Here is a 57,671-nt window from a genome sequence, read left to right as displayed (position 1 = left end):
TCGTTAGCACTGGCGGACGGGTTGACGCTGCCCGTCGCAAAGCCCATTTGTCAATCGGATCATATCGGTCCGATTGGACTCATAAGCCACCATGCGTCTTTCCAGCCTAGCCGACTATGCGGTCGTGATGATGAGCGCCGCGGCGCGTCATTGTGGCGGCATCGCGCGGCTGAACGCGACGCTGCTGAGCGAGGAGACCGGCGTGCCGCTGCCGACGGTGCAGAAGCTGGTAAGCCGCTTGTCGGCGGCGGGGCTGATCGAGAGCACGCGCGGGACCGGCGGCGGGTTTCGCCTGTCGCGGCCGCCCGCGTCGATCTCGCTCGCCGACATCATCGAGGCGGTCGAGGGCCCGATCGCGCTGACCGCGTGCGTCGACGGTGCGGCGCAGGATTGCTGCATCGACCAGACGTGCAAGGTGAAGCCGCACTGGAACGCGGTCAACGGCGCAGTCCGCGGCGCGCTCGCCGGCGTGACGCTCGCCAGCCTTTTGCAAGTCCCGAATTCGCCGGTGCCCGCATGACGCGCGCAGCGCCTACCCCTTTCCTTCGCGCCTTTGCGCCTTCGCGTGAGAAGAGTCTGTTCACGCGAAGCCGCGAAGGCGCGAAGACATTAGAGAGCCGCGTTGCGGCGGAGATGGAATGATGGCTACCCGGAACGCAGAGGCCTATGCCGCCGCGAACAAGACGTACGAGTGGGGCTTCTCCTCGGACATCGAACAGGAATTCGCGCCTAAGGGTCTGTCGGAAGACACGGTGCGCTTCATTTCCGCCAAGAAGGGCGAGCCGCAGTGGATGCTCGACTGGCGGCTGAAGGCGTTCGCGCTGTGGCAGACGATGGAGGCGCCCGACTGGTCGAAGCTCAACGTGCCGCCGATCGATTACCAGGACGCCTATTACTATGCGGAGCCAAAGGCGAAGCCGAAGCTGGGGAGCCTCGACGAGGTCGATCCCGAGATCCTGCGCGTCTATGAAAAGCTCGGCATCCCGATCGGCGAGCAGAAGATGCTCGCGGGCGTGGTCGAGGATCCGCTGAACGATGACGGCACGCCGAAGCGTCGCGTCGCAGTCGACGCGGTGTTCGACAGCGTCTCGGTCGCGACCACGTTCCGCAAGGAGCTCGAGGCCGCAGGCGTGATCTTCCGCTCGATCTCCGAGGCGATCAAGGAATATCCCGACCTCGTGCGGAAGTGGCTCGGCAAGGTCGTGCCGCAGCGTGACAATTACTTCGCGACGCTGAACTCGGCGGTCTTCTCCGACGGTACGTTCGTCTACATCCCCGAGGGCGTGCGCTGCCCGATGGAGCTGTCGACCTATTTCCGGATCAATGCCGAGAATACCGGGCAGTTCGAACGCACGCTGATCGTCGCCGACAAGGGCAGTTACGTCTCCTATCTCGAAGGCTGCACCGCGCCGATGCGCGACGAGAACCAGCTGCACGCGGCGGTCGTCGAACTCGTCGTGCTCGACGATGCCGAGATCAAGTACTCGACCGTGCAGAACTGGTATCCGGGCGACGAGAACGGCGTCGGCGGGATCTACAATTTCGTCACCAAGCGTGCGCTGTGCCAGGGCAAGAATTCGAAGGTCAGCTGGACCCAGGTCGAGACGGGCAGTGCGATCACGTGGAAATATCCGTCGTGCGTGCTGGCGGGCGATGGCTCGGTCGGCGAATTCTATTCGGTCGCGGTGACGAACAATCGCCAGCAGGCCGATACCGGCACGAAGATGATCCACCTCGGCAAGAATACCCGCTCGACGATCGTGTCGAAGGGGATTTCGGCGGGGCGCTCGGACAACACCTATCGCGGGCTGGTGCGCGTCGCGCCGACCGCGGAGGGCGTGCGCAACTTCACCCAGTGCGACAGCCTGCTGCTCGGCGACCAGTGCGGCGCGCATACCGTGCCCTATATCGAGGTCCGCAACCCGTCCGCGCAGATCGAGCATGAGGCGACGACGTCGAAGATCTCCGAGGACCAGCTGTTCTACGCGATGTCGCGCGGGCTGGATGCGGAGGCGGCGGTCGCGCTGATCGTCAACGGCTTCGCGCGCGAGGTGCTGCAGCAGCTGCCGATGGAGTTCGCGGTCGAGGCGCAGAAGCTGCTGGGGATTTCGCTGGAAGGGTCTGTGGGGTGATCCCCGCCCGTCATCCCGCCGGCGCGGGCATGACGGGACAGCGCTGGCGCACGACGCGCCGCGGAAATTTAGAGATTTGGAATTGGGCAGAATTCGATGCTGAAAATTGAAAACCTTCATGCCGAGATCGACGGCAAGGAAATCCTCAAGGGGCTCTCGCTCGAGGTGAATGCGGGTGAGGTGCACGCGATCATGGGGCCGAACGGCGCGGGCAAGTCGACGCTGGGCTATGTGCTCGGCGGGCGGCCCGGTTACGAGGTCACGTCGGGCTCGGTGACGTTCGACGGCGTCGACCTGCTCGAGCTCGAGGCGCATGAGCGCGCCGCGGCGGGCGTGTTCCTCGGCTTCCAGTATCCGGTCGAGATCCCCGGCGTGTCGAACGTCCAGTTTCTGCGCGAGGCCCTGAACGCGCAGCGCGCGACGCGCGACGAGAAGGCGCTGTCCGGCGGCGAGTTCCTGAAGCTCGCGCGCGGGCAGGCGGATCTGCTCGGCATGGATTACGACATGCTCAAGCGGCCGGTGAATGTCGGCTTTTCGGGCGGCGAGAAGAAGCGCAACGAGATGGTGCAGATGGGCATCGTCAACCCGAAGTTCGCGATCCTCGACGAGACCGATTCCGGCCTCGACATCGACGCGCTGCGCGTCGTCGGCGACGGCATCAACCGCATCATGCGCGCGCCCGACAAGGCGGTGCTGCTGATCACGCATTACCAGCGGCTGCTCGATTATGTGGAGCCGGACTTTGTCCATGTGCTCGCCGACGGGCGCATCGTCCGGTCGGGCGGCAAGGAACTCGCGCAGCAGCTCGAGAGCGAAGGCTATGTGGGGATCGCCGCATGATCTCCCTTCGTGCCGCAGGCAGGAAAGATTGGGCTCACGCGAAGGCGCAAAGGCGCGAAGGGCGTGTGGTCAATAATCTCGTCAGCAATATCCTTCCAACGCCTCTTCGCGCCTTCGCGCCTTCGCGTGAACCATTCTCGTTTTCGTGGGCCGCATCATGAGTGTTCTCGAACTTCCCTCCACGCGCGAGGAGTCGTGGCGCTGGGGTGATCCGGCGGCGATCGCGGCGGCGGCGGGGTTGCCGCGGGGTGAGGCGCCGGCGGGCGCGTGGTTCCTTGAGCTCGAGGGCGCGCGGGCGGTGTTTGTCGATGGCGCGCTGGATGAAGGTCGCAGCGAGCTTCGGCATGTCGCGATCGCGCCGCTCGAGGGTGGCACGCATGTGCTGGGCGCGCGGACGACCGGCCATGGCTGGTCGTTGCGCGTCGAGGCGCACGCTTCGGCGGAGCTGATCCAGATCGTCCATATCGCGACCGGCGGCGAGAACCATGTTCCCGCCGAGATCATCCTCGCGGACGGCGCGCAGGCGTCGGTGGTCGAGACCTATGTCGGGACCGGCTGGTCGAACCGGTCGACGCGGATGACGCTGGGCGCGGGCGCGAAGCTGACGCGTGCGGTGCGGTTGCTCCAGACCGCCGGCTTCGTGTCGGTGCGCGACGAGGCGGATGTCGGTGCGGGGGCGAGCCTGATCGTGACGATGCTCGGCGCGGGCGATGCGGGGACGCGGATCGACGGCGCGATCACCGTGTCGGGCGACGATGCGTTTGCCGAATATGGCGGCGCGCTGCTGACGCGGCGCGACCAGCGGCAGGAATGCGCGCTGTCGGTGCGGCATGCCGCGCTGAACGGGCAGAGCAAGCAGATCTGGCGCGCGGTCGCGGCGGATACGTCGACCGTGAGCCTTGCGGCGCGCGTCGAGGTGGCACGCGATGCGCAGAAGACCGACGGCGTCCAGTCGCTGCGCGGGCTGCTGCTCAAGCGGACCGCGACGGTCAATCTGAAGCCCGAGCTCGAGATCTTCGCGGACGACGTGAAGTGCGCGCACGGTGCGACGGTCGGCGAACTCGACCAGCGCGCGCTGTTCTACATGCAGAGCCGCGGCATCCCGCATGCCAAGGCGCAGGCGCTGCTGACGCGTGCGTTCGTCGGCGATGCGTTCGCGCAGATCGCGGACGAGACGGTGCGCGACGCGTTCGTCGCGGACGCGGATGCGTGGCTGGAGGCGGCGCTGTGACCCTGACGCTCGAAACGCGCCCGCTCGACCGGGTATCGGACTTTCCGGCGATCCCCGAGGGCTGGGCGTATCTCGATACCGCTGCCACCGCGCAGAAGCCGCAAGTCGTGGTCGACGCTATCACGCGCGCGTACGGCGAGACCTATGCGACCGTGCACCGTGGTGTGTACCAGCGCTCCGCCGACATGACGGTCGCGTACGAGGCGGCGCGGCGGGCGGTGGCGCGGTTCATCGGCGCGGGATCGCCCGACGAGATCGTGTTCGTGCGCGGCGCGACCGAGGCGATCAACCTGGTCGCGACCTGCTGGGCGGGGACCCAGCTGAAGGCGGGCGACCGCATCCTGTTGTCGATGCTCGAACATCATTCGAACATCGTGCCGTGGCAGATGATCGCCGAGGCCCGCGGTGTCGCGATCGACGTGCTGCCGCTGACCGAAGACCACCGCATCGATCTCGATGCGATGGAGCGGATGATCACGCCTGCGCACAAGCTGGTCGCGCTCGGCCATGTGTCGAACGTGCTCGGCTCGGTGCTCGACGCGAAGCGCGCGACGGAAATCGCGCATTCGGTGGGTGCGAAGATCCTGCTCGACGGCTGCCAGTCGGTGCCGCGGATCTCGGTCGACGTGACGGCGATCGGCTGCGACTTCTACGTGTTCTCGGGCCACAAGCTGTACGGTCCGACCGGGATCGGTGTGCTGTGGGCAAAGCCCGAGCTGCTCGACGCGATGCCGCCCTATCAGGGTGGCGGGTCGATGATCGACAAGGTGTCGTTCGCGAAGACGACGTACGCGCCAGCGCCGGGACGGTTCGAGGCGGGAACGCCGCATATCGTCGGCGCGCTCGGGCTGCATGCGGCGATCGATTATGTCGAGAGCATCGGGCTCGGCGCGATCCATGCGCACGAGACCGCGCTGGTCACCGCGACGCGCGAGGCGCTGTCGGGGATCAATTCGGTGCGGCTCTATGGGCCGGCGGATTCGGCGGGGATCGTCTCGTTCACGATCGAAGGGGTTCATCCGCACGACATCGGCACCATATTGGACGAAGAGCGCGTCGCGATCCGGGCTGGCCATCACTGCGCCCAGCCGCTGATGGAGATGCTGGGCGTCGAGGCGACGGCCAGGGCGAGCTTCGGTGTCTATAACGGTCCGGCAGACGTGGATGCGCTGGTGCGCGGTATCGCGCGAGTAACGAGGATATTTGGATGAGCGATCGGTTCGAGATCGAGGAAGTCGAGGCGGTGCAGTCGCCGCCCAAGGCGCGTGTCGTGCTCGACACCGACGGCGATGCGGAGCGCAAGCGCGACTATCTCGCCGGGTTCCTGGCGCAGAAGCCGCAGGTGGACTCCCCCAGCGAACCGGGTGGCGCGGTATATGATGCGATCATCGACGCGCTGAAGGACATCTATGATCCCGAGATCCCGGTGAATATCTATGACCTGGGGCTGATCTATGGCGTCGAGGTGACCGAGGACGGGCATGCGGTCGTCACGATGACGCTGACGACGCCGAACTGTCCGGTCGCGGAATCGATGCCGATGGAGGTCGAGATGCGCGTCGGTGCGGTGCCGGGTGTCGGTGTCGCCGAGGTGAACCTGGTGTGGGATCCGGCATGGGATCCGCAGAAGATGTCCGACGAGGCGAAGCTCGAACTGGGCATGTTGTAACGACTTGCCCCTCCCCTTCAGGGGAAGGGACGGGGGTGGGGCCTCACCGCGAGCGCGCGATCCGGTCGGGCGCCCCACCCCAACCCCTCCCCTGAAGGGGAGGGGCTTTAGATGGAAGGAACGAGCCATGGCGACGACATTACGAGCACGGCCCGCGGCGCTGAACCTGACCGCGACCGCGCATGCGCGGATCGCGGACCTGATGGCGCGCGCGCCGGAGGAGTCGATCGGGGTCAAGCTGTCGACGCCCAAGCGTGGGTGTTCGGGGCTCGCCTATTCGGTCGATTATGTGAGCGAGGCCAAGCCGTTCGACGAGCGGATCGACACGCCCGGCGGCACGCTGTTCGTCGATGGCGGGTCGATATTGTACCTGATCGGCTCGACGATGGACTGGGTCGAGGACGACTTCACGGCCGGGTTCGTGTTCCAGAACCCGAACGCCAAGGGTGCGTGCGGGTGCGGGGAAAGCTTCACGGTCTAAATTCTGCCGTGAGCTAATGTGTCCCCGCGAAGGCGGGGACCCAGACTGGGCTCCCGCCTTCGCGGGAGAACAAAGATCCGGCCGAGCCAAGGCGATGCCGGCCGACCGGCCGCCTTGCTTGCCCATCCCGTCCTGTGCCACTCCCCCCTGAAGAAGAGGGGATCTACGTGGCCAGTCTGTTTCGCCGAAAAATCGTCACCGAGCAGCCGCCCGAGCATCAGCTCGCGCGGACCTTGTCGTGGCCGCATCTGGTCGCGATGGGCGTGGGCGGGATCGTCGGGACGGGGATCCTGACGCTGATCGGCGTCGGGGCAGGGCTCGCGGGCCCCGCGGTGATCCTGTCGTTCATCATCGCCGGCGGGATCTGTGCCTGCGCCGCGCTCGCCTATGCCGAGATGGCGACGATGATCCCGGCGTCGGGCAGCGCCTATACGTACAGCTATGTCGTGCTCGGCGAGCTGATCGCCTGGGTGATCGGCTGGAGCCTCATCCTCGAATATTCGCTGGTGGTGTCGACCGTCGCGGTCGGCTGGTCGGGTTATGCTGCACCCTTGCTGCGCGGCGCGTTCGGGTTTCCCGAGGCGCTGACGCTCAGCCCCGAGCTCGGCGGCGTCCTGAACGTCCCCGCGATCGTCATCATCGCGGTCGTCGCGGGCGTGCTGTCGTTCGGGACGCGCGAGAGTGCGACGCTGAACGCGGTGCTGGTGGCGGTGAAGATGATCGCGCTGACCGTGTTCGTGTTCATCGCGCTCCATTATTTCAACAGCGCGAACCTGCAGCCGTTCATGCCCTATGGCTTCCCCAAGGCGGTCCAGCCCGACGGTGCAGAGCGCGGCGTGATGGCGGCGGCGGCGATCATCTTCTTCGCATTCTACGGATTCGACGCGATCTCGACCGCGGCGGAGGAGACGAAGAATCCGGGCCGCGACCTCGCGATCGGCATCCTCGGGTCGATGGTGGCGTGCATCGCGATCTACATCCTTGTCGCGGTCGCCGCGGTGGGCGCGTTGTCCTATACGCGGTTCGCCGGCTCGGCCGAGCCGCTCGCGCTGATCCTGCGCGAGATCGGACGGCCGGGGTTCGCGACGTTCCTGGGCGCGTCGGCGGTCATCGCGCTGCCGACCGTGCTGCTCGCCTTCCTGTTCGGGCAGAGCCGGATCTTCTTCACGATGGCGCGCGACGGCCTGCTGCCGCTGGGCCTCGCCAAGGTGTCGAAGCGCGGTGCGCCGGTGCGGATCACCTGGATTACCGCGGCGATCGTCGCGGTGATCGCGGGGCTGCTGCCGCTCGCCGAGATCGCGGCCCTCGCCAATGCGGGGACGCTCGCGGCGTTCGTCGCGGTGTGTGCGTGCATGCTGGTGATGCGTCGCCGGGCGCCCGATGCGGTGCGGACGTTCCGCGCGCCGGCCGCGACGCTGGTGGGCATCGTCGGCATTCTCGGCTGCCTGTACCTGTTCTTCAGCCTGCCTTCGAAGACGCAACTCTATTTCGGGCTGTGGAACCTGCTCGGGCTGGTGATCTACTTCGTCTATGCGCGGCCGCGGGCGCTCGCCGAATGAGCGGCTGGACGATCGGGATCATCGGCGGCTCCGGGCTGTACGCGGTCGAGGGGATCGAGGACGGGCACTGGCAGACGGTGGAGACGCCCTGGGGTGTGCCGTCGGATGCGATCTATACCGGCCGCGTCGGGCCTGTCGGGGTGGCGTTCCTGCCGCGGCACGGGCGAGGGCACCGGATTTCGCCGTCCGAGCTCAATGCGCGCGCGAACATCGATGCGTTGAAGCGGCTGGGGGTGACCGATGTGCTGGCGGTGTCGTCGGTCGGGTCGTTGGTCGAGGCGCGGCCGCCGGGGAGCTTCACGATCGTCGACCAGTTCATCGACCGGACCAAGGGGCGGGTGTCGAGCTTCTTCGGCACGGGCCTCGTCGCGCATGTCTCGATGGCGGACCCGGTGTGTCCGCGCCTGTCGGGCTATGCCGCCGATGCCGCGCGCCAGGCCGGGGCCGAGGTCGACGACCGTGGCACCTATCTGGCGATGGAGGGGCCGCAATTCTCGACGCGTGCGGAGAGCCGGTTGTACCGCCAATGGGGGTGCGACGTGATCGGGATGACCGCGATGCCCGAAGCCAAGCTCGCGCGTGAGGCGGAGCTGCCCTATGCGCTGGTCGGGATGGTGACCGACTATGACTGCTGGCGCGAGGAGGCGGCGGGGGTCGATGTCGCGGAGGTGATTGCGCAGCTCGGTGCGAATGCGGCGAAAGCGCGCGCGATGGTAATGGCGTTGCTGCGTGGCCTGCCGGCGGAGCGTCCGGCGTCGCCGATCGATACCTGTCTCGACAGTGCGATCATCACGGCGCGCGAGGCGCGGGATCCGGCGCTGGTGGCTAAGCTCGACGCGGTGGCGGGGCGGGCGCTCTAGCGACGGCGTGACGCGCGAGGCTCTGGGTCCTAACGTTCGTCAGGATGACGGTTGGGGGAGGTGGTGGTTTGCCACCGGGTGCGGTGATCGGCGGAAGAATTGCGGCGATCCGTGGGCTCCGACACATTGGTGCAACATATCGGCGCGATGAGGTGGGGGTCGCCGCTCCCTCTCCCCCTGTGGACGGCGACGTGGCCGGGTTGTTCCCCCTCCCGGTCCCTCCCTGAACTACGGGGCGATCGTCATGGTCGCCCCGCTTTTTTCTGCCGGGCCTGGGTCGCGTTCGAGACGCGCCGTCTGGTGAAACTCGCCATCCAAAACACGTCATCCCAGCGAAGATCGGGATATCCCTTGTAGTGGGCGACATGCGCCTCACGGGGATATTCCGGCTTTCGCTGGAATGACGGTAGTTCAGGGGGCAGGCGTCGTCCCGGATTGCGCCGGGACGACGTCGCCGGATCAGGCGGCCAGCTTGCGCAGGACGTAGTGCAGGATGCCGCCGTTGAGGAAGTATTCCAGCTCGTTGACGGTATCGATCCGGCACTTGGTCTGGAACGTCTCGCTGGTGCCGTCGGCGCGGGTCATCTTGACGCTCACGTCCTGACGCGGGCGGATGCTTGCCACGTCGAGGATGGTGAACGTTTCCGAGCCGTCGAGGCCGAGCGTCTTGCGATCGGTGCCTTCGGCGAACTGCAGCGGCAGCACGCCCATGCCGACCAGGTTCGAGCGGTGGATACGCTCGAAGCTCTCGGTGATGACCGCGCGGACGCCGAGCAGGTTGGTGCCCTTGGCCGCCCAGTCGCGCGACGAACCGGTGCCATATTCCTTGCCCGCGACGATCACGAGCGGCGTGCCGTCCTGCTTGAAGCGCATCGCGGCGTCGTAGATCGCCATGACCTCGCCGTCATATTTGGACATGCCGCCTTCGACGCCGGGGACCATCTCGTTCTTGATGCGGATGTTGGCGAAGGTGCCGCGCATCATCACGTCATGGTTGCCGCGGCGTGCGCCATAGCTGTTGAAGTCGGCCTTGCTGACCTGATGCTCCTGGAGGAAGCGGCCGGCCGGGCTGTCCGCCTTGATCGAGCCTGCGGGCGAGATGTGATCGGTGGTGATCGAATCGCCGAGGATCGCGAGCGGCTTGGCGTCGATGATGTCCTGCACCGGCGACGGCGTCATGCTGAGGCCCTCGAAATAGGGCGGGTTGGCGACATAGGTCGACCCTGCGCGCCAGGCGTAGGTGTCCGAACCCGTGACGTCGATCTCGCGCCACTTCGAATCGCCCGCATAGACGTCGCCGTAGCGCGCGCCGAACATCGACGCGTCGATGTTGGCGTCCATCGTGCTGCGGACTTCCTCGTTGGTCGGCCAGATGTCGCGCAGATACACGTCCTGGCCGTCGGTGCCCTGACCCAGCGGCGTCTCGATCATGTCGGTCGTGACGGTGCCCTTGATCGCATAGGCGACGACGAGCGGCGGGCTGGCCAGGAAGTTGGCGCGGACGTCGGGCGAGACGCGGCCCTCAAAGTTGCGGTTGCCCGAGAGGACCGACGCCGCGACGAGGTCGTTCTCGTTGATCGCCGACGAAATCGCCGGCGCCAGCGGGCCCGAATTGCCGATGCAGGTCGTGCAACCATAGCCGACGAGGTTGAAGCCGAGTGCGTTGAGGTCGGCGGTGAGGCCGGCCTTGTCGAGATAGTCGGTGACGACCTGCGAACCAGGGGCCAGCGAGGTCTTCACCCAGGGCTTCGACTTGAGGCCCAGAGCGTTCGCCTTGCGCGCGACGAGACCGGCGGCGACGAGCACCGACGGGTTCGACGTGTTGGTGCAGCTGGTGATCGCGGCGATCACGACGTCGCCGTCGCCGATGTCGTGCTCACGCCCCTCGACCGCGACGCGCTCGGGCTGCTCCTTGTGGTACAGCTTGTGGAGGTCGCTGTTGAACACCTCGTCGACCTTGTTGAGGCTGACGCGGTCCTGCGGGCGCTTCGGGCCGGCGAGCGATGCGACGACCGACCCCATGTCGAGCTCGAGCGTGTCGGTGAAGACGGGGTCCTCGGCATTCTCGTCGCGCCAGAAGCCGTTGGCCTTGGCGTACGCCTCGACCAGCTCGACATTCTCATCGGAACGTGCCGTGAGGCGCATGTAATCGAGCGTCTTGTCGTCGATCGGGAAGAAGCCGCAGGTCGCGCCATATTCCGGCGCCATGTTGGCGATCGTCGCGCGATCGGCGAGCGTCATCGACGACAGGCCTGGGCCGAAGAACTCGACGAAGCGGCCGACCACGCCCTTGGCGCGCAGCATCTGCGTGACGGTGAGCACGAGATCGGTGGCGGTGATGCCCTCGTTCAGTGCGCCCGTCAGCTTGAAGCCGACGACTTCGGGGATCAGCATCGACACGGGCTGGCCGAGCATCGCGGCCTCGGCCTCGATCCCGCCGACGCCCCAGCCGAGCACGCCGAGACCGTTGATCATCGTCGTGTGGCTGTCGGTGCCGACCAGCGTGTCCGGATAGGCGATCATCGTGCCGTCGCCGTGGTCGCCCGACGAGGCCGACGACCAGACGGCCTGGCCGATATATTCGAGGTTCACCTGATGGCAGATGCCGGTGCCGGGGGGGACGACCTGGAAATTGTCGAGCGCCTTGCTGCCCCACTTGAGGAACTCGTAGCGCTCGATGTTGCGCTCATATTCGAGGTCGACGTTGTCCTCGAACGCCTTGGGCGTACCGAACTCGTCGACCATCACCGAGTGATCGATGACGAGGTGGACGGGGACCTGCGGGTTGATCTTCTCGGGGTTGCCGCCGAGCTTGGTCATCGCATCGCGCATCGCGGCGAGATCGACGACGCAGGGCACGCCGGTGAAATCCTGCATCAACACGCGCGCCGGGCGATACTGGATCTCGCGGTCGCTGCGACGCTCCTTCTGCCAGTCGACGATCGCCTGGATGTCGTCGCGCGTGACGGTGACGCCGTCCTCGAAGCGCAGCAGGTTCTCGAGCAGCACCTTCATCGAGAAGGGCAGGCGGCTGATGTCGCCGAGCTGTTCGGAGGCCTTGGCGAGGCTGTAATAGTCGTACGACTTGCCGCCGGTCGAAAGGCTCGTGCGGGTCTTGAGGGTGTCCTGGCCGATGGCAGTCATAGGGGTCCTTCCCGTGGGCGTCGGGCCGCCGGGCGCCGAGGGGAAAGCGGCCTATGGGACCGCGGGGGCGCGTAGGGGACCGACCTGAATGCGGTTACTGCCGGGGCCTTAGCAAGGGGGGGCGGGCGGGGGAAGGGCGGGTTTTGATTGAGACGCGGTTTCGCGTGCGCGACTAACATTGCGACCGACATTGCGACCGGGCCACAACCGGTTATGCTCCGGCTCCGTCGAAGGTCGATGCAGCAAGCACGCCGGAATGGAGAGGACCGTGATCATGTCAGACGATGTCAAAGCCGCAATCAACAAGGGTGCTGGTCGGGCAAAGGCCGCGACCGATCAGGCCGCCGACGCCGCGAAGACCGCGACCGACCGGATGCAGGCGGATGCGCAGAGCGCGCAGGCCGCGTTTTCGGATCATTTCGGTGAGCCCGCCAAGCGCGCCGGCGAGGCGCTGAAGGAATCGGGACGCAAGATGGCCGAGAACGGATCTACGATCGGCGCGAAGATGATCGACCAGGCCGAACAGAACACGCGCGAGGCGTTCGCGGCGATGCGCGAGGCGGCGTCCGCCAAGGACCTGACCGACGTGATGAAGATCCAGAGCGACTATCTGCGGACACAGAGCGAGCGGAGCATGAGCCAGGCGCGCGAGATCGGCGAGCTGATCATGCGGTTCGGGCGCGACGCGGTCACGCCGATGAAGGGCGGCTGATCATCGACCCGCGCCGGGCCGACAGGATCGGCCCGGCGCGACCGGCCTATTCCGTGCGCGGGGTGCCGGTGGCGGTGACCGGGCGCGGTCCGTTGGCGGTCGCCTCGAGCGTCGAGTCGCCGCCGAGCACGCGGTAGAGCGTGACGCGGTTGCTCGCGCCGACCAACTGCGTCGCGACGAGGTTGCGCTGCGCGGTGTAGAGCGAGCGCTGCGCGTCCAGCGAGCTGAGGAAGGTGTCGATCCCGCCGCGATAGCGCGCGTCGGACAGGCGATAGGTGTCCTGCGCCGCCGCGGCGAAATTGACGTTGGCGGCGAGCTGATCGGCGATCGTGCCCTGGCGCGCGAGCGCGTCGGCGGTTTCCTGGAACGCGGTCTGGATCGATTTTTCGTAGGTCGCGAGCGCGGCGTCGCGCTGCGCCTTGGTATATTCGACATTGGCGACGCCCGCGCCGGCGCGGAAGATCGGGTAGCTGATCGAGGGCGCGACCGAATAGTTGAACGCGCCGCCCGAAAACAGCGAGGTCAGCGCGCTGCTGGCAAAGCCGAGCAGGCCGGTGAGCGACACGCGCGGGAACAGCTCGGCACGCGCGGCGCCGATCTCGGCATTGGTCGCACGCAACTCATATTCCGCCTGAACGACGTCGGGGCGGCGGAGCAGGATGCCGCTGTCGAGGCCGGCGGGCAGGGTGGCGACGGTCGGCAGCGCCTGCTCGATCGAGGCGGGGAGGAGCGCGGCGTCGACCGGCGCACCGACGAGCAGTTGCAGCGCGTTGATATCCTGGGCGAGCGCGGTCTTCTGAGTCGCGAGGTCGGATTGCGCGGTGAACAGGATCTGCTGGGCCTGACGCAAGTCGGTGCGCGGCGCGACGCCGCCGCGGAGCCGCGCCTGAGTGAGCGTGACGCTGCGCTGCGAGCTGGCGACGGTGTCCTGCGCGATTCGGAGCAGGCTCTGGTCCGAGGCATAGGTCAGCCACGCGTCGGCGATGTCGCCGACCAGCGTCAGCCGGGTCGCGCGCGCCGCGGCCTCGGTCTCGAAATAACGGTTGAGCGCGGCACCGGTGAGCGAGCGGATGCGGCCGAACAGGTCGAGCTCGAACGCGGTGGTGCCGAGGTCGACCGAGAAGGCGCTGTTCGAGCTGGACGAGCTGACGACGGTCCCGCCCGTGCCGGTGCCGCCGGTCCCCGTGCCGGTCCCGCCCGTGCCGGTTCCTGTCCCGGTTCCTGTGCCGCCGGTGCCCGTGCCTGTGCCCGTGTTGCTGGTCGCGGTGCTGCGCGCGCCATTGCCGCCGCCCGAATAGCTGTAGCGGCCGCTCGCATCGATCTGGGGGAGCAGGTCGGCGCGCTGGATGCGATATTGCGCGCGGGTCGCGGCGATGTTCGCCGCGGCGACGCGCAGGTCGCGGTTGTTCGCGAGCGCCTGGACGATGATCTGCTGGAGCCGCGGGTCGCGGAACACGTCGCGGTAGGTGAAGGCCGGCAGCGCCGCCTCGGACTGCCGCAGATAGGCGTCGCCGACCGGCCAGGACACCGGCGTCGGCAGCTCGGGCCGGACATATTTGGGGGCAAGCGAGCAGCCCGCGAGCGCGGTCGACGCGGCGAGGATCAGGAGTGGCGAACGCATCATGCGGGCTCCGGCCGGTGGGGGCCTGGTTGTTCGGGAGGACCGAGCTTTTCGGAATCGCGACCGTCATGGTCATCCTCGCCGCCGTGGAAGCCGGTCGGTCGACCACGCAGCTTGGCGATGCCGTCGCGCGCGCCGCGGCGGACGAGCACGAAGAACAGCGGGATGTAGAAGATCGCGAGCAGGGTCGCGGTCAGCATCCCGCCGACCACCGCGGTGCCGATCGCGATACGGCTGTTCGCACCCGCGCCGGTCGACAGCGCGAGCGGCAGCACGCCGAGGATGAACGCGAACGACGTCATCAGGATCGGACGAAGACGGATCTTGGCGGCGGACAGTGCGGCCTCGATGACGCGCTTGCCCTTGCGCTCTTCCTGTTCGGCGAACTCGATCATCAGGATCGCGTTCTTCGCCGCGAGCCCCATCGTCGTCAGCAGCCCGATCTGGAGATACACGTCGTTGATGAGCCCGCGCAGCGTCACCGCGAGGATCGCGCCGACGAGGCCCAGGGGGATGACGAGCAGCACCGCGATCGGGATCGACCAGCTTTCATAGAGCGCGGCGAGGCACAGGAAGACGACGAGCAGCGACAGCCCGTAGAGGATCGGCGCCTGACCCGAGGACAGGCGTTCCTGGTAGGAGAGCCCCGACCACGCGACCGAGGTGCCGGGGATCTTCCCGGCGAGCTCGGCGATCCGGGTCATCGCGTCGCCCGAGCTGACGCCCGCCGCGCCCGACCCCTGGATCTCGTAGGACGAGATGCCGTTGAACCGCGACAGCGTCGTCGGTGCCTGCGACCAGCTGGTCCGCGCGAACGAGGAGAAGGGCGCCATCTGGCCGTTCGATCCGCGGACGAACCACTGGCTCAGGTCCGAGGGTGCCGCGCGGAACTGCGCGTCGCCCTGGACATAGACGCGCTTGACGCGGCCGCGGTCGATGAAGTCGTTGACATACTGGCCGCCCCAGGCGGTCGACAGCGTCGAGTTCACGTTCGCCTGGGTCAGCCCGAGCGTCGAGAGCTTCTGCTGGTCGGCATCGACACGCAGCGTCGCGACGTCGGGCAATTCTGTCAGGCGGATCGCGGTCAGCGAGGAATCGGCGCGGGCGAGCGCGAGCAGCTTGTCGCGTGCGGCGTTGAACTCGGTCTGGCTCAGGCTGCCGCTGTTCTGCAGCTGCATCGTGAAGCCGTTCGACGAGCCGAGACCGCGGATCGCCGGCGGGACAAGCGAATAGACCTGCGCATCGCGGAAACCTGCGAACGCCTGGGCCGCGCGCCCGGTGATCGCCTCGGCTGTATTCTCCTTGCCCTCGCGATTTTCCCACGGCGCGAACGAGACGAAGCCCTGGCCGGTATTCTGCCCGCTCGCACCACCGCCACCGCCGCCGCTGACGGTGAACATCGTGCTCACATTGGCCTTCTCGTTGGTGAAGTAATATTTCTCGATCTGCTTCTGCAGCGCGAAGGTGCGCCCTTGCGTCGCGCCTGCGGGCAGCTGGAACTGGACGATGCCGGTGCCCTGGTCCTCGGTCGGCAGGAAGCCCGTGGGCAGGCGGAGGAACATCACCGCGAGCAGCGCGACGACTGCGGCATAGATCAGCAGGAACAGCCATTTGCGATTGACCACCGACTGGACGGCGCCGACGTATTTCCTGGTACCCTTTTCGAACGTGTCGTTGAACTTGTCGCCCGCGCGCGTGAAGAAATGCGCGACCTTCGGAAATTTGCGCTCGCCCCAGCTCTGTTCGGGATTGCCGTCGGCATCCTTCTTCTTCTGCTTGAGCAAAGTCGCGGTCAGCGCGGGCGACAGGATCAGCGCGACGAGCACCGACAGGACCATCGCCGACACCATCGTCAGCGAGAACTGGCGGTAGATCACGCCGGTCGACCCCCCGAAGAACGCCATCGGCAGGAACACCGCCGACAGGACGAGCGCGATCGCGACCAGCGCGACGGTGATCTCGTTCATTGACTCGATCGTCGCCTCGCGCGGCGACATGTCGGGATTTTCCTCCATCAGCCGCTCGACATTCTCGACGACGACGATCGCGTCGTCGACGAGCAGGCCGATCGCGAGCACGAGCCCGAACAGCGTCAGCGTGTTGATCGAGAAGCCCGCGAGATAGAAGACGCCGAACGTGCCGAGCAGCACGACCGGCACCGCGATCGTCGGGATCAGCGTCGCGCGCCAGCTCTGCAGGAAGACGAACATGACGATGACGACGAGGATGACCGCCTCGATCAGCGTCTTGATGACTTCTTCGATCGACAGCTTGATGAAGTTGGTCGTGTCGTTGGCGTAAGCGAATTTGAGGCCGGGCGGGAAGCTCTTGGCCGACTTCTCGACATAGGCCTTGACCAGCTCGGCGGTCTTGAGCGCGTCGGCGCCGGGGGCCAGCAGCACCGCGATGCCCGCGCCCGGATGCGCGTTGACGCGGCTGCGCGCGTTGTAGTTTTCGGCGCCCAGCTCGATCCGCGCGACGTCGCGCAGCTTGACCGTCGCGCTGGTATTGGTCGTCTTCAGGATGATGTTGGCGAACTGCTCGGGCGTCTGGAGACGCGACTGCGCGGTGACGGTCGCGTTCAGCATCTGCGTGTCGGGCTGGGGCTGGCCGCCGAGCTCGCCGGCCGCGACCTCGGTATTCTGCGCCTGGATCGCGGTCGTTACGTCGCTCGGAATCAGCTGGAAGCTCGCCAGCTTGTTCGGGTCGAGCCAGATCCGCATCGCGTACTGCGCGCCGAACACGTTGCTGTCGCCGATGCCGGGAATACGGCCGAGCGGATCCTGGAGGTTCGAGACGAGATAGTCCGAGACGTCCTGGTTGGTCAGCTTGTCGGTCTCGTCATAGACGCCGACGATCAGCAGGTTGTCCGGGTTCGACTTGCGGACGACGAGGCCCTGCTGCTGCACCTGGGTGGGGAGGCGCGACAGTGTCTGCTGGACCTGGTTCTGGACCTGGACCTGCGCGATGTCGGGATCGGTGCCCTTTTCGAACGTGACCGTGACCGTCACCGAGCCGCGCGACGACGAGGACGAGCTGAAATAGATCAGCCCGTCGATGCCGGTCAGCGACTGTTCGACGACCTGCGTCACGCTGTTCTGGATCGTCTGCGCGTTGGCGCCCGGGAAGGTCGCGCGGATCGTCACCTGCGGCGGCGCGACGTCGGGATATTGCGCGATCGGCAGGCTCATGATCGCGCCGATGCCGCCGAGCATCACGATGATCGCGAGCACCCAGGCGAAGATCGGGCGATCGATGAAGACACGGGATAACATAAGGGTCTAGCCGGCCTTTTTCTGGCTGGCCTTATCGCCACCCGAGGAGTCGCCCTTGGGCGCTTCGATCTTTTGCGCGGTGTTTTCGGGGACCGGCTTCACGCTCTGATTGGGGGCGATCTTCGACAGCCCCTGCGTGATGATCCGGTCGCCGGGGTTGAGCCCGCTGGTGACGACCCAATAGGGGCCCTGCGTCCGGTCGGCCTTGATCGTCTTCTGCACCGCCTTGTTGTCGGCACTGACGACATAGACGGTCGCATTGCCCTTCGCGTCGCGCGCGACGCCCGCTTGCGGCACGAGGAAGGCGCGCTGGTTGATCGCCTGCGCGAACTTCGCCTGGACGAACATGCCCGGCAGCAACAGCCCTTGCGGGTTGGGGAAGCGTGCGCGCAGCGTCACGGTGCCGGTCTCGGTGTTGACCAGCGCCTCGGCGAATTCGACCGAGCCGGTCGCGCCGTAATCGCTGCCGTCCTCGAGCTTGAGGCGCACCTCGGCGCGGGTCGGGACGATGCCGTTCTGGCCGAGCGAGCGGCGCAGCGCGAGCAGGTCGCCCGAGGCCTGCTGGATGTCGACGAAGATCGGGTCGAGCCGCTGGATCTGCGACAGCGGATCGGTCTGCGTCGCGGAGACGAGCGCGCCGACGGTGAACAGCGAGCGGCCGATCTTCCCGGTGATCGGCGCGGGGACGGTCGTGAACTTCAGGTTGATCTGCGCGGTCTCGAGCGCGGCGCGGGTCTGCGCGACCGACGCGGTCGCCTGGCGCGAGGTCGCGATCGCGTTGGTGTAATCCTGCTTGCTGATCGCTTCCATCTCGGCGAGCGGCTTGTACCGCTGCGCAAGGATGCCCTGCGCCTCGGCATTGGCGCGCGCGCTCTGCAGATTGGCCTGCGCCTCGTTGGCGGCGGCGCGGTAGAGGCGCGGGTCGATCTCGTAGAGCGGCTGGCCCTTCTTGACGAGCGTGCCCTCGGTGAAGAAGCGGCGGCGGATGATCCCGGTGACCTGGGGGCGGACGTCCGAGCTTTCGAACGCGGTGGTGCGGCCGCTGAGTTCGGTGGTCATCGCGACGCTCGACGGCTGGATGACGACATAGCCGACGGTGGGGGTGCCCTGACCCGGCTGACCGCCCTTGCCCTTGCCTTTTGCGGCATCGCCGCCGCCACCGGAACAGGCCGCGAGGCCGATCAGCGCGGGTGCCATCACGGCGTAGCGCCAAGGGGTAAGTCGTTTGGCTATCAAGTGGGGTATCCGCGATCAGATGAGGGCCGGCTAAACCATGCGGATGTACCAGAAGTATGTCAGTTGAAAAGCGGACGCGAAAAATAGGGAAGAAAGAGTAACCTGGTTTGTTGGTGGGGTGTTTTCTGGTGTTTCCGTGGCGGGGTTTTATCGCGGTCGGTTGTGGTGCTGGAGGGCGGGATCCAAGCGGCGAGGGGATCTTTGGTGGCTCTGGATCCTGACTTTCGTCAGGATGACGGGTGGTTTGGGGGGCTGTTAGGATGATCCCCGGGGCGGTTCGTTCTCCTGATCCGTTTGTTCCCTGATCCGTCCGTTACCCCCTACTCCGTTCGTTGCGTTTATTCGGTCGTCCCCCCCCCGTTCGTGCTGAGCGAAGTCGAAGCACCTTCTCCTGGGGCATGCCCTTCGACTTCGCTCAGGGCGAACGGGAGGAGGGGGGCGGGCGAGCGGGAGGGGCGAACGGGAGGGAAGGGCGCGGTTGGACTTGATCGGGGGCAAGTGGTTTGAAACGGGCGCAGCTGCTTTGAAAGGCGTGTGACGATGATCGATGACGACAAGCAGGCGGCGGCGGTGGCGGCGGTGGCGGAGGTTCGGGACGGGATGCTGGTCGGGCTGGGTACCGGGTCGACCGCGGCGTTCGCGATCCGCGCGCTCGGCGAGCGGGTCGCGGCGGGGCTCGACGTCCGCGCGGTCGTCACGTCCGAGGCGAGCGGCGCGCTGGCGCGGCAGGTGGGTATCGCGGTGCTCGACTTTGCCGATATCGCGCAGGTCGACCTGACGATCGACGGCGCGGACGAGATCGATGCGTGCTGTTTCGCGATCAAGGGCGCGGGCGGGGCGATGCTGCGCGAGAAGATCGTCGCCGCAAGCTCGGCACGGATGGTCGTGATTGCGGACGGATCGAAGCGGGTCGAACGGATCGGTGCGGCGAAGCTGCCGGTCGAACTGCTGCCCTTCGCGCGAGGCTATGTGATGCGCGTGCTGGCCGACCTTGGCGGAGCGCCGGTGATTCGGCCCAACTATCGGACGGATCAGGACAATCTTGTCGCGGATTGCCGATTTCCGGCACTCGAGGACCCGCACGCGCTCGCTGCGGTGCTGGCGGCGATTCCGGGCGTGCTGGGCCACGGATTGTTCCTCGACGAGGTCGATGCCGCGTATATTGCATCGAAAGGCGTCGTTACGCGACTGGAACGCTCGGGTGCATCCGCCTAAAGGCATCCTATGTTGGCAACCAGATCGGATGCGCGGCGTTCGGTCACCGTCTAGAGCGAGGCTTTCTTTCATGACCGATACCGCAACCGCCCCCACGATGAAGGCGGATCCGAACCTGCACGAGGACGGTTCGCCCGAGCGTCTGACGATCGATACGATCCGCACGCTGTCGATGGACGCGGTGCAGAAGGCCAATTCGGGCCATCCCGGCACGCCGATGGCGCTCGCGCCGGTCGGCTACACGCTCTGGTCGAAATTCCTGCGTTACGACCCCAAGCACGCCGACTGGCCCAATCGCGACCGGTTCGTGCTGTCGGTCGGCCATGCGTCGATGCTGCTCTATGCGCTGATCCACCTCGCCAAGATCGAAGAGATCAGCGCGGACGGCGAGAAGAGCGGCAAGGAGGCGGTCAGCCTCGAGGACATCCGGCAGTTCCGCCAGCTCTCGTCCAAGACCCCGGGTCACCCCGAATATCGCCACACCACGGGCGTCGAGACCACCACCGGCCCGCTCGGCCAGGGTTGCGGCAATTCGGTCGGCATGGCGATCGCCGAGCGCTGGCTCGCGGCGCGCTACAACAAGGACGGCTTCACGCTGTTCGACCATGACGTCTACACCATCTGTGGCGATGGCGACATGATGGAGGGCGTCTCGGCCGAGGCGGCGAGCATGGCCGGGCATCTGAAGCTCAGCAATCTGTGCTGGATCTACGACAGCAACCACATCTCGATCGAGGGCGCGACCGATCTCGCGTTCGACGAGGATGTCGGCCTGCGCTTCGACGCCTATGGCTGGAACGTCATCCATGTCGACGACGCGAACGACACCGCCGCGCTGAGCCGTGCGATCGAGACGTTCAAGGCGACGACCGACAAGCCGACCTTCATCGTCGTGCATTCGGTGATCGGCTATGGCAGCCCGAAGGCGGGCAGCGAGAAGGCGCATGGTGAGCCGCTCGGCGACGAGAATATCCGCCTCACCAAGCAGGCCTATGGCTGGCCCGAGGACAAGTCCTTCTACGTACCCGATGGCGTGATCGAGCATTTCAACGGTGCGATCGCGGAGCGTGGCGCGAAGCTGCGCGACGAATGGGTCGCGCTGACCGACAAGTATCGTGACGCATATCCCGAGCTGTCGGCCGAACTCGAGCTGCTGCTCAAGGACGAGCTGCCCGAGGGCTGGGACGCGGACATTCCGGTGTTCGAGGCCGATCCCAAGGGTGTTGCCAGCCGCGATTCGGGTGGCAAGGTGCTCAACGCGATTGCCGCCAAGGTGCCGTGGCTGATCGGCGGTTCGGCCGATCTCGCGCCGTCGACCAAGACCGACATCAAGGGCCAGCCCTCGTTCGAGGCGAACAACTATGCCGGCCGCAACTTCCATTTCGGCATTCGCGAACATGGCATGGGCGCGATCGTCAACGGCATGGCGCTGTCGCATCTGCGCTCCTACGGCTCCACCTTCCTCGTCTTCGTCGATTATATGCGTGCACCGGTGCGGCTGTCGGCGATCATGGAGGTCGGCGCGGTCTGGGTGTTCACGCACGACTCGATCGGCGTCGGCGAGGACGGCCCGACGCATCAGCCGATCGAGCATCTCGCCACGCTGCGCGCGATCCCCGGGCTCGACACGATCCGTCCGAGCGACGCGAACGAAGTTGTCGCGGCATGGAAGGCGGTCCTGAAGGACGCCAGCACGCCCGCCGCGCTGATCCTGTCGCGTCAGGCGCTGCCGACGCTCGACCGGACCAAATATGCGAGCGCGGATGGCGTCGAGCAGGGCGGCTACGTCCTTGCGGACTGTGACGGCACGCCCGACGTGATCCTGATCGCGACGGGCAGCGAAGTGTCGCTGGCGGTCGAGGCGCATGAGAAGCTGGTCGCGGACGGCGTGAAGAGCCGGGTCGTGTCGATGCCGAGCTGGTATCGCTACGAGCTGCAGGACGCCGCGTACAAGGAAAGCGTGTTGCCGCGGGGCGTGCGCGCCCGCGTCGCGATCGAGATGGCCGGGTCGATCGGCTGGGATCGCTATGTCGGGCTCGACGGCGCGACCGTGACGATGTCGACTTTCGGTGCCTCGGCACCGCTCGCCAAACTGCAGGACAAGTTCGGGTTCACCGTCGACAATGTCGTCAAGGTTGCCCGCCAGGTTATGGAGACCAAGTGATGGGTGCGCTCAACGATCTCGAAGGCTTCGGCCAGGCGGTGTGGCTCGATTTCGTCGATCGGAAGTTCCTGGAGGCCGGCGGTCTCCAGAAGCTGGTCGATGAGGACGGGCTGACCGGTGTCACCTCCAACCCGTCCATCTTCGAAAAGGCGATGGGGCATGGCGACGCCTATGACTCGACGCTCGCGAAGTTCGACAAGGAGAATCCCGGCGCGGCGACGATCGACCGCTACGAGCATCTCGCGATCCAGGACATCAAGGCGGCGGCGGAGACGCTGAAGCCCGTGTATGACCGGCTCGACGCGAAGGACGGCTATGTCAGCCTCGAAGTGTCGCCCTATATCTCGGACGATACCGACGCGACGATCGCCGAGGCGCGCAAGCTGTGGGCGGCGGTCAACCGGCCGAACTTGATGATCAAGATCCCGGGGACGCTCGCGGGCGGCCCGGCAATCTCGACTGCGATCTCGGAAGGGATCAACGTCAACGTCACGCTGCTGTTCTCGATCGACGCCTATGTCCGCGTCGCCGAGGCTTATGCCGCAGGACTCGAGAAGCGCGTTGCCGAGGGCAAGCCGATCGACAAGATCGCCAGCGTTGCGAGCTTCTTCGTCAGCCGGATCGATACGATGATCGACAAGCAGATCGATGCACGGCTCGAAAAGGGTGATGCCGAGGCGGATGCGCTGAAGGCGGTGCGCGGCAAGGTCGCGATCGCCAACGCCAAGATGGCGTATCAATGGTATCTCGACTTCCTGAAGTCGGATCGCTGGCAGGCGCTCGCCGCCAAGGGCGCTCAGCCGCAGCGGCTATTGTGGGCGTCGACCGGGGTCAAGGATCCGAGCTATCCCGACACGCTCTACATCGACACGCTGATCGGCCCTGACACGGTCAACACGATGCCGCCAAAGACGATGGACGCGTTTCGCGACCATGGCACTGCGGCGGAGACGATCACCGCGGATGTCGACGGCGCGAAGCATGTGCTGGCGGAAGCCGAGCGGCTGGGCCTCGACCTGACCGGCGTGACCGGCACGCTGGTCGAAGAGGGCGTCGCCTCGTTCGTGAAGGCGTTCGACGACCTGCTCGGGTCGATCGCGAAGAAGCAGCCCGCGACGGCCTGACCCTTCTGCTCCCTCTCCCCGTTGGGGAGAGGGAGAAGACAAGGATTTCCCTATGAAGATCGGACTGATCGGCCTCGGCCGGATGGGCGGCAATATCGCGCGCCGGTTGATGAAGAACGGCCATGAGGTCGTCGCGTTCGATCGCGATGCGGAGGCGGTGAAGAAGCTGGCGGCGGATGGCGCGATCGGCGCGGACTCGCTCGACGACATGCGCGGCAAGCTCGACACGCCGGCGATCTGGTGGGTGATGGTGCCCGCGGGCGAGCCGACCGAGCAGACCGTACAGGCGATCGCCGAAAAGGCCGCCGAGGGCGACATCATCATCGATGGCGGCAACAGCTTCTACAAGGACGACGTCCGCCGCGCGAAGGAGCTCGCCGAAAAGGGCATCCGCTATGTCGACGTCGGCACGTCGGGCGGCGTCTGGGGCCTCGAGCGCGGCTATTGCATGATGATCGGCGGCGAGACGGAGACGGTCGATTATCTCGATCCGATCTTCGACACGCTGGCACCGGGCATGGGCGAGATCGTCCGCACGCCGGGCCGCATCGAGGGGCAGGCCGATCCGCGTGCGGAAAAGGGCTATATCCACGCCGGCCCTCCGGGTGCCGGGCATTTCGTCAAGATGGTCCATAACGGTATCGAATACGGCCTGATGCAGGCCTATGCCGAGGGCTTCGACATCCTCAAGGGCAAGTCGGGCGAGCATGTCGCCGAGGACCAGCGCTTCGACATCAACCTGACCGACGTCGCCGAAGTGTGGCGTCGCGGCAGCGTGATCTCGTCGTGGCTGCTCGACCTGTCGGCGATCGCGCTGGCCAAGGACGGCACGCTCGAGGGGTTCAGCGGCAGCGTCGCGGATTCGGGCGAGGGTCAGTGGACGATCGACGCGGCGATGGAAGAGAAGGTGCCCGCCAACGTGCTGAGCGCCGCGCTCTACGCACGCTATCGCAGCCGGGTCGACCATACGTTCGGTGACAAGCTGTTGTCGGCGATGCGCTTCGGCTTTGGCGGGCATGTCGAGATGCCCCAGTGAGCATCAAGCTCCTGGTGTCCGACGTCGACGGCACGCTCGTCGACAAGGACAAGAAGGTCGCACCCGCGACGGTCGATGCGGTCAAACGGCTGAAGGCGGCGGGCCTGGGCTTCACGATCATCAGCGCGCGGCCGCGGTCAGGCATGATGCCGATCGCCGACCTGCTCGGCATCGACGAGCCGATGGGCGCGTTCAACGGCGGGATCGTGTTCAAGCGCGACGGTACGGTGATCGAGCATCACATGGTCGATATCGACGTCGTGCGCGGCGCGATGGAGATCATCGGTGACGCCCCCGTCGATACCTGGATCTTCGCCGACGACGTCTGGTATGCCAGCACCGACCAGGGCGGGCATGTCGACAGCGAGCGCAAGGCCTCGGCGCAGGATCCGGTGATCGTCGCCGACTTCACCGACCTGCTCGGCAAGGCGGACAAGGTGACGTTCGTCAGCGACGACGAGGACCTGCTGCGCGACCTGCACGCCAAGGTCGCAGCGAAATTCGACGCGCAGGCGACGATCGTCCAGAGCCAGACCTATTATCTCGACATCACGCCCGTGGCGGGCAACAAGGGCAGCGGGATCGAGGAACTCGCGGACGCGTTCGGCATCAGCCTGACGCGGACCGCGGCGATCGGCGACCAGGCGAACGACATCGCGATGCTCAAGCGGGCCAGGCTGGCGATCGCGATGGGCAATGCGCCGCAGTCCGTCCGCGACGTCGCGCACGAGATTACCACCGCGAACGATGCCGATGGCGTCGCGCACGCGATCGATACATTTATCCTGACTGGAGTTTCCGCATGAAAGAGTTGGTTGCCTTTGACCTCGACGGAACGCTGGCCGAAAGCAAGCAGCCCTTGCAGGAGCCGATGGGCGAGGCGCTCGCCGACCTGCTCGACGTCGCGCATGTCGCGGTGATCTCGGGTGGCGACTGGCCGCAGTTCGAAAAGCAGGTCGCGAGCCGCCTGCCCGAGCGCGCTGATCGCACCAAGCTGTGGCTGATGCCGACGACCGGCACCAAGCTGTACCGGTTCGACGACGCCTGGCGTGCGGTCTATGCCGAGCTGTTCGAGGACGACGAGAAGCAGAAGATCCTGAAGGCGTTCGATGAGTCGCTCGAGGCGACCGGGTTCGTCCCCGAGCAGACCTGGGGCGAGCGGATCGAGGATCGCGGCAGCCAGATCACCTTCTCCGCGCTCGGCCAGGAAGCACCGATCGACGCCAAACACAGCTGGGATCCCGATTTCGCCAAGCGCAAGGTGATCCAGGCCGATCTGCGCCAGCGTCTGCCGGGTCTGTCGATCAACATGGGCGGCGCGACCTCGATCGACATCACGCGCGAAGGTGTCGACAAGGCGTATGGCCTGAAGAAGCTCAACGAGGCGAGCGGCATCGCGCTCGACAAGATGATGTTCATCGGCGACGCGATCTTCCCGGGCGGCAACGACTATCCGGCCGAGCAGCTCGGGCTCGACGTCGTGAAGGTGAAGAATGTCGATGGCACGCTGGCGGCGATCGCCGGGATCGTCGCATGTCTGAAGTAAGCGCATGAGCGTCGCGTTTCGCCGTGAAAGCGACGAGGAACATCTTGAGCCGAAGTTCGAACAGCCGATCGCGCCGGGGCCCAATCTGGTCACGGCGCGCGGCCTTGCGCTGATCGGCGAGCGCGTCGAGACGATCGAGGCGGCGGTGGCGGCCGAGACCGACGAGGAAGCACGCAAGGTTCTGCTGCGCGACCTGCGCTACTGGCACACACGGCAGACGACGGCAGAGCTCGCGCCGGAGCCCGAAGAGGGTGAGGTCGGGATCGGATCGTCGGTGCGCGTGCGGATGAACGGCGCGGAACGGACGATCGCGATCGTCGGCGGCGACGAGGCCGAGCCGGGCGAGGATCGCCTCGCTTTCTCCGCCCCGCTCGCGCGCGCGCTGATGGGCGCCGCAGTGGGCGAGACGGTCGCGTTTGCCGGCAAGGCGGATGCGATCGAGATAGTGGAGATCGCATAATGGCCGAGGCAAAATTCGAACGGCACCGCCAGCCCTGGACCCAGGACGAGATTCAGAAGCTGCACACGCTCGCCAAGAAGGGCATGGCGCTGAAGGCGATCGCCAAGGCGCTGACGCGGAGCGAGGAATCGGTGAAGACGCGGGCGAAGGAAGATTCGCTGAATATCGCGAAGCTGCGCTGATTTTTTAGTCATCCTGGACGTGATCCAGGATCCAGAGCCGCCGGCGTCGCCGCTTGTGGCTCTGGATCCTGACTTTTGTCAGGATGACGATTGAAGAATTCACTACCCCGGCGGGGGCCGGGGTCCAGTTGGCGAGGTGGGGGTAACGGCGCGCGACGTGCGTCATTGCCGTCCCCCAACTGGGCCCCGGCCTTCGCCGGGGTGGTGCTTTCGTTAGGAGCCGGTGGCGCCTATATGGGCGATCCCGAACGCGCTACATCCGGCCTTGTTCTCCCGCAAAGGCGGGAGCCCAGTCCGGGTCCCGCCTTCGCGGGGAAACACCTTTGACCAGCGGCCGGCACCCCGCGCCGCACGGAGCGAACCTTGTCCGACTATGACGCGATCATCCTCGGGGCGGGCGCCGCCGGGCTCATGTGCGCCGCGGTCGCGGGGCAGCGCGGGCGGCGAGTCCTACTCGTCGACCATGCCGAGCAGGCGGGGAAGAAGATCCTGATCTCGGGCGGCGGGCGGTGCAATTTCACCAACATGCACACCGCCGCCGACCGCTATATCTCCGCCAATCCGCATTTCGCCAAGTCCGCGCTCGGTCGCTACACCGCGCAGGATTTCCTCGCCCTCGTCGAGTCCTACGGGATCGCGTGGCACGAAAAGACGCTGGGGCAGCTGTTCTGCGATGGCTCGGCGAAACAGATCGTCGAGATGCTGCTCGATGAATGCGACAAGGGGCGGGTCGACCTGTCGCTGGGACGCGGCGTCACTGCGGTCGAGCAGGGTGACGGCGGCTACCGCGTCGCGATCGACGGCCGCGCGGTCACCGCGCCCGCGCTGGTGATCGCGACCGGTGGGCCGTCGATCCCGAAGATGGGCGCGACCGGTTTTGCCTATGATCTGGCGCGGCAATTCGGGTTGAAGGTGGTCGAGCCGCGGCCCGCGCTCGTCCCGCTGACGCTCGGCGGCGACGAGATCCTGTTTCGCGAATTGTCGGGCGTCGCCGCCGATGTCGTTGCGACGGCCGGCAAGACCGCGTTTCGCGAGGCGGCGCTGTTCACGCATCGCGGGCTGTCGGGCCCGGCGATCCTGCAGGCCTCGTCCTATTGGCGGCATGGCCAGCCGGTGGGCATCGATTTTGTCCCCGACCGGGACTCCGGCTGGCTCCCCGCGGCGAAGCGCACCACGCCGCGTACGACGCTGCGCAAACTGCTCGGGGGGACGCTGCCCGACCGACTCGCGGAGACGCTGAGCGAGCGGCTGGGGATGACGGGGGAGATTTCCACGCTCACCGATCGCCGGCTGCAGGACGCCGAGCGTGCGCTAAGCCATTGGCAATTCACGCCAAATGGCAGCGAAGGCTATGCCAAGGCGGAGGTGACGGCGGGCGGAATCAGCACTGCTGAGCTTTCTTCACAAACAATGGAAGCCAAACGCGTAAAAAACCTGTATGCGGTCGGCGAAGCGGTCGATGTCACAGGGTGGCTCGGCGGCTACAACTTCCAATGGGCATGGGCGAGCGGGTGGGCCGCGGGCCAAGTCCTGTAGGGACCACCACGCCAGTGCTTTGCCGTAGCGTCAAGCCGGCCACCAATTAGGACGTACATGCCTTTTTCAAATATTCCGTCGCTTCTTTCCGAAGCGCTCGCCGCGCGTGGCTATACCGCGCTCACCCCCGTCCAGGCGCATGTGATCGAGGAGAATGCGGTCGGTCGCGATCTCGTCGTGTCCGCACAGACCGGTTCGGGCAAGACCGTCGCGTTCGGCCTCGCCATGGCCGGCGAACTGCTCGGTGAAGCAGGCGAGGACGGCGTCCAGCGCCTGCCAGCGCCGCACAAGCCGCTTGTGCTCTGCATCGCCCCGACGCGCGAACTCGCGCTGCAGGTCAGCCGCGAGCTGATGTGGCTCTATGCCAAGGCGGGTGCGCGCATTTCGACCTGCGTCGGCGGGATGGATGCCTCGAAGGAGCGTCGCAGCCTCGCGCACGGCGCGCATATCGTCGTCGGCACGCCTGGCCGTCTGCGCGACCATCTCGAGCGCGGCGCGCTCGACCTGTCGGCCCTGAAGGTCGCGGTGCTCGACGAAGCCGACGAGATGCTCGACATGGGCTTCCGCGAGGATCTCGAGCAGATCCTCGACGCGTCGCCCGAGCAGCGCCGTACCCTGCTGTTCTCGGCGACGATGCCGCGGCCGATCGTCGCGCTTGCCAAGCGCTACCAGCGCGACGCGGTGCGGATCTCGACCGTCGGCGAGGATCGCGGTCATGGCGACATCTCGTACCAGGCCGTCACGGTCTCGCCGTCCGAGATCGAGCATGCGGTGATCAACCTGCTGCGCTTCCACGAAGCGGAGACGGCGATGCTGTTCTGCGCGACGCGCGATAACGTCCGCCATCTGCATGCGAGCCTGGTCGAGCGCGGTTTCGCCGCGGTCGCGCTGTCGGGTGAGCATTCGCAGAACGAGCGTAACGCCGCGCTCCAGGCCCTGCGCGATCGCCGTGCGCGCGTCTGCGTCGCGACCGACGTCGCCGCGCGCGGCATCGATCTGCCGACGCTCAGCCTCGTCGTTCACGTCGAACTGCCACGCGATGCCGAGACGCTCCAGCATCGCTCGGGTCGTACCGGTCGTGCGGGCAAGAAGGGCACCGCCGTGCTGATCGTGCCGTTCCCGCGTCGCCGTCGTGTCGACATGATGCTGAAAGGTGCGAAGATCAACGCGGAGTGGGTCAACGCCCCGACCGCCGAGGACATCCGGAAGAACGACCATGAGCGTCTGATCACGATGCTGATGCAGCCGGTCGAGGTCGAGGACGAGGATCGCGAGCTCGCGACCCGCCTGATGGCCGAGAAGACGCCTGAGGATATCGCCGCGGCGCTGGTGCACATGCACCGCGCGACGATGCCGCAGGCCGAGGACCTGATCGACCAGAGCAAACAGTCGGTCAGCGACGATCGTTCGCAGGGTCCGCGCGCGGGCTTCGAGGACACGGTCTGGTTCCGCATGGACATCGGTCGTCGCCAGAACGCCGATCCGCGCTGGATCCTGCCGCTGATCTGCCGTCGCGGGCACATCACCAAGTCCGAGATCGGTGCGATCCGCATCGGCCCGAACGAGACCGCGTTCGAGATCCCGCGCGCCGTCGCGTCGCGCTTCTCGGCAGCGATCCAGCGTACCGCGCAGGCGGGCGAAGAGGAGAGCGGCGTCGCGATCGAGGCGATGCAGGGCGCGCCCGAGAGCACCGCCCGCCATGCCGGCGGCGGTGGCCGCAGCAACGCGGGCGCCCCGCGCTCGACGCTGCACCGCGCGGCGCCGCGTGGCGGTCCGGCCCCGGCGCGCAAGGCGCCGTATCGCGGCAATCGCGAGCGTAGCTGAACCTGCCGCCTTCCGTTCGTGCTGAGCGACGTCGAGGTACCCCGGCCTGGGGCATGCCCTTCGACTTCGCTCAGGGCGAACGGGGTGAGGGCGCGGGCCGGCCCCCGCGCCGTCATTCTGACGATGCCGGGAGCCTCATAGCCCCGTCATCCTGACGAAAGTCAGGATCCAGAGCCGCGGACGCCGTCCTGCTTGATCCTGGATCCTGACTTTCGTCAGGATGACGACGTTGGTGAAATCGGGAGATAGCCGATGACGACCGCACCCACCGCACCAAACGCCCTCCGCATCCTCGTCGACGCCGATGCGTGTCCCGTCAAAGACGAGATCTACAAGGTCGCGTGGCGGCACGAGGTGCCCGTCACCATCGTCGCGAACAGCCATTTTCGCGTGCCCGTCCACCCGCTGGTCAACCGCGTCGTCGTCAGCGACGGGTTCGACGCCGCCGACGACTGGATCGCCGAGCAGGCCGATGCGAAGGCGGTGGTGATCACCGCCGACATACTGCTCGCCGATCGCTGCGTGAAGGCGGGGGCGACCGTGCTTGCCAATACCGGCAAGCCGTTCACCACCAGCTCGATCGGCGGTGCGATCGCCACGCGCGCGATCATGGCCGATCTGCGCGCGGGCGGCGACGTGATCGGTGGGCCCGCACCGTTCTCCAAGGCGGACCGGTCGCGCTTCCTGTCCGCGCTCGACGCTGCGCTGGTGAGGCTGAAGCGCGGTTGAGCCACGCATGGCTCGACTTCCCCGGTCTCTCCGGGCACACATAGGTTATGCGTCCCCCTCTGCTCGATCGTGATGAACTGCTCGCGCGACAGGCGTTCCAACTCGCGCTGGTCGATCTGTTCCGGACGATGGCGCGGCCCGACGACATCATGGCGGCGGCCGCCGCGGCGCTGGGCTCGCATCTCGACGTCGCGCGCTGCGGCTATGACGAGGTGTTGGCGGACGGCGCGATGACCCGGGGCGTCGGCGACTGGTCGAACGGGACGCTGCCCGGCCTCGCCGCGACGCCAGACGGAGACGGAGACGGGGACGGGGACGCGGCGCTGGGCGCGGGCGTGATCGCCGATCTGCGGCGCGGGCTCACGGTGATCGTCGACGATTGCGCGACCGACGCACGTGCGCGTGAGCCGGCGACCGCGCGGTGCTGGGCGCAGGCCGGCGTCGGCGCACTGATCGCCGCGCCGCTGTTCCGCGACGGGCGGCTCGCGGCGGTCCTGTACCTGCACGAGGCCACGCCGCGCGACTGGACCAGGGCGGATATCGCGCTGGTCGAGGACGTCGCGCTGCGCACCTCGGACGCGGTCGACCGGGTGCGCGGTGAGATCGCGGTGAAGGCGAGCGAGGCACGCTATCGCTCGCTGTTCGAATCGATCGACGCGGGGTTCTGCGTGATCGAGGTGCTGTTCGCCGACGGCGCGCCATACGATTATCGCTTCCTCGAGGTGAACCGGGCGTTTGCGCGCAACACCGGGCTCGACGACATGATCGGGCGGACGATGCGCGACGTCGCGCCCGACATGGAACAGCGCTGGTTCGACCTGTACGGCCATGTCGCGACGACCGGCGAGCCGCTGCGGTTCGAGGATCCCGCCTCCGCGCTGCAGGATCGCTGGTTCGAGGTCTATGCCTACCGCGTCGATGCGCCCGAGCTGAATCATGTCGCGGTGCTGTTCAACGACATCAGCGAGCGCCGCCGCAACGAGGTCGCGCTGTCCGAAAGCCGTGAGGAGCTCGAACTCGCGACGCGGGTCGCGCGGCTGGGGCGGTTCGACTATCGGCCGGCGGACGGCATGCTGCGCTGGGACGACCGGTGCCGCGCGCTGTTCGGGATCCCGGCGGGCGCGCCGGTCGAGTACGAGTCCGCCTTCCTCGCCAATCTCCACCCCGACGACCGCGCAGCTGCCGATGCGCAAGTCGCCGCCGCGCTCGATCCGCGGGGCACGCGGATGTTCGATTCGGAATATCGCACGATCGGCCAGAGCGACGGCGTCGAGCGCCATATCGTCGCGCACGGCATCGCGTTCTTCGATGGCGATAGTCCGATCCGGCTGGTCGGGACGGTCGTCGACATGAGCGACGATCGCCGCGCACAGGCGGCGCTGCGCGAGACGAGCGAGCGGCTGCGGCTGGCCAGCCGCGCGACCAACGACGCGATCTGGGACTGGGACCTGCGGAGCAATTCGGTGCTGTGGAACGAGGCGCTGACGCGTGCCTATGGCCATGTCCTGCCCGATGCGAAGTCGACCGGCGACTGGTGGCTGGACCAGGTCCATCCCGAGGACCGCGCGCGGATCCATGCGAGCATCGATGCGGTAATTTACGGGCAGGACAGCGACTGGACCGACGAATACCGGTTCGCCTGCGCCGACGGCCGCTATGCCGATGTGCTCGACCGCGGCTACGTCATCCGCGACGAGGACGGCGCGCCGACGCGGATGATCGGCGCGATCCTCGACCAGTCGACGCGCAAGGCGGCGGAGCGCCAGCTGCGCGCGATCAACGAGGGACTGGCCGAGGCCGTCGAGGCGTCGACCGCGGACCGCGACCGGTTGTGGGAATTGTCGTCCGACATCATGCTGCGCGCCGAGTTCGACGGCACGATCGTCGCCGCCAGTCCCGCCTGGACCGACATGCTCGGCTGGTCGATGGACGAGATCGTCGGACGCCAGCTCTTCTCGCTGCTCCACCCCGACGACGTCGCGCATACCGGCCTGGCCGCGGCGGGGATCGCCCGCGGCGAGGCGGTCGCGCGGATCGACAATCGCTATGCCCACAAGGATGGCAGCTATCGCTGGATCAGCTGGGCGGCGCGGCCGGGCGACGGGCTGATCAACGCGGTCGGGCGCGACGTCACCGCGGACAAGGAACGCGAGGCGCAGCTGGCGCGCGCCGAGGATGCGCTGCGCCAGGCGCAGAAGATGGAGGCTGTCGGTCAGCTGACCGGCGGCATCGCGCACGACTTCAACAACATGCTCACCGGCATCCTGGGCGGGCTCGACATGGTCCGGCGCAACGTGCCCGAACCGCGCCCGGACAAGGTCGACCGCTATCTGGAGGCGGCGACGGTCTCCGCGCAACGTGCCGCCGGGCTGACGCAGCGGCTGCTCGCCTTTTCGCGGCGCCAGTCGCTCGACGTGAAGGCGACCGATGTCGACCGGCTGATCGCCGACATGGAGGATCTGCTCGCACGGACGCTCGGCGAGAATGCGCGGCTCGAGATCCGGCGGCAGGACGCGACCTGGCCGGTGACGACGGATGCCAACCAGCTCGAAAGCGCGCTGCTCAACCTCGCGATCAACGCGCGCGACGCGATGCCCGAGGGCGGGCGGCTGACGATCGAGACCGAGAACACGCATCTCGACGCGCACTATACCGAGGCGATCGGGGATCTGGCGCCCGGCGACTATGTCGCGATCGGCGTCAGCGACACCGGCACGGGCATGTCGAAGGCGGTGATCGAGAAGGCGTTCGACCCGTTCTTCACCACCAAGCCGATCGGGCAGGGCACCGGGCTCGGCCTGTCGATGATCTATGGCTTTGCGCGCCAGTCGGGCGGGCATGTCCGGATCTATTCGGAGGAGGGCGAGGGCACGACGGTCAAGCTGTACCTGCCGCGCTTCCACGGCACCGCCGCGGTCAGTGTGCCGACCGCGGACCGCGACCTGCCGCGCGCGGACGGCGAATGCGTGCTGGTGGTCGAGGACGATGTCGCGGTGCGGATGCTGATCGTCGATATCCTCGGCAGCCTCGGCTACGGCGTGATGGAGGCGGGCGACGCGCACGCGGCGATCCCGATCCTCGAGAGCGAGCGGCGGATCGACCTGCTGGTCAGCGATGTCGGCCTGCCCGGGATGGACGGGCGCCAGTTGGCCGAGGTCGCGCGGCGGCATCGCCCCGATCTGCGCATCCTGTTCGTCACCGGCTATGCCGAAAAGGCGGCGGTGCGCGGCGAATTTCTCGGTGCGGGGATGGAGATGATCACCAAGCCGTTCGCGCTCGACATGCTCGCCGAACGGATCCGCGAGATGGTCGCGCGCTGACCCCGGGCGAGCGCGAAGACGCGTCGCCCGCGACTTTACCGGTTGCCATCCCGGGGCCCCGGTCGGCATAGGCAGGCGCCACCCGCTCCCGGAGACCTTCATGCAAACGCCAGCCGCGAGTCCCGCACTGGGGCTCGACTTCGGCACGACCAACAGCGTCGTGGCGCTCGGGACGCCCGGCGGCACGCCCGAACTCGTGACCTTCGCCGCCCCCGCCGAGACCAGCCCGGTGTTCCGCTCCGCGCTCTGCTTCTGGCAGGACGACAGCGGCAAGGGGCTCGCGGTCGATGCGGGGCCGTGGGCGATCGCGGAATATATGGAATATCCGCTCGACAGCCGGTTCATCCAGTCGTTCAAGTCGGTCGCGGCGATGAAGACGTTCGAACAGGCCTCCGTCTTCGACAAGCGCTATCGCTTCGAGGAGATGGGCAAGCTGTTCCTCGACAAGCTGATCGCGCATGCGGGCGGCAAGCTCGACACGCGGCCGCAGCGGATCGTGGTCGGGCGACCGGTCGAATATGCCGGTGCGCGGCCCGACGAGGCGCTGGCGCGGACGCGCTACGACGCGATGTTCAAGGGGTTCGGCGCGGAGATCCATTATGTCTACGAACCGCTTGGTGCTGCGTACAGCTATGCGACGCGGCTGACCGAGCCCGCGACGATCCTGGTCGCCGATTTCGGTGGCGGGACGAGCGATTTCTCGGTCGTGCGCGTCGCCGAGCCGGGCGCGGCGCGACGCTGTACGCCGCTCGGCCATGCGGGCATCGGGATTGCGGGCGACCGGTTCGATTACCGGATCCTCGACCGTCTGGTGCTGCCGATGCTCGGCAAGGGCGGCGCGTACAAGTCGTTCGGCAAGGAGCTCGAGATCCCGCGCGCCTATTTCGCCGATTTCGCGGACTGGTCCAGGCTCGCGCTGATGCGCAACCGCAAGACGATGACCGAGCTCGAGCGGTTGCAGAAGACCGCGATCGACCCCGATGCGATCGGGCGGATGATCGCGGTGATCGAGAACGAGCTCGGCTACCCGCTGTACGACGCGGTGGGCACGTTGAAGCGCGCGCTGTCGCAGGGCGAGGACGCGCATTTCCACTTTGCGGGCGCGGGGCTGGAGATTGAGGCAGAGGTGACGCGCGCGCAGTTCGAGGGCTGGATCGCCGACGACGTCGCGCGGATCGAGGCGACGGTCGACCAGGCGCTGGCGGCGGCCAAGGTCGGCGGCGGCGATATCGACCGCGTGTTCCTGACCGGCGGATCGTCGCTGATCCCGCGGGTGCGGCGGATTTTCGTCGAGCGGTTCGGCGAGGCGGCGATCATGATCGGCGGCGAGCTGACCTCGATCGCGCACGGCCTCGCGCTGATCGGCGAGCAGGACGACATCGCGGCGTGGTCTGCATGATCCCGCGGGTTCTTCTCGGGACGGCGCAGGTGCCGGGCGGCGGCGAGTTGCGGCTGCTCCAGCGCGGCGCGGAATTCTCGATCATGCTCGGTGCGAACGAGCTGATGAACAGCCGGCTGAGCGGGTCCGAAGAGGCGCTGGCCGAGCAGGCGTGCGAACGGATCGGCGCGCGGCCGGGCGTGCGGATGCTGATCGGCGGGCTCGGCATGGGCTTCACGCTGCGCGCAGCACTCGCGCGGCTGGGGCCCGATGCCGAGGTGGCGGTCGCCGAGATCGTGCCCGCGGTGGTCGAATGGGCGCGCGGGCCGATGGCGGCACTGCACGGCGACAGCCTGACCGACCCGCGGACTCGGATCTTCGAGGGTGACGTGGCGGCGGCGATCGCGGACGGGGAGTGGGATGCGATCCTGCTCGATGTCGACAATGGCCCCGACGGGATTTCGCGGCCGGGCAACGACCGGCTCTACGGCGCTTCGGGGCTGGCGCGGGCGCGTGCCGCGCTGCGGCCCGGCGGGGTGCTCGCGGTCTGGTCGTCGGCGCCGAGCAAGCCGTTCGCCCGCCGGCTCGACGAGGCGGGGTTCGCGGTCGACGAGATCGTCGCACGCGCGACGCGCAAGGGCGGCGCGCGTCACGTGATCTGGTTCGCGACCAAGGCATGATCTGGCGCTGGGCTCTGCTGGTCGCGCTGTCGGCGCTGGTGGCGGGGGCGCTGGAATGGATCGGACTGCCCGCGGGGCTGTTGCTCGGACCGATGATCGCGGCGGTCGTGCTCGCGGTGCGCGGCTGGTCGCTGGGGGTGCCGATCCTCGCCTTTCGCGGCGCACAGGCGGCGGTGGGGACGCTGATCGCGGGGTCGATCACCACCGGGATCGTCGCGACCGTCGCGCAGCACTGGCCGGTGTTCCTCGCGGTCAATGTCGCGACGCTCGCGGCCAGCAGCGTGCTCGGCTATCTGCTCAGCCGCTGGCAGGTGCTGCCGGGGACGGTCGCGGTATGGGGTTCGACGCCGGGTGCTGCCAGCGCGATGGTGCTGATGGCACAGGCCTACGGCGCGGATTCGCGGCTGGTCGCGGTGATGACCTATACGCGCGTCGTGTGCGTCGCGGTCGTCGCCTCGGTACTGGCGGCAGTGATGGTCGGCGGCGGCAGCGGGCATCATCCGGCCGCGGCGTGGTTCGTGGGCGTCGATCCGGTCGCCGTGTTGCGGACGGTGGCGATCGCCGGCGTCGGCGCGGTTCTCGGCGTCAAGCTGCGGCTGCCGGCGGGCGCGCTGCTCGGACCTCTTGTGCTGGGCGGGGTGCTCAACGTCACCGGGATCGCGCAGCCGGTGCTGCCGCAATGGCTGCTCGCGATCAGCTATGCGGTGGTCGGGTGGAAGATCGGGCTGTCGTTCACGCGCGATACGCTCCGGGTGGCGGGCAAGGCGATGCCGCGGATCCTGCTGTCGGTCGGGCTGCTGATCGCATTCTGTGGCGGGATCGCGGCGGCGCTGACACGCTGGGCGGGGATCGATCCGGTCACCGCCTATCTTGCGTCGAGCCCCGGCGGGATGGATTCGGTCGCGATCATCGCCGCGTCGAGCCCGGTCGACGTGCCGTTCGTGATGGCGTTGCAGGTGATGCGGTTCCTGGGCGTCTTGCTGATCGGACCGCCGCTCGCGCGGTTCGTGGCGACGCGGCAGGGCGGGGTGGTGCCGGTCATTCCGACTTAGGGTAGCCATACCGCCGTCATCCTGACGAAAGTCAGGACCCAGAGCCACGACCGCTACCCCTGTAACCCTGGGTCCTGACTTTTGTCAGGATGACGGTTGGGACTTGGTCGGTCGATAGGCCTCGACGTCGATCTCGTGGCGTTTCAGCTTGTCGTAGAAGGTCTTGCGCGGGATGCCGAGTGCGGCGAGCGCGGAGCGGACGTCGCCGCTGACCTGATGCAACGTCGCGCGGATCGTCGCCTCCTCGAACTTGTCGACACGCGCGGGAAGCGGCAGGTCGCCATCCTCGTCCGCCGGCGCATCCGCCTCGACGCGCAGCACCAGCCGTTTCGCCAGATTGTCGAGCTCGCGGACATTGCCCGGCCAGTCATGCTGGCCGAGATAGGCGAGCGTCGCGGTGTCGATCGTCGGCACCTCGCGCCCGAACCGCTCGGCGGCCTGGTGCAGCAGATGCCCGAACAGCAGCGGCACGTCGTCGCGCCGTTCGCGCAGCGGCGGGATGCGCAGCCGCACCGCGTCGAGCCGGAACAGCAGTTCGGCGCGGAACCGGCCATCCTCGACCGCCTGGTCGAGCCCGGGTTTCGCCGCCGCGATCACGCGCAGGTCGAGCGCGCGGGGCAGGTCGCCGCCGACCGGCATGACCTCGCGCTCCTCGAGCACACGGAGCAGCTTGGCCTGAACCGCGGGCAAGGTGCTCTCGATCTCGTCGAGGAACAATGTGCCGCGGTTCGACGCCTCGATCCGGCCGGTGCGGGGCAGGCGTGAATCGCCGTCATGACCGAACAGCTCGATCTCCGCGACCGCCTCGGGCAGCGCGGCGCAGTTGACCGCCACGAACGGGCGCGAGCGGCGGTTGCTCCAGCGGTGGAGCAGCACCGCGACCAGCTCCTTGCCGGTCCCGGTCTCGCCCTCGACCAGCACGTCGATATCGGCCTGCGCGATCTGGCGCATCGTCTCGCGCAGCCGGACCATCACCGGGGTCTCGCCGATCAGCGGTTCGGCGCCGATCGTCTCCTCGGCGGCGGCGCGCAGCCGGCGATTGTCGAGGACGAGGCGGCGCATCTCGAGCGCCCGCCTCGCGCCCGCGATCAGGTGATCGGTCGCAAACGGCTTGGGGATGAAGTCGAACGCACCGTTCTTGAGCGCTGCGACCGCCATCGCGACGTCGCCGTGGCCGGTCATCAGCAGCACCGGGATCTCGTGATCGATCGCGGCGATGCGGCGGAACAGTTCGAGCCCGTCCATCTTGGGCATGCGGATGTCGGACACCACCGCGCCGTCGAATCCCGCATCGATCCGCGCAAGCGCGACGGTCGGGTCGCGCTCGGCGATCACCGCGATGCCGGCGAGTTCGAACGACTGTTCGAGCGCACCGCGCAGCACGTCGTCGTCGTCGACGAGCAGGACGCTCTGCTCACTCATGCTTTTACCAGGATCATGCGGAAGACGGCGCCTCGTGGAGCAGGGACGAGGTCGAGCGTGCCGCCGAACTCGGTCATGATGTCGCGCGCGATGCCGAGCCCGAGGCCAAGGCCGTCGGTCTTGCTGGTCGCGAACGGTGTGAACAGGTCGTCGGCGATGCCGGGATCGATGCCGGGGCCGTTGTCGGCGACGGTCAGCACGACATCGCGGCCCTTGCGCCCGACGGTGACGTCGACGCGCGCATCGGGCCGCTCGGCAACCGCGTCGAGCGCGTTCTGGAGCAGGTTGACGAGCACCTGTTCGAGGCGGACGCGGCCGGCGATCACGGTCAGCCGCGCCTCGGGCCCGCTCGGCAGGTCGAGCGTCACGCCCTTCGCCCGGAAGCGGTCGCCGATCAGCAGGCGGACGCCGTCGATCGCCGCGTCGAGCGCGACCGGGCCGATCGAGCCCGCGCCGCGCCTGGCATAGCGGCGCAGCCCCGCGGTGATCGTGCCGATCCGGCTGGTCAGCTCGACGATCGCCTGCAGGTTGGTCGCGGCGCGCGCGGGTTCGTCGCGCGCAAGGAACGCGGCGGCATTGTCGGCAAAGGTGCGGATCGCGGCGACCGGCTGGTTGATCTCGTGCGCGACGCTGGCGGTAATCGTGCCGATCGAGCCGACACGGTTGGCATGGGCGAGCTCCTCGCGTGCCTGGCGGAAGCGCTGGTCGGCGGCTTCGCGCTGCTCGACCTCGATCTGCAGCCGGTCCGCGGTGGCGCTGAGCTCGGCGGTGCGGCGTGCCACCTCGGCCTCGAGTTCGGCGCGCGCACCGGCGTTGCGCTTGCGGCGCTGGTGCAGCCACCATGCGCCGAGCATCGCCGCGATCGTCGCCAGCGCGGCGATCGTCGTCGCCGAGCGCGTCCGCACCGCCGCACTGCGCAGCGCCGCGTCGAGCGGCTCCATATGGACCAGATGCCAGCCCGCGATCGGCACGGGCAGCGACACCGTCACCGCAGGCGTCCCGTCGCCGAGGCGCGACCGGTCGTCCGCCAGCGTCAGCGGTGCGCGGAGCAGCGGCAGCGTGCCGAACTGCCGCGTCTGCGCGAGTGTCCGACGCCGCGCAGGGGATAGCGCGCGCGTCGTGTGGAATTCGAGTCGCGGGTCGCTGGAGATCAGGATCACGCCGTCCGCATCGACGACGAAGGTCGCCATGTGATCCTGGATCCAGGCCTGCGCGATGCGGTCGAACTCGACCTTGACGACGACGACGCCAAGCGGCCGTCCCGCGCGGTCGATCCGTCGCGAGAGATAGAGGCCGGGGCGTCCGCTGACGCTGCCCAGCGCGAAGAATTCGGTCGCGCCCGACGCCATCGCCTTGGTGAAATAGTCGCGGTAGCGATAATCATGGCCGAGAAAGCTGTCGGGGCGGTCCGCATTCGACGCGGCGATCGTCATCCCCTGTGTATCGAGCGCATAGATGACCGGTGCACCGGTGCGCGCCGCGAGCAGCGCGAGCTTGGCGTTGAGCGCCGGATCGACCGTGCCCGACGCGAGGGCCGCGCGGACATCGGTATATTCGCCGAGCATGACCGGGAGCAGGCGGTAGGTCTGCAGTTCCGCCTCAAGCAGCCGCAGGTTGCTGCGCGTCTGTTGCATCGCCCGGAGCCGGACCGCGGCAGTCGCATCCGCCACCGTCCGCCGGCCATAGACGGAGGCGACCACCGAGACGATCACGCCCAGCGCGGCGAACGCCATCAGCACCGCCAACGCGGTCGTCACCAGCGAGGATCGAGTCCGTCTCATCTGTGCGGATTATCACACAGATTCGTGTGACGCCATCGGCAAAAATGTGCATTTTCCGCACGTTCGAAGCATCGGTACGGAGCAAACTCACGCGAATCCAAGGGTTTGGCGTGCTTGACGTGATCACTTGTAGTCCGGGGTCCGGCCCGGCATTACCGCCCTCACTAACGTCCCGCGTGAGTGGACGAGACTTTCAGGAGGCGATGTTGACCCTACCATCCCAGACATATGCGGTCGCGGAAACGCCGGCACGCAAAGGCTGGACCAGCCAGCTCTATATCCAGGTGCTGATCGCGATCGCGCTGGGTGCAGCGCTCGGGCATTTCTATCCGACGTACGGCGCGGCGCTGAAGCCGCTCGGCGACGCGTTCATCAAGCTGGTGAAGATGATCATCGCCCCGGTGATCTTCCTGACGCTCGTCACCGGTATCGCGGGCATGAAGGAACTGGGCGCGGTCGGTCGCGTCGCGGGCAAGGCGTTCGCCTATTTCCTGTTCTTCTCGACGCTTGCCCTGATCGTCGGTCTGATCGTCGCCAATGTCGTCCAGCCGGGCGCGGGGATGAACATCGACGCCGCCTCGCTCGATACCAAGGGCATCGCCGACTATACGGTCAAGGCGCATGAGACGACGATCACCGGGTTCCTGATGAGCATCATCCCGGACACGATGGTCAGCGCGTTCACCGACGGCAACATCCTGCAGATCCTGCTGATCGCGATCCTGTTCGGCATTTCGCTGAGCCTGGTCGGCGAGCCTGCCAAGCCCGTGCTCAACTTCCTCGAGCGTCTCAGCCTGATCGTCTTCAAGCTGGTCGGCATCCTGATGCGCGCCGCCCCGCTGGGTGCGTTCGGCGCGATCGCGTTCACGATCGGCAAATACGGGATCGGCAGCCTCGCCAATCTCGGCGCGCTGGTCGCGACCTTCTACCTGACCGCGGCGCTGTTCGTCGTCGTCATCCTCGGCACCGTCGCGCGTCTGACGGGCTTCTCGATCTTCAAGCTGATCAAGTATCTGAAGGCCGAACTGCTGCTGGTGCTCGGCACCTCGTCGTCGGAGGCCGCGCTTCCGAACCTGATCCAGAAGATGGAGGCTGCGGGCTGCGAGAAGTCGGTCGTCGGGCTGGTCGTGCCGACCGGCTATTCGTTCAACCTCGACGGTACCAACATCTACATGACGCTGGCCGCGCTGTTCATCGCACAGGCGACGAACACCGACCTGACGCTGGGCCAGGAACTGCTGCTGCTCGTCGTCGCGATGATCTCGTCCAAGGGCGCCGCGGGCGTCACCGGTGCGGGCTTCATCACGCTGGCGGCCACGCTGTCGATCGTGCCGACCGTGCCGATCGCGGGCATGGCGCTGATCCTCGGCGTCGACCGCTTCATGAGCGAGTGCCGCAGCCTGACCAACTTCATCGGCAACGCGGTCGCGACGATCGTCGTCGCCCGCTGGGAAGGTGCGCTCGACCGCGACAAGCTGAACGCGGCGCTGTCGGGCCAGCTGCCCGAACTCGCACCGGCGCCGATCACGACCGCCGCCGCTCCTGCCGCATGATCCCGACGGGGCCGGCGCTGGCCGGCCCCGCGACCAGTACCGGATAGCTTTTGTGACCTCGATGATGATGCGCCGCGTGCGCCATGCGGCCGGCTTTGCCGTCGCGACCCTTCCCGCAATGGCGCTCGCCCAGGCCGCGCCGCAACAGGCTGCTCCCGAAAGCGCACCGCCCAAGGCGCGCGAACGGCTCGGTCCCGTGTCCAAGGACGCCGCCGGCACCAGCGCGGCCTCGCCGATCGCCGAGAGCTATCCCAATGCCGCGGTCGGCGACGGCGTCACCGCGGGCGGCTACAACCAGTCACGCTGGGCGGAGGACTGGTCGAAACTGCGCGACCCGGCCAAGCGCAAGGACATCATCGACCAGCTGAAATTCATCTCGATCGCCGCCGATGGCGACGTCTACCTGACGCTGTCGGGCGAGGCGCGGCTGCGCGTCAACCACACCACCAACCCCAATCTGCGCGACAGCGAGGCGCAGCGGCAGGACATCCTTCGCCTGTTCGGCGGCGCGGACCTGCATGTCGGCGAGCATCTGCGCTTCTATGGCGAGGTCGCGCACGGCACGCTCGAGGGTGAAAATCTCGGTAACGTGCTGCCGAACCTGCGCAACAAGCTCGCGGTGCAGCAGGCGTTCGTCGACCTGACGGGCACCGTCGCCGATGTCGATGTCGGGGTCCGCTATGGTCGCCAGACCTTTGCTGACGGGCCAAACCTGATGGTCGTGCCGCGCGACAACAACACGCTGTATTTCGGGTTCAACGGCTTTCGCGCCTGGGCGCGGACCGCGGGCGTGCGCGCCGACGTGTTCGACTTCAAGCCGACCGCCTACGGCACGCAGGGCACGCGCGACGACGATGCGGAAAGCGCGCGGCGCTTCTCGGGCATCTCGACCGGCGTCGTCCTGCCCGACACGCTGTTCGGCGGGTCGAAGCTCTATCTCGATCCGTTCCTCTGGCGGCTACGCAACCGCAACGCGGTCTGGGGCACCGACAATGCGCGCGAGGTCCGCAATTTCTACGGGCTGCATTTCTGGGGCGATGCGGGGCCGGTCAATCTCGACTGGACGGTCAATTATCAGGGCGGCAGCTATGATAACCGCTCGATCAAGGCGTGGCTGATCCTGCTCGCGCAGACCTACAAGCTCGGCAAGGGCCGCAACGCACCGCGCGTCGGCTTCCACGCGGATTATGCCAGCGGTGGTGGTGCCTATGGGAACGGCACGCTGCGCACCGCGCTCGCACCGTTCGGCAACAACATCTATTACAGCTATCAGCTGTTCGCGACGCCGACCAACCTGATCGCGGTCGCGCCGAACGTCAGCTTCACCGTGCTCGACAAGTTGCGCCTGACCGCGGAATATCAGCTGTCGTGGCGCGATTCGCAAAATGACGCGGTGTACCGCGCCAATGGCAGCGCCTTTGCCGGCACGCAGAATGTGTCGGGCAGCAAGATCGCCGACACGATCCGCTTCCAGGCGGTCTATCCGATCTCGTCGCGGCTGTCCTTCACTGGCCGTTACGAGCATCTGATCGCGGGGTCGTCACTGACCCGCGCCGGGTACAAGAACTCGGACTTCCTCGCCGGCTGGCTCAGCTACCGCTTCTGATGACCTCGATCCTCCCCCTGGCGGGGGAGGATCGTGACGGCACGCGATACCGTCAGGATTAACCTGCGTCGCACCCACCCGTATTTTCCGTCCTCCCGACCATACCGGTCCTTCAATTTCGTGATCGACTGTGGCACATGGACTCCATCATCAGGAGTCACATGGTCATGGATCTGAGCTTCACACCCGACGAAGAGGCCTTCCGCGAGGAGGTGCGCGACTTCTTCCGCGAAAAACTCCCCGCGCGTCTCTCGACGCTGGTCCGCGAGGGCCGCCGGCTGCGCAAGGCCGACATGGAGGAATGGCACGCGATCCTCAACGACCGCGGCTGGCTTGCCAATCACTGGCCGCGCGAATGGGGCGGGCCGGGCTGGAGCGTGATCCAGCGGTTCATCTTCGACAATGAATCCGCGCTCGCGCACGCGCCGCGCGTCGTGCCGTTCGGCGTCAACATGCTGGGGCCGGTGCTGATCAAATACGGGTCGGAAGAGCAGAAGCGCCACTGGCTGCCGCGCATCCTCGACGGCTCCGACTGGTGGTGCCAGGGCTATTCGGAACCCGGCGCCGGCTCCGATCTCGCCGGGCTCAAGACCACCGCGGTGCGCGAGACGCGGGATGGCCGCGAGGTCTATGTCGTCAACGGGCAGAAGACCTGGACGACGCTGGGCCAGCATGCCGACATGATCTTCTGCCTCGTCCGCACCGATCCCGCCGCCAAGAAGCAGGAGGGGATCAGCTTCCTGCTGATCGACATGAAGACCCCCGGCATCGAGGTCCGCCCGATCACGCTGATCGACGGCGAGCAGGAGGTGAACGAGGTGTTCTTCACCGATGTCGAGGTGCCGGTCGAGAATCTGGTCGGTACCGAGAATGACGGCTGGACCTACGCCAAATATCTGCTGACCTATGAGCGGACCAACATCGCCGGCGTCGGCTTCTCGATCGCGTCGTTCGAGCAGCTGAAGACGGTTGCGCGGACGCAGACGAAGAATGGCCGCCCGCTCGCCGACGATCCGCTGTTCGCGGCGCGGATGGCGCGCGTCGAGATCGACCTCGCCAACATGCAGACCACCAATTTGCGCGTCGTCGCGGCGGTGGCGGGCGGCGGCGCGCCGGGCGCGGAAAGCTCGATGCTCAAGATCAAGGGGACCGAGATCCGCCAGGAGATCACCGCGCTGACGCGGCGCGCCTATGGCGCCTATGCCGCGCCCTATATCCCCGAGGCGCTCGAGGCGGGGTGGAATGGCGAGCCGGTCGGGCCCGACGATGCCGCGACCGCGTCGCCGAGCTATTTCAACAACCGCAAGCTGTCGATCTTCGGCGGATCCAACGAGATCCAGAAGAACATCATCTCCAAAGCCATATTGGGTCTCTGAGCATATGAACTTCGAGCATAGCGATGACCGCCGGATGCTGGCCGACACGCTCGTCCGGGCACTCCGCGACGGCTATCCGATCGAGACGCGCAACGCGGGTGCCTATGGCGAGGCGGGCTATGACCCCGCCGTCTGGCAGCAGCTGACCGAACTCGGCATCGTCTCTGCGCTGTTCGACGAGGCCGCGGGTGGATTCGGTGGCAGCGGGTTCGACATCATGGTGGTGTTCGAGGCGCTCGGCCGGGCGCTGGTGGTCGAGCCGTTTCTCGGCGCGCTGATGGCCGGCCGCGCGCTCGCCGCGGCGGGCGGGCACGACGAGGTGCTAGGAAGAATCGTCTCGGGCGAGACGATCGCAGCCTTCGCGCACGAGGATGCACAAGCGCCCGTGACCGCGACGCGCGATGGCGACGGCTGGACGCTCAGCGGCACCAAGGCGGTCGTGCACCAGGCAGGCGCCGCGTCGGTCTTCGTCGTTAGCGTCGAACAGCCGGGCGATCCGCTCGTCCTGCTCGTCCCCGCCGACGCCGCCGGGGTGTCGGTCCGCCGCTACAGCGTCGTCGAGGGTGGCGGCGCGGGCGAGGTGACGTTCGACGGCGTCGCGCTCGGCCCGGACGCCCGGATCGGCACGGACGGGCAGGGGCGTGCGGTCGTCGACGCGGCGATCGAGGCGGGGCTGCTCGCGCTGTCCGCCGAGGCGCTCGGTGCGATGGCGTTCGTCAAGGAGGCGACGCTCGGCTATCTGCGCGACCGCAAGCAGTTCGGCGTGCCGATCGGCAAGTTCCAGGCGCTCCAGCACCGCATGGCGACCGTGCTGCTCGAGATCGAACAGGCGCAGTCCGCCGTGATCAACGCGGCGGCGGCGTTCGACGGCGACGACGCGACTGCGCGCGCGCGGGCGCTGGCGGCGGCGAAATACACGATCGGCCGGACGGGCGCGCTGGTCGCGGAGGAATCGATCCAGCTCCACGGCGGGATCGGCATGACCTGGGAATATGCGGTGTCGCATTATGCCAAGCGGCTGGTGATGATCGACCACCAGCTCGGCGACGAGGACCATCACCTCCAGCGCTATATCGACCTCGCCAAGGCCGCCTGAGGTCCGCTCTCCCGTTCGTGCTGAGTAGAGATCGAGTAGCCCCGAAGGGGCGTATCGAGGGCTCGTATCGAAGCACAGGTTTCATCCGCCAACCTGTCCTTCGATACGCCGCTTCGGCTTCGCTCAGCAGCTACTCGGGACGAACGAGAAGAGGGGGCGACGGCAGGGCGTCCGGCGCTAGCCGCGCCGCGCGATGATGGGCCGCAGGCGGACGCCGAGGCAAATCACCGTCGGCCAGAACATCGTGTTCGCGACATCGACCAGCGTGTCGTCCCAGCGCCACGACCCGTAATTCAGCCGGTCCATGATCTCGTTGAACGCCTCGCCCGCCGCGACCACGGTCCAGGGGATGAAGGTGCCGAACGAACGCCGCGTGATCAGCCGTGCGATCATCAGCAGCGCCATGCCCGCATGGATATGCAGGATGGTGTCGGGAAGGCCGGTGCCGTCGCCGACCCAGTCGATCCACTGATGGTAGAGTTTGGGTAACACGTAGAGCCTCCGCCGCGGGCAGGGTGCTGCCCGGGCGGGGGCTTACCGTGATGCTCGGCGCAGCGATACCGGCGTGATCAGCCGCGCACCGCCTTGCGGCAGGCCTTGACCAGATTGACGATCAGCCCCGACAGCGTCGAGTAATTGGCGTGGTGATAGGAGGACCCGTCACCAAGCTCGCCCGTCAGGCGGCGATGCGCCTCGGGCAGCGCGTGATAGGGCAGCCCCGGCAGCAGATGGTGCAGCGCGTGATAGCGCAGGCCGACCGGCGCCCAGATCTCGGCAAGCAGGCCCGGCGGCGGTACGTTGACGCTGTCGAGATACTGGTCGGTGATGCTCATCGCATCGCCCTCATTCTCCCACAGATGCGCGACCAGCGTGCGGACCTGGTTGAGCACCGCGATCGCCGAGACGATCGCGAGGAAGGTGAGCGAGGCGGCAAGCGGGAACACGCCGGTTGCGGTCAGCACGACGAAGCTGATCGCCCAGACGCTCGCCGCGGTCTCCCAGATCCGCCAGCTGCGCAGCGCGGCGCCCTCGGGCGGCTTGCGGCGAAACTGCGGGTTGATCGCGAGCGCAGAATAGCGCGTGACGACGATCTCGCGCAGCTTGGGCGACAGCAGCGACAGCGGCGCAAGTACGCCGTAGCGCAGGATCAGGCCGATCGGCAGCAGCGCCGACACCAGCACGAAGATCGCGAGCGTCGCCGCCGGCCCGCGGGCGAGCGGCATATATTCGGGATCGCGGTTCGTGCCGTAGCGCGTCTTGGCGTGATGCAGCGTATGGACGCCCTCATACATCAGCGACGGCATCATCACCGGTACGCCGAACAGGATATTCCACCCCGCCGTGAAGCCACGCACGGCGTTCGGCTTCATGTGCGACAGTTCGTGGATGAAGCTGAGCGCCCGGTACAAGGCGAGCACCGCGACGACCGCGCCGAGCAGCTTGGCCCAAAGCGGCGTCGCGACGATCGCCACCGCCATGCCCGCATAGCCGAGACCCGCCGACGCGATCAGGTCGGTCCAGTAGACGATCGGGCGCGCCGCATGCAGGTCGCGCGTCAGCGACGCCGCGGCCTTGATCATCGCGATATCCTCGCGACCCGCCTGCGCCGCCTTGGGGCGTGCGAGCGCGGCCGAGGCCCGCGACAGGGTCGCAGCAAGGGGGTCGGGCGTGACGAATGCGGTTGCCATGATCATACCATTTTCGGGTGACGTATCGTCGTCGATACAGAAGAATTCAGGCTGAAAAATGGTGACGGGACGACCGGAATCAACCACCCAGCCGGGCCGCGACCGACTGCGCGCCGCCGTTGCGACAGACATGCGGGGCCGTGAAGACCCGCCTGCATCGTTGATCTGAATTAGGAACGCTTTGCTGGCGCAATCGTTAGGGCGGTGGTTCCTAACCGGGCTCATTTTCGAGAAAGCGAATTTTATGAAGACATTGATCCTTGGCGCAGCCGCGCTTGCCATGACTGCCCTCCCCGTCGCGGCGAGCGCAGCACCTGTCACCGGCAACGCTGCAAAGTCGCTGTCGGTCGCGTCGTCGGTTCGCACCGGCACCGCCACCAAGCGCTCGAGCAAGATCGCAGCGGACAGCATCGCGCCGCTCGTCATCGGCGTCGGCATGCTCGCGGGCGTCACCTACCTTGTCATCGACAAGGAAAATGACGACGACAACTCGGACAGCAACTGAGTTAAGCGCGGGGGCGGCGGTCGCGCCGCCCCCGCAACCTCTGTCGCCCGGTATCGGGCGATAGACGTTTCAACGCTGCGACGTGTAGGGCTGGGACATGACCCGTATCGTCCGATGCTGCGCCCTGATCGTCCCGTCGCTCGCACTGCCCCTGGCATTGTCGGCGTGCGATCCGCCACGCTGGGCGCGCGGGGGCGCTGATACGGACAGCCGCGACCCGACGGCGCGGCGTGATGCCGATTTCAGGCGCACCGAGACGCAACGAGTCGCGCAGGATATCGCCCGCACCGAAGAGTCCGTCCGCCTCTCGATTGCCGAAAAGCGCATCGAGGCGCTCGAAAAATCGCTCGCGGAGATGCAGACCACGCCCGAGACGGTCGAGATCGACCTGCTCAAGGGCCGTCTCGCGGCCGTCGAAGCCAAGGCCTATGCACTGCAGGATGCCCCGCCATCCGCACCGCCCACGGCCGCCCCGACGCCCACCCCGCGCCGGACGGTAAGCACCGATGCCACGACCACCCGTCGCGACCCGTCACGCCCGCCTTTGCGCCTGCCCCAGCTCGAAGCCGCGCCGCGCCGCGCCACCGAGGCCGAGAAGGCTGCGTTCAACGCCAACCGCCGCTGATACGATTCCCCTATAATCCGGCCTGATCAATCATCGATGCGATCTCGGCCGGCAACGCGGTTTCCGCCTTGGGCAACAGGCGGTTGAGCGCGGTCTGCACGCGTTTGGTCGCGACCTGATAGGCCTTGTGCCGGATCGCGCGCGTCGCGTTCGTCCGCCAGGAGGAACTCTCACCGAGCAGCGCCTCCCATTTGGTCTCCTCGGCCGCCAGGATCGAAAGTGCGAGACGAAGCCCGTCCCGCCGTCCGCGTGCATAATCGTCGGGCATCGCCGGCATCTCCATCATGCGCCCCCGGTCCCTGACAAGCGAGGTTCGCTTTGTACCCGACCACCACGAAATCTTCCCGTGATCAAGGGCTTGGTCGCACGCCATTCGCGGCGTGTGGCGTCGGGGTGCAATACCGCTTGCCGGCAGGGCCGTCTGGCCTAGTGTGCGGGCATGATTACTCGGCGCACCGTCATCGCTTCTTCTCTCGCCTTGTGCGCGACCTCGGCGATCGCCGCAGCGCCCGCGCGGCGTGGCCGGCTGAAGCAGTCCGTCAGCCGCTGGTGCTATCAGGACATGCCGCTCGACGCGCTGTGCGCCGCCGCGGCGCGGATCGGGCTGGACGGCATCGACCTGCTTCAGCCCGCCGAATATGCGGTGCCGCGCCGGCACGGACTGCGTTGCACCATGGGCTATGCCGCCGACATCATGACCATCCCCAATGGCCTGAACCGGCGGGAAAACCACGCGGCGATCGAACGGGCGTTCCGCATCGGTATCCCGCAGGCCGCAAAGGCAGGCGTCCCCAATGTGATCGCCTTTTCGGGCAATCGCCGCGGCCTGTCCGACGCGGAGGGCGCCGACAATGCCGTCGCAGGGCTGAACCGTCTCAAGCGGATCGCCGAGGATCATGATGTGACGATCTGCGTCGAGCTGCTCAACAGCAAGGTCGACCACCCCGATTACATGGCCGACCACACCGCCTGGGGTGTGCGGGTCGCCAAGGAAGTTGCCTCACCCCGCGTGAAGCTGCTCTACGACATCTACCATATGCAGATCATGGAAGGCGACCTGATCGACACGATCCGCAAGAATATCGAGTGGATCGGTCATTTCCATACCGGCGGGGTTCCCGGGCGGCATAATCTCGACGGCACGCAGGAGGTCGACTGGCGGGCAGTGGCGCGCAGCGTCGCCGATCTCAAATTCCAGGGTTATTTCGCGCATGAATTCGTGCCGGTCGGCGATCCCCTGACGGCGCTCGCCCAGGCGGTCCGGACCTGCACGGTGTGACCGGGAGCCGGACGGTCGACGCTTCGTAACTGCCGGAGCCAGCGCGTGGCCCGGGACTCAGCGCATCGCGAGCTGCGTCGTCAGCGCGCGCGGCGTGATCGTCATCACCCCGTCCTCGATCGTGACGCGTCCCAGCCGCGCGATCTCGGGCTGGCCGAGCAGCGTATAGGGCATGCCGCGCTGGCCGATGCGCATCGCCATCCGGCCCAGACTCTGCCCGCCGATCTCGACCGAGGCGACACGCGCGACGCCGAGCCGGGTATAGCCGCCGATGCCGATCGCCGTTTCCTCGCGCTGCACGGCACGGTCGGCCCCTGTCGCGCGCGCGTCTTCCGCCGATAGGATGGTATAGGCCGCGCCGGTGTCGACGATCGCGCGAATGCGGACGCCGTTGACCATCATCGCCGCGACGAAATGCCCGCCCCAGGGATCGCGATTGATCCGCAGGACATGCGGCTGTCCGAAGGTGACCGGCTCGTCGAGGTCGGCGGGGTCGATCTCGATGCGGGGGGCGGGTGGCGGCGCATAGCTCACCGCGGCGACCATCGTCCGCTGCGGCTCGATGCAGGTGACGACGGTGCGCGACAATATGTGCCCCTCGTCGTCCTCGTCGGTCGTCTCGGTCGTGGTGATCACCGCCATGCCCGGCGTCGCCGCGCCGCCGCGCCAGGCGGTGTCGACGATGCGGGTACGACCGTTGATCGTGGTGACGGTGCGCACGGTGTTCGCCGGGACATCCTGGATTTGTCCGCCGATCGCGACGCGGACCTGCGCGGCGGCAGCGGTAGCGGTCAGCGCGGACGCCAGCGCGATCGCGAGTGCCCCTGCGCGGACGGTTGCTCTGATGCCCACGGCAGTCCTCTTTTCCTCATCCACGGACATCCGTCCCGGAGGATCAAAGGAACCCTAGCGGCAGTGTGTTTACAGTTGGTTAGCGCGGCAGGATGCGCTGCGGTCGATGTCCATGGCGCTTGGCGGCGCGGGCGCGGGCCGGGATCAGGGGAAGCCCGCACCGCCATGCGCGCCGACCGCGGTCCCGGTCGAATAGCTTGCCTCGCCGGATGCCAGCGCGACGAACAATATCGCGAGTTCCGACGGCTGCCCCGCGCGGCCGAGCGGCGTGTCCTGGCCGAATTCGTGCATCTTGCCCGGCAGCTGCCCGCCCGCGACCTGAAGCGGTGTCCAGATCGGGCCGGGCGACACGGCGTTGACGCGGATGCCCTTCTTGGCGAGCTGCTTGGCCATGCCGCGCGTCAGATTCTGGATCGCCGCCTTGGTCGAGGCATAATCGATCAGGTCGTCATTCGGATCATAGGCGTTCTGCGAGATCGTGTTGATGATCACCGAACCCGGCGGCATCGCGGGGATCGCAGCCTTCGAAAAGCGGAAGACGTGGAACACGTTGGTCTCGTAGGTGCGCACGAACTGTTCGTCGCTGATCTCCATGATGTCCGCCTTGGACTGCTGATAGGCGGCGTTGTTGACCAGGATATCGAGACCGCCGAGCTGCGCGATCGCTTTTTTGACCGTGTCCTCGCACGCCTTTTGCGTGCGGATGTCGGCGGGCAGCAGCACCGCCTTGCGACCCGCCTGCCGGATCAGGTCGGCGACCTCGCGCGCGTCCGGCTCCTCGCTGGGATAATAGTTGATCGCGACGTCCGCGCCCTCGCGCGCAAAGGCGATCGCGGCGGCGCGCCCGATCCCGCTGTCGCCACCCGTGAGCAGCGCCTTGCGACCGACCAGCTTGCCGCTGCCGCGATAGCTCTGCTCGCCATGATCGGGGCGGGGGGTCATCTTGCTTGCGAGCGCGGGCCAAGCCTGGCGCTGCTCGGGAAAGGGGGTGCGGGTGTACGCATTGCGCGGGTCGCGCAGGCTGGGGGCGGGCCCGGTGGCGGAGGCCCCGGTCGATTGCACCCGCGCCATGCCCGGCGCGGCCGCCGCCGCAAGGCCGATGGCGGCACTGCCCAGGATGCTGCGGCGGGAGGTTTCACCGTTGCTCATGATCGGATCCTTGTCGGTGGGTCGGGGTCGCCGGCGGGCTGGTCTCTGCTCGACGAACCGCGGCGCGGACCGTTCCATCGGCGCGGTCATCCGGCCCGATACCGCGGAAACCGCGGATGCCGAGCGGCGTTCATCCCCGATCTGCACCCGCGAGTATCCCACCATGAGCGACCGCCCCCGCATCATCTGCCTCATGACCGCCTCGGTCGATGGTGGCCTGCATCCCAGCCGCTACACCGACAGCCCGGATGGCACCGCCAAGGCGTGGACACGCGCCTATGAGTCGTTGCACGAGCGCCTCGACGCCGATGGCTGGATCGTCGGACGCGTCACCATGGCGGAGATGGCGAAGGGAGAGCCGCGTGCGTCGACGACGGCGGACGCGCCCGCGCGACCGTCGCTGTTCCAGGCGCGCGATGCCACGTCCTTCGCGATCACGCTCGATCGCGCCGGCAAGATCCGCTTCGCCGGGCCCGACATCGGCGGCGACCCTGTCGTCGTGCTGCTCGGACGCAGTGTAAGCGACGCCCATCTCGCGGAGCTCGCCGCCAATGGCGTGTCCTACCTCGTGTCGGACAGCGACGAGATCGACCTCGCCGGTGCGCTCACAACGTTGCGCCGCGAACTCGGCATCGAAACATTGCTGCTCGAAGGCGGCGCCGGCATCAACGGCTCGTTCCTCGCTGCCGGTCTGGTCGACGAACTCAACCTCGTCATCGCACCCGCACTCGACGGCGGCACCGATGCGGAGCGGATCGTCGCGGCGGGCGACGGCCTGAAGGGCAAGGTGAGGCTGTCACTGCTCGGATGCGAACAACTGGCCGCCGGGGCGGTCAATTTGCGGTACCGGGTGGAGGCGGTCGGCTAAGCGCAGTCGGCGTACATGGCGGAACGGAATTGGTGCACCCGACTGGTCTCCGTTAATTGCGCCGGTTCAATATGTTGGCTTGGCTAACCGCAAAGACGGCAGCCGCGAAATCCTGCGGTTTTCTGACGCACTGGCTAACCGCTCGTGAGCGCCCGTTCGCTGTTTCAGATCGCCGGCGGCAAGGCGAAAGAGGGGCATCGTACAGGCCAGCCGGTCCGCCGCAGCAGCTATCGCGCGGGCGAGCGCGAGCAGCGCTATTGGCGCCCCTTCAACAAGGCCGAACGCAACGCACGGATGCGCGCGGCGGAGGTTTACGACCGCAAGCACAAAATCGCCGGCAAGCGTAACGGACCGCTCGGCGCGATCGGCGTCGACGTGCTGCGCGAGCTGATGCGCATGATCGACTTCAAGACCGGCCGGCTCGAGCCCGCCATCGCGACGCTCGCCGAACGGCTGCGGCGGTCGCGCGGTGCGATCGTCAGCGCGCTCGCGCGTCTGAAGGATCACGGCTTCCTGAACTGGATCCGCCGGTTCGAGCCGATCGAGGACCCTGACGCCTTCGGCCCCCAGGTGAAGCAGGTGACGAACGCCTATTGGTTCGGCCTGCCCAAGGAGGCGGCCGACATGGTTCGCCGGATGATGGGGAAGGGGCCTTTGCCCGACGACGAGGTCACCCGCAGGAAGGCGGAGGAAGAGCAGACGGCGGCGATGCTGGCGACGGTCTCAGCCGAGGACCTGGCGGCGTTCCGTGCCGGCAATGAGTCGCCTCTTGCCAAGGCACTCGCTTCGCTGGGCCGGCGCGTAGACCTCTCTAACGCGAATTCACCGGGTGGTCAGAACCCATCCCTGCAAGGTTAAATATAAGAGGAACGCCGTTGGCGTGCGCAGGTTTGTGGTTTCACCCAGCCCCCGAGGCCCGAACCCAACGGGTTCAGCATCCAGCGACCGCGGGTGGGCGTGCCGGCTTGCGCCGTCCCGTGCATCCTAGGGAGGATGCGCAAATTCGGTGTCATATTTGTCTCAAGCGACGTGACCGCGGAGCGGTCGAGCCTCACATCATAGATATCATCAGACCGGATCGGCTGTTAAATGCGATGTAAGAAGGAGTAAATTTATGGGCGAAGATATCGGAAAGGTCGCAGAGGCGATCGTAGGTCCACCGGCTGGCAGCTTCGCTGACGTGTATGGCGTCGTTATTGGCGACCGGATTGCAAACTGGCGCCTGCAGAATGTCATTCGCGCTCATGCAAAAGTCCAATCGGTCGCTGATGCCGCTGGATTGAAAATGGTCGTAGCAAAAATACCGGAACGTTTTGCATACTCTTGGTTTGAAGAAGTATCCAAGCAGGACAACGGCGACTTGCAAACCCTCTTCGCAAAATTACTCGCGAGGGCAGCCGCCGGACAAATTGCTCCTGATGAGCGGCTGACGAGGATGTTATCACTTTTCACCCCAAGCGATGCGCGGGTTTTCAATGCCTTCTATGCGGCGGTGGACCCATCAGATAAAAGCCCGCTGATGCGCCAAGCGATCTCAAGGCGACAAGTTGCTCGCGGTTCATTCATTGACAAATTGCGGACTGACATGCCGGAGGAAGCGGCAAAATCCGTTGAAGCTTTAGAAAATATTGGATGTTTTCAACGGAGAGTTCGTTTTGGCAAAAAGGTCTTTGCATACGATCCCTCTTGGATGCGAAGCGTTGCGCGAGGGCAGGCCGTCGAGCCAGACTGGGACAAACTAATAAAGGACCGGACGGAGCCTGTGGAATTTATTGCCGCAACTGAGCTCGGTGAACTGCTCGCGAAAGCGACCCTCGATAGGGCCGCCTTCTCTTAGCCCTGTCGGTCATCCATCCTGCACCAAACTGCACCGCTTGGGAGGCGGAAATCTCGTTATCGCACCTAGGGCACAGGCAAGTTTCGATAGGTCTTTCGATTGCACCTTTTGCGACATAAAAAGACCGCGGGCGAGGCGGGGGGATCAGCGCGTATTATGGGGTCGCGACGTTGGCTGCGGGGCAGGGCCGCCGCACGTCGTTGAAATCATGTGTTCCCTTTATGTTCTGACTCGCGCTAGATGGCGGTCCAAAGAGTCGCGGGAACCATCATGCACCACCTCCACCTTCACGATGTCCCGTTCGACCTGATACCGCTCGAGGTGCCGTTCTTCCTGTCGCGCACCCCGGCTGGCTTTCCGTCGCCGGCGCAGGACGACATGGAGGAGCCGATCGACCTCGGCGCCTGGCTCGTCCAGCACCCCGCCGCCAGCTACATCATGCGCGTCGACGGCCATTCCATGCTCGGCGCCGGCATCAACGACGGCGACCTGATCGTCGTCGACCGATCCAAGACGCCGCGCGCCGGCGCGATCGTCGTCGCCTTGGTCCATGGCGACCGCACGCTGAAGCGCCTGCGGCACATGGATGGCCGGCACTGGCTCGTCCCCGAGGCCGAGGGCTACCCGCACACGCTCGTCGACGAGAATGTCGAGATCTGGGGCGTCGTCGTCGGCGTCGCGCGCCAAGTCCGGTGAGCGGGCCGATCGCGCTCATCGACTGCAACAACTATTACGTCTCGTGCGAGCGTGCCTTCGACAGCAGCCTCATCGGCGTGCCCGTGATCGTGCTGTCGAACAATGACGGATGCGCCGTCGCCCGCTCGGCAGAGGCCAAGGCGCTCGGCATCAAGATGGGCGAGCCCGTCCACCTGCTGCGGGACAAGATCCGCGCGCACGGGATCCGCGTGCTGTCGTCGAACTACACCCTGTACGGCGACATGCAGCGCCGGGTTGTCGCGGCGTGCGATGCCTTCGCGCGGGATTTTGAGATCTACTCGATCGACGAGACGTTCCTCGACCTGACAGGCTTCGAGAACCGCGACTTGGTCGCGCACGTCAACGCGATGCGCGCCCAGGTCCGCCAGTGGACGACGATCCCCACCTGCGTCGGCATCGGCGACACCAAGACGCTGGCAAAGCTCGGCAACGCCGCGGCTAAGAAGAACCCGATGTTCGACGGCGTGGCGGATCTGCGGGACGATGCGGTCCGCAAATGGGTGTTGGACCGGTTTCCGGTAGAGGACGTCTGGGGCGTTGGCGGCGCGACGGCTCGAAAGCTGCTGGCGCTCGGCATCGGCAATGCCGGCGCGCTGCGCGACATGCCGATGAAGCAGGCGCGCGCGGTCGGCACCGTTGTGCTCGAGCGTCTCGTCGGTGAGCTGCGCGGCGTCCCGTCGGACGCGGTCGACACCATCGCCCCGCAACGCAAGGGCATGGCGGTCACGCGCTCATTCGGCACGCCAGTGCACGACTTCCACACGCTGTTCGGCGCGCTCACGCAATATGCGATGCGGGCCGGCGAAAAGCTCCGGTCGCATGGACTGGTCGCGGGGCGGCTGACCGCGTTCTTCCATACCAACAGGCACAAGCCCGACCGGCCGCAATATGCCGGCTCGCGCACCGTGGCGCTGCACCCGATGACCAGCGACAGCCTAGAGCTTATCGCCGCAGCGAAGCGCGGCGCGTCGGCCGCCTGGCGCGATGGCTATGCGTACACCAAGGCCGGCATCCTGCTCGACAATCTGATCGCGGCGGATATGCGCCCCCGGACATTGTTCGAGGGCGACACGGACAAGCGCGACCGGTTGATGGGCGCCCTGGACGAGATCAACACCCGCTTTGGAAAGTTCGCCGCCACGACCGCTTCGCAAGGCTTCAAGCGGCAGTGGAAGATGCGATCAGAAATGAAATCGCCTGCCTGGACAACCGACATCCGTGAGGTACCGAAAGTACGTGCGGGATAGGTTGGCGAGCGCACGCGAATGTCCGGGCTTGGTGGCTACCTGTCAGCAGGTTACGGGGATCGGCGGTCGATAATCGACATTTGCGCGTTGATGGTCAGCTTCGCAATGTCTTGGCATATTCGGATATTTCGACGGCGGTGCATTGCGAAGTAAATTCCTCGATGGAGGCATCGTCCTGGGTTACGATCAAATTAAGCGGAAACCAGTCCGCTGCAACTAGAAGGCGGCTTCCGTCCTCACCGGTAAGCAACAATCCAACTGAAACAATGCAAGTCGCTTCTGCCTCCTTCGGCAGATTATCTGGGTCAGACCCGGACTTCCAAATAGGGTTTTCCCCTACTGCTCCTTTCAATCCTGGGTCGCTGAGTATGAATTCACCTCGCTGTAATACGTAAATAATCTCGACGGCAAATGGCATACGTTGAAAGTTGATTTCCGGGAGTGGTGTTACATATTTTGGCCATTTCTTCTTGTGAATTTCCCAAGACGCAGAGACATTTTCGATACAAAGAGAAAATACCTCAAACATGAACTCACAAGATCGGTCATCGACCACGACCGACCAAATTGTTCCTCTGGTGTCCTTGAACCAAACAAGATCGGCTCTCGGTCCGACTCTATCAGGGTTGTAGCCGTTGAAGAGGACAGAAATCTCGGTAAGCGATCGTGCAAATCCTTCCAAATCGCCTCTCGTGATGCTGAGTCGCTCAGGTGGATAAACTCGTGACGGGGTCATTTTAGTTATGTCCACTTCGGGGCCTACAAACGCAATGGCATTACGTCCGCTACTGGGCGCTTGCCGACCGTCCGGTTCTGGGGTCTGCTTCCCCGATCGCGAACGTCGCACTTGGTGGAAAGCGGACGTTTCCTGTAGATCTGCGATATGGTCACTAGCTTTATGAGATTACCTCTAATCCTGCGCCTCACCGGTGGCTGGATCCTTGCGTGGATTACCAATGCGCTTCTCGCACCTGTGGCGGCGAACTTTCTCGAGATGCTTGGCCTCTTGATATCAGTAATGGTTGGCTGCGTGCTGCTGTTAGCGGCGGTCGGCATTGTGTTCG

The 57,671-nt window shown here is 66.7% G+C and carries 50 protein-coding genes; 38 read left to right on the top strand and 12 right to left on the bottom strand.

Features of this window, described 5'->3' with window-relative positions; translation table 11 throughout:
• Nucleotides 1–91: 91 nt before the first annotated feature.
• From SOM18_RS15355 to mtnP, 9 genes are all read left to right on the top strand, one after another.
• Nucleotides 92–520, top strand: coding sequence for an SUF system Fe-S cluster assembly regulator (locus SOM18_RS15355; protein WP_031441060.1), 429 nt, complete (start codon nucleotides 92–94; stop codon nucleotides 518–520).
• Nucleotides 521–641: 121 nt separating this feature from the next.
• The gene (gene sufB, locus SOM18_RS15350) at nucleotides 642–2,132 is read left to right on the top strand and encodes a Fe-S cluster assembly protein SufB (RefSeq protein ID WP_031441059.1); all 1,491 of its coding nucleotides are present in this window, start codon (nucleotides 642–644) and stop codon (nucleotides 2,130–2,132) included.
• Between the two features lie 96 nt (nucleotides 2,133–2,228).
• Nucleotides 2,229–2,972 carry a Fe-S cluster assembly ATPase SufC gene (gene sufC / locus SOM18_RS15345; RefSeq protein ID WP_031441058.1) on the top strand — a complete coding sequence of 248 codons (744 nt, stop codon included), beginning with the start codon at nucleotides 2,229–2,231 and terminating at the stop codon, nucleotides 2,970–2,972.
• A 157-nt stretch (nucleotides 2,973–3,129) separates the two neighbouring features.
• Nucleotides 3,130–4,203 carry a SufD family Fe-S cluster assembly protein gene (locus tag SOM18_RS15340; RefSeq protein ID WP_031441057.1) on the top strand — a complete coding sequence of 358 codons (1,074 nt, stop codon included), beginning with the start codon at nucleotides 3,130–3,132 and terminating at the stop codon, nucleotides 4,201–4,203.
• Nucleotides 4,204–4,205: 2 nt separating this feature from the next.
• The gene (locus SOM18_RS15335; protein ID WP_414712135.1) at nucleotides 4,206–5,414 is read left to right on the top strand and encodes a cysteine desulfurase; all 1,209 of its coding nucleotides are present in this window, start codon (nucleotides 4,206–4,208) and stop codon (nucleotides 5,412–5,414) included.
• Nucleotides 5,411–5,872 (top strand): SUF system Fe-S cluster assembly protein, encoded by a 462-nt coding sequence (locus tag SOM18_RS15330; protein ID WP_031441055.1) that lies wholly within the window; start codon nucleotides 5,411–5,413, stop codon nucleotides 5,870–5,872. Before SOM18_RS15335 ends, SOM18_RS15330 begins: the two co-directional genes overlap by 4 nt.
• Before the next feature lie 127 nt (nucleotides 5,873–5,999).
• Nucleotides 6,000–6,353: a HesB/IscA family protein gene (locus tag SOM18_RS15325; RefSeq protein ID WP_031441054.1), complete on the top strand. Its 354-nt coding sequence runs from the start codon at nucleotides 6,000–6,002 to the stop codon at nucleotides 6,351–6,353.
• A 167-nt stretch (nucleotides 6,354–6,520) separates the two neighbouring features.
• Complete coding sequence (locus SOM18_RS15320) at nucleotides 6,521–7,912, top strand: amino acid permease (protein WP_192139501.1); 1,392 nt, start codon at nucleotides 6,521–6,523, stop codon at nucleotides 7,910–7,912.
• Nucleotides 7,909–8,772, top strand: a complete 864-nt coding sequence (mtnP, locus tag SOM18_RS15315) for an S-methyl-5'-thioadenosine phosphorylase (RefSeq protein ID WP_320481935.1) — start codon at nucleotides 7,909–7,911, stop codon at nucleotides 8,770–8,772. Before SOM18_RS15320 ends, mtnP begins: the two co-directional genes overlap by 4 nt.
• Before the next feature lie 459 nt (nucleotides 8,773–9,231).
• On the opposite strand, the gene acnA is transcribed toward mtnP, so the two are convergent.
• Entirely contained in the window at nucleotides 9,232–11,916 is a 2,685-nt protein-coding gene (gene acnA, locus SOM18_RS15310) for an aconitate hydratase AcnA (protein ID WP_031396444.1), read from the bottom strand.
• Nucleotides 11,917–12,190: 274 nt separating this feature from the next.
• Between acnA and SOM18_RS15305 the strand changes: the two genes are divergently transcribed.
• Complete coding sequence (locus SOM18_RS15305) at nucleotides 12,191–12,628, top strand: phasin family protein (RefSeq protein WP_031441762.1); 438 nt, start codon at nucleotides 12,191–12,193, stop codon at nucleotides 12,626–12,628.
• Between the two features lie 46 nt (nucleotides 12,629–12,674).
• On the opposite strand, the gene SOM18_RS15300 is transcribed toward SOM18_RS15305, so the two are convergent.
• Genes SOM18_RS15300 through SOM18_RS15290 form a run of 3 tightly spaced genes read right to left on the bottom strand, consistent with a single transcriptional unit; the run spans nucleotide 12,675 to nucleotide 18,721 of the window.
• The gene (locus tag SOM18_RS15300; protein WP_414712130.1) at nucleotides 12,675–14,249 is read right to left on the bottom strand and encodes an efflux transporter outer membrane subunit; all 1,575 of its coding nucleotides are present in this window, start codon (nucleotides 14,247–14,249) and stop codon (nucleotides 12,675–12,677) included.
• Complete coding sequence (locus SOM18_RS15295) at nucleotides 14,249–17,524, bottom strand: multidrug efflux RND transporter permease subunit (RefSeq protein WP_042467751.1); 3,276 nt, start codon at nucleotides 17,522–17,524, stop codon at nucleotides 14,249–14,251. The genes SOM18_RS15300 and SOM18_RS15295 overlap by 1 nt, the downstream gene beginning before the upstream one ends.
• Nucleotides 17,525–17,530: 6 nt before the next feature.
• A complete protein-coding gene (locus SOM18_RS15290) occupies nucleotides 17,531–18,721 on the bottom strand; it encodes an efflux RND transporter periplasmic adaptor subunit (RefSeq protein ID WP_031441765.1) in 1,191 nt (396 codons plus the stop codon).
• A 579-nt stretch (nucleotides 18,722–19,300) separates the two neighbouring features.
• Here SOM18_RS15290 and rpiA point away from each other — a divergent pair.
• The 15 genes from rpiA to SOM18_RS15215 all read left to right on the top strand — a co-directional run bounded on the left by rpiA (nucleotide 19,301) and on the right by SOM18_RS15215 (nucleotide 37,006).
• Nucleotides 19,301–19,975, top strand: a complete 675-nt coding sequence (gene rpiA, locus SOM18_RS15285; protein ID WP_031441766.1) for a ribose-5-phosphate isomerase RpiA — start codon at nucleotides 19,301–19,303, stop codon at nucleotides 19,973–19,975.
• Nucleotides 19,976–20,045: 70 nt separating this feature from the next.
• The gene (gene tkt / locus SOM18_RS15280; protein ID WP_031441767.1) at nucleotides 20,046–22,139 is read left to right on the top strand and encodes a transketolase; all 2,094 of its coding nucleotides are present in this window, start codon (nucleotides 20,046–20,048) and stop codon (nucleotides 22,137–22,139) included.
• Nucleotides 22,139–23,263, top strand: a complete 1,125-nt coding sequence (gene tal, locus SOM18_RS15275; protein ID WP_031441768.1) for a transaldolase — start codon at nucleotides 22,139–22,141, stop codon at nucleotides 23,261–23,263. Before tkt ends, tal begins: the two co-directional genes overlap by 1 nt.
• Before the next feature lie 52 nt (nucleotides 23,264–23,315).
• On the top strand, nucleotides 23,316–24,299 hold the full coding sequence (gene gnd / locus SOM18_RS15270; protein ID WP_037528983.1) for a phosphogluconate dehydrogenase (NAD(+)-dependent, decarboxylating): 984 nt from the start codon (nucleotides 23,316–23,318) through the stop codon (nucleotides 24,297–24,299).
• Entirely contained in the window at nucleotides 24,296–25,105 is an 810-nt protein-coding gene (locus SOM18_RS15265) for a Cof-type HAD-IIB family hydrolase (protein WP_320481933.1), read from the top strand. The genes gnd and SOM18_RS15265 overlap by 4 nt, the downstream gene beginning before the upstream one ends.
• On the top strand, nucleotides 25,102–25,845 hold the full coding sequence (locus SOM18_RS15260; RefSeq protein WP_031441770.1) for an HAD-IIB family hydrolase: 744 nt from the start codon (nucleotides 25,102–25,104) through the stop codon (nucleotides 25,843–25,845). Before SOM18_RS15265 ends, SOM18_RS15260 begins: the two co-directional genes overlap by 4 nt.
• Nucleotides 25,846–25,849: 4 nt before the next feature.
• The gene (locus tag SOM18_RS15255; RefSeq protein ID WP_031441771.1) at nucleotides 25,850–26,305 is read left to right on the top strand and encodes a GreA/GreB family elongation factor; all 456 of its coding nucleotides are present in this window, start codon (nucleotides 25,850–25,852) and stop codon (nucleotides 26,303–26,305) included.
• On the top strand, nucleotides 26,305–26,487 hold the full coding sequence (locus SOM18_RS15250; protein ID WP_031396458.1) for a hypothetical protein: 183 nt from the start codon (nucleotides 26,305–26,307) through the stop codon (nucleotides 26,485–26,487). Before SOM18_RS15255 ends, SOM18_RS15250 begins: the two co-directional genes overlap by 1 nt.
• A gap of 363 nt (nucleotides 26,488–26,850) precedes the next feature.
• A complete protein-coding gene (locus SOM18_RS15245; RefSeq protein ID WP_031441772.1) occupies nucleotides 26,851–28,023 on the top strand; it encodes an NAD(P)/FAD-dependent oxidoreductase in 1,173 nt (390 codons plus the stop codon).
• Between the two features lie 57 nt (nucleotides 28,024–28,080).
• Nucleotides 28,081–29,847, top strand: a complete 1,767-nt coding sequence (locus tag SOM18_RS15240) for a DEAD/DEAH box helicase (RefSeq protein ID WP_056409192.1) — start codon at nucleotides 28,081–28,083, stop codon at nucleotides 29,845–29,847.
• A gap of 252 nt (nucleotides 29,848–30,099) precedes the next feature.
• A complete protein-coding gene (locus SOM18_RS15235) occupies nucleotides 30,100–30,576 on the top strand; it encodes a YaiI/YqxD family protein (protein WP_031440833.1) in 477 nt (158 codons plus the stop codon).
• A 47-nt stretch (nucleotides 30,577–30,623) separates the two neighbouring features.
• Nucleotides 30,624–33,896 (top strand): PAS domain-containing protein, encoded by a 3,273-nt coding sequence (locus SOM18_RS15230; RefSeq protein ID WP_320481932.1) that lies wholly within the window; start codon nucleotides 30,624–30,626, stop codon nucleotides 33,894–33,896.
• Nucleotides 33,897–33,996: 100 nt separating this feature from the next.
• Nucleotides 33,997–35,295 (top strand): Hsp70 family protein, encoded by a 1,299-nt coding sequence (locus tag SOM18_RS15225; RefSeq protein ID WP_031440831.1) that lies wholly within the window; start codon nucleotides 33,997–33,999, stop codon nucleotides 35,293–35,295.
• Nucleotides 35,292–35,954 carry a hypothetical protein gene (locus SOM18_RS15220; protein ID WP_320481931.1) on the top strand — a complete coding sequence of 221 codons (663 nt, stop codon included), beginning with the start codon at nucleotides 35,292–35,294 and terminating at the stop codon, nucleotides 35,952–35,954. The genes SOM18_RS15225 and SOM18_RS15220 overlap by 4 nt, the downstream gene beginning before the upstream one ends.
• Nucleotides 35,951–37,006 (top strand): AbrB family transcriptional regulator, encoded by a 1,056-nt coding sequence (locus SOM18_RS15215; RefSeq protein WP_042467687.1) that lies wholly within the window; start codon nucleotides 35,951–35,953, stop codon nucleotides 37,004–37,006. Before SOM18_RS15220 ends, SOM18_RS15215 begins: the two co-directional genes overlap by 4 nt.
• A gap of 84 nt (nucleotides 37,007–37,090) precedes the next feature.
• Here SOM18_RS15215 and SOM18_RS15210 read toward each other — a convergent pair whose 3' ends face one another.
• Together SOM18_RS15210 and SOM18_RS15205 are read right to left on the bottom strand one after the other, a co-directional pair.
• The gene (locus SOM18_RS15210) at nucleotides 37,091–38,428 is read right to left on the bottom strand and encodes a sigma-54-dependent transcriptional regulator (RefSeq protein ID WP_031441691.1); all 1,338 of its coding nucleotides are present in this window, start codon (nucleotides 38,426–38,428) and stop codon (nucleotides 37,091–37,093) included.
• A complete protein-coding gene (locus SOM18_RS15205) occupies nucleotides 38,425–40,185 on the bottom strand; it encodes a sensor histidine kinase (RefSeq protein WP_056679588.1) in 1,761 nt (586 codons plus the stop codon). Before SOM18_RS15205 ends, SOM18_RS15210 begins: the two co-directional genes overlap by 4 nt.
• A gap of 230 nt (nucleotides 40,186–40,415) precedes the next feature.
• Here SOM18_RS15205 and SOM18_RS15200 point away from each other — a divergent pair, with 230 nt between their 5' ends.
• The 4 genes from SOM18_RS15200 (at nucleotide 40,416) to SOM18_RS15185 (ending at nucleotide 45,840) form a co-directional block, all read left to right on the top strand.
• On the top strand, nucleotides 40,416–41,762 hold the full coding sequence (locus SOM18_RS15200) for a dicarboxylate/amino acid:cation symporter (protein WP_260171256.1): 1,347 nt from the start codon (nucleotides 40,416–40,418) through the stop codon (nucleotides 41,760–41,762).
• A gap of 61 nt (nucleotides 41,763–41,823) precedes the next feature.
• Nucleotides 41,824–43,368, top strand: coding sequence for an alginate export family protein (locus tag SOM18_RS15195; RefSeq protein ID WP_320482065.1), 1,545 nt, complete (start codon nucleotides 41,824–41,826; stop codon nucleotides 43,366–43,368).
• Nucleotides 43,369–43,535: 167 nt separating this feature from the next.
• Nucleotides 43,536–44,744 (top strand): acyl-CoA dehydrogenase family protein, encoded by a 1,209-nt coding sequence (locus SOM18_RS15190; protein ID WP_056409311.1) that lies wholly within the window; start codon nucleotides 43,536–43,538, stop codon nucleotides 44,742–44,744.
• A 4-nt stretch (nucleotides 44,745–44,748) separates the two neighbouring features.
• Nucleotides 44,749–45,840: an acyl-CoA dehydrogenase gene (locus SOM18_RS15185; RefSeq protein WP_320481930.1), complete on the top strand. Its 1,092-nt coding sequence runs from the start codon at nucleotides 44,749–44,751 to the stop codon at nucleotides 45,838–45,840.
• A 177-nt stretch (nucleotides 45,841–46,017) separates the two neighbouring features.
• On the opposite strand, the gene SOM18_RS15180 is transcribed toward SOM18_RS15185, so the two are convergent.
• The gene (locus SOM18_RS15180; protein ID WP_031393859.1) at nucleotides 46,018–46,332 is read right to left on the bottom strand and encodes a hypothetical protein; all 315 of its coding nucleotides are present in this window, start codon (nucleotides 46,330–46,332) and stop codon (nucleotides 46,018–46,020) included.
• Between the two features lie 77 nt (nucleotides 46,333–46,409).
• Complete coding sequence (locus SOM18_RS15175) at nucleotides 46,410–47,528, bottom strand: fatty acid desaturase family protein (RefSeq protein ID WP_031441697.1); 1,119 nt, start codon at nucleotides 47,526–47,528, stop codon at nucleotides 46,410–46,412.
• A gap of 244 nt (nucleotides 47,529–47,772) precedes the next feature.
• On the opposite strand from SOM18_RS15175, the gene SOM18_RS15170 reads away from it, so the two are divergent.
• Both SOM18_RS15170 and SOM18_RS15165 read left to right on the top strand, forming a co-directional pair.
• Nucleotides 47,773–48,033: a hypothetical protein gene (locus SOM18_RS15170; protein ID WP_031441698.1), complete on the top strand. Its 261-nt coding sequence runs from the start codon at nucleotides 47,773–47,775 to the stop codon at nucleotides 48,031–48,033.
• Between the two features lie 97 nt (nucleotides 48,034–48,130).
• The gene (locus SOM18_RS15165) at nucleotides 48,131–48,658 is read left to right on the top strand and encodes a hypothetical protein (RefSeq protein ID WP_031441699.1); all 528 of its coding nucleotides are present in this window, start codon (nucleotides 48,131–48,133) and stop codon (nucleotides 48,656–48,658) included.
• Nucleotides 48,659–48,668: 10 nt separating this feature from the next.
• Here the strand turns inward: SOM18_RS15165 and SOM18_RS15160 are convergent, their stop codons facing one another.
• Complete coding sequence (locus SOM18_RS15160; RefSeq protein WP_235188453.1) at nucleotides 48,669–48,944, bottom strand: hypothetical protein; 276 nt, start codon at nucleotides 48,942–48,944, stop codon at nucleotides 48,669–48,671.
• A 153-nt stretch (nucleotides 48,945–49,097) separates the two neighbouring features.
• Between SOM18_RS15160 and SOM18_RS15155 the strand changes: the two genes are divergently transcribed.
• Nucleotides 49,098–49,937 carry a hydroxypyruvate isomerase family protein gene (locus SOM18_RS15155; protein ID WP_031441701.1) on the top strand — a complete coding sequence of 280 codons (840 nt, stop codon included), beginning with the start codon at nucleotides 49,098–49,100 and terminating at the stop codon, nucleotides 49,935–49,937.
• 57 nt (nucleotides 49,938–49,994) lie between these two features.
• Here the strand turns inward: SOM18_RS15155 and SOM18_RS15150 are convergent, their stop codons facing one another.
• Nucleotides 49,995–50,789, bottom strand: a complete 795-nt coding sequence (locus SOM18_RS15150) for a retropepsin-like aspartic protease family protein (RefSeq protein WP_031441702.1) — start codon at nucleotides 50,787–50,789, stop codon at nucleotides 49,995–49,997.
• Nucleotides 50,790–50,933: 144 nt separating this feature from the next.
• Nucleotides 50,934–51,938: an SDR family oxidoreductase gene (locus SOM18_RS15145; protein WP_031441703.1), complete on the bottom strand. Its 1,005-nt coding sequence runs from the start codon at nucleotides 51,936–51,938 to the stop codon at nucleotides 50,934–50,936.
• Between the two features lie 163 nt (nucleotides 51,939–52,101).
• On the opposite strand from SOM18_RS15145, the gene SOM18_RS15140 reads away from it, so the two are divergent.
• The 5 genes from SOM18_RS15140 to SOM18_RS15120 all read left to right on the top strand — a co-directional run bounded on the left by SOM18_RS15140 (nucleotide 52,102) and on the right by SOM18_RS15120 (nucleotide 56,607).
• Nucleotides 52,102–52,806: a RibD family protein gene (locus SOM18_RS15140; protein WP_031441704.1), complete on the top strand. Its 705-nt coding sequence runs from the start codon at nucleotides 52,102–52,104 to the stop codon at nucleotides 52,804–52,806.
• A 144-nt stretch (nucleotides 52,807–52,950) separates the two neighbouring features.
• Nucleotides 52,951–53,664, top strand: a complete 714-nt coding sequence (locus SOM18_RS15135; RefSeq protein WP_056409216.1) for a hypothetical protein — start codon at nucleotides 52,951–52,953, stop codon at nucleotides 53,662–53,664.
• 256 nt (nucleotides 53,665–53,920) lie between these two features.
• Entirely contained in the window at nucleotides 53,921–54,643 is a 723-nt protein-coding gene (locus SOM18_RS15130) for a hypothetical protein (protein ID WP_320481929.1), read from the top strand.
• Nucleotides 54,644–54,913: 270 nt separating this feature from the next.
• Nucleotides 54,914–55,339 (top strand): LexA family protein, encoded by a 426-nt coding sequence (locus SOM18_RS15125; RefSeq protein ID WP_183936733.1) that lies wholly within the window; start codon nucleotides 54,914–54,916, stop codon nucleotides 55,337–55,339.
• Nucleotides 55,336–56,607 (top strand): Y-family DNA polymerase, encoded by a 1,272-nt coding sequence (locus SOM18_RS15120; protein ID WP_320481928.1) that lies wholly within the window; start codon nucleotides 55,336–55,338, stop codon nucleotides 56,605–56,607. The genes SOM18_RS15125 and SOM18_RS15120 overlap by 4 nt, the downstream gene beginning before the upstream one ends.
• Nucleotides 56,608–56,701: 94 nt before the next feature.
• Here the strand turns inward: SOM18_RS15120 and SOM18_RS15115 are convergent, their stop codons facing one another.
• Entirely contained in the window at nucleotides 56,702–57,343 is a 642-nt protein-coding gene (locus tag SOM18_RS15115; protein WP_320481927.1) for a hypothetical protein, read from the bottom strand.
• Nucleotides 57,344–57,490: 147 nt separating this feature from the next.
• On the opposite strand from SOM18_RS15115, the gene SOM18_RS15110 reads away from it, so the two are divergent.
• The coding region (locus tag SOM18_RS15110) for a hypothetical protein (protein WP_320481926.1) at nucleotides 57,491–57,671 on the top strand (181 nt) is incomplete at its 3' end.

The sequence above is a fragment of the Sphingomonas sp. CFBP9019 genome, from assembly GCF_034045155.1.
Lineage (GTDB): Bacteria > Pseudomonadota > Alphaproteobacteria > Sphingomonadales > Sphingomonadaceae > Sphingomonas > Sphingomonas aerolata.
The sequence above is the reverse complement of the archived record's forward strand: the minus strand, read 5'-3'. Positions and strand labels throughout refer to the sequence as shown.

Coding starts and splice junctions, on each gene's coding strand:
- SOM18_RS15115 (WP_320481927.1), bottom strand. CDS start 57,343: ATGACCCCGTCACGAGTTTATCCACCTGAGCGACTCAGCATCACGAGA.
- SOM18_RS15295 (WP_042467751.1), bottom strand. CDS start 17,524: ATGTTATCCCGTGTCTTCATCGATCGCCCGATCTTCGCCTGGGTGCTC.
- SOM18_RS15175 (WP_031441697.1), bottom strand. CDS start 47,528: ATGGCAACCGCATTCGTCACGCCCGACCCCCTTGCTGCGACCCTGTCG.
- SOM18_RS15325 (WP_031441054.1), top strand. CDS start 6,000: ATGGCGACGACATTACGAGCACGGCCCGCGGCGCTGAACCTGACCGCG.
- tkt (WP_031441767.1), top strand. CDS start 20,046: ATGACCGATACCGCAACCGCCCCCACGATGAAGGCGGATCCGAACCTG.
- mtnP (WP_320481935.1), top strand. CDS start 7,909: ATGAGCGGCTGGACGATCGGGATCATCGGCGGCTCCGGGCTGTACGCG.
- SOM18_RS15195 (WP_320482065.1), top strand. CDS start 41,824: ATGATGATGCGCCGCGTGCGCCATGCGGCCGGCTTTGCCGTCGCGACC.
- SOM18_RS15250 (WP_031396458.1), top strand. CDS start 26,305: ATGGCCGAGGCAAAATTCGAACGGCACCGCCAGCCCTGGACCCAGGAC.
- SOM18_RS15355 (WP_031441060.1), top strand. CDS start 92: ATGCGTCTTTCCAGCCTAGCCGACTATGCGGTCGTGATGATGAGCGCC.
- sufB (WP_031441059.1), top strand. CDS start 642: ATGGCTACCCGGAACGCAGAGGCCTATGCCGCCGCGAACAAGACGTAC.
- SOM18_RS15260 (WP_031441770.1), top strand. CDS start 25,102: ATGAAAGAGTTGGTTGCCTTTGACCTCGACGGAACGCTGGCCGAAAGC.
- SOM18_RS15220 (WP_320481931.1), top strand. CDS start 35,292: ATGATCCCGCGGGTTCTTCTCGGGACGGCGCAGGTGCCGGGCGGCGGC.
- SOM18_RS15300 (WP_414712130.1), bottom strand. CDS start 14,249: ATGCGTTCGCCACTCCTGATCCTCGCCGCGTCGACCGCGCTCGCGGGC.
- SOM18_RS15140 (WP_031441704.1), top strand. CDS start 52,102: ATGAGCGACCGCCCCCGCATCATCTGCCTCATGACCGCCTCGGTCGAT.
- SOM18_RS15235 (WP_031440833.1), top strand. CDS start 30,100: ATGACGACCGCACCCACCGCACCAAACGCCCTCCGCATCCTCGTCGAC.
- tal (WP_031441768.1), top strand. CDS start 22,139: ATGGGTGCGCTCAACGATCTCGAAGGCTTCGGCCAGGCGGTGTGGCTC.
- SOM18_RS15145 (WP_031441703.1), bottom strand. CDS start 51,938: ATGAGCAACGGTGAAACCTCCCGCCGCAGCATCCTGGGCAGTGCCGCC.
- SOM18_RS15290 (WP_031441765.1), bottom strand. CDS start 18,721: ATGGCACCCGCGCTGATCGGCCTCGCGGCCTGTTCCGGTGGCGGCGGC.
- sufC (WP_031441058.1), top strand. CDS start 2,229: ATGCTGAAAATTGAAAACCTTCATGCCGAGATCGACGGCAAGGAAATC.
- SOM18_RS15190 (WP_056409311.1), top strand. CDS start 43,536: ATGGATCTGAGCTTCACACCCGACGAAGAGGCCTTCCGCGAGGAGGTG.
- SOM18_RS15185 (WP_320481930.1), top strand. CDS start 44,749: ATGAACTTCGAGCATAGCGATGACCGCCGGATGCTGGCCGACACGCTC.
- SOM18_RS15330 (WP_031441055.1), top strand. CDS start 5,411: ATGAGCGATCGGTTCGAGATCGAGGAAGTCGAGGCGGTGCAGTCGCCG.
- gnd (WP_037528983.1), top strand. CDS start 23,316: ATGAAGATCGGACTGATCGGCCTCGGCCGGATGGGCGGCAATATCGCG.
- SOM18_RS15160 (WP_235188453.1), bottom strand. CDS start 48,944: ATGATGGAGATGCCGGCGATGCCCGACGATTATGCACGCGGACGGCGG.
- SOM18_RS15305 (WP_031441762.1), top strand. CDS start 12,191: ATGTCAGACGATGTCAAAGCCGCAATCAACAAGGGTGCTGGTCGGGCA.
- acnA (WP_031396444.1), bottom strand. CDS start 11,916: ATGACTGCCATCGGCCAGGACACCCTCAAGACCCGCACGAGCCTTTCG.
- SOM18_RS15340 (WP_031441057.1), top strand. CDS start 3,130: ATGAGTGTTCTCGAACTTCCCTCCACGCGCGAGGAGTCGTGGCGCTGG.
- SOM18_RS15255 (WP_031441771.1), top strand. CDS start 25,850: ATGAGCGTCGCGTTTCGCCGTGAAAGCGACGAGGAACATCTTGAGCCG.
- SOM18_RS15225 (WP_031440831.1), top strand. CDS start 33,997: ATGCAAACGCCAGCCGCGAGTCCCGCACTGGGGCTCGACTTCGGCACG.
- SOM18_RS15230 (WP_320481932.1), top strand. CDS start 30,624: ATGCGTCCCCCTCTGCTCGATCGTGATGAACTGCTCGCGCGACAGGCG.
- SOM18_RS15170 (WP_031441698.1), top strand. CDS start 47,773: ATGAAGACATTGATCCTTGGCGCAGCCGCGCTTGCCATGACTGCCCTC.
- SOM18_RS15165 (WP_031441699.1), top strand. CDS start 48,131: ATGACCCGTATCGTCCGATGCTGCGCCCTGATCGTCCCGTCGCTCGCA.
- SOM18_RS15130 (WP_320481929.1), top strand. CDS start 53,921: ATGGGCGAAGATATCGGAAAGGTCGCAGAGGCGATCGTAGGTCCACCG.
- SOM18_RS15155 (WP_031441701.1), top strand. CDS start 49,098: ATGATTACTCGGCGCACCGTCATCGCTTCTTCTCTCGCCTTGTGCGCG.
- SOM18_RS15215 (WP_042467687.1), top strand. CDS start 35,951: ATGATCTGGCGCTGGGCTCTGCTGGTCGCGCTGTCGGCGCTGGTGGCG.
- SOM18_RS15240 (WP_056409192.1), top strand. CDS start 28,081: ATGCCTTTTTCAAATATTCCGTCGCTTCTTTCCGAAGCGCTCGCCGCG.
- SOM18_RS15210 (WP_031441691.1), bottom strand. CDS start 38,428: ATGAGTGAGCAGAGCGTCCTGCTCGTCGACGACGACGACGTGCTGCGC.
- SOM18_RS15125 (WP_183936733.1), top strand. CDS start 54,914: ATGCACCACCTCCACCTTCACGATGTCCCGTTCGACCTGATACCGCTC.
- rpiA (WP_031441766.1), top strand. CDS start 19,301: ATGATCGATGACGACAAGCAGGCGGCGGCGGTGGCGGCGGTGGCGGAG.